Here is a 57671-nt window from a genome sequence, read left to right as displayed (position 1 = left end):
GTCCGGGACCGTCTCGAAGACGGACTCGAGGTCAGCGTCCCACCCGCCGGCGCTAGTTTCGTCGACAGACCCGGCGGTCCCTGTCGTCCCTGACGGGAGAAGTCGGTCGAGAAACGCCGGCGACGTCTCGACCAGCGTTTGTCGCCCGACGGTGACCGTCGCCCCGGCGTCGAGGATTGCCGACGCGTCGTCGTCATCCCCGACGACGGCGACGACCGGACAGCCCCCGGCCCCCGAGCCGAGCGCCTCGACGCTTTCGACGAAGTCGGTCTCGACTGATCGGTCGACGAACGCGAGCTCGTACCCCCTGGAATCGGCCTCACGTGGGTCAGAGATCTCCCTCCACGACACGTCGCCCCCACACGCCTCGCGGTATCTCGAGAGAAGGGTAACCACCCCCGACCCCCCGCCGACGACCAGGACCGCATGGTCGCTTGCTGGCATACAGCCCCATTCAGACCCCAGCTGCAAAAAATGTCACCTGCTACAGACAGTCGATGTCTCACGGACAGAAACTCTGGCTCGCCACTTTTCTCCCGGGGTACCGAACGCTCCAGTCGCGATGGTACGTCGACTGCCTCCACCACTCGCTGGTTCGCCGCCCATCGACCACGACCCCGCTCCTGACGGCCCTCGCGTCCTCGTGGCAGGTGGCACGGTCGCTGCACTCGCCCTGACGACCTGGCTCGGCCGGACCGGACACCGGGTCACGCACGTGAACGCAACCCGTGAGACCGCCACGCCGAACGGCCCGACACTCCTCCCGCGCCAGACAGTCGAGACGCTGGCGGACTGTATCCCCGGCGGGTCGCTGGACGGACTCACTCGGCCCGTGACCGAGCATCGCATCGACGGCCCCCAGTGCAGCCTGACGCTCGCGTCTGATGCGGACCCCACGCTGTGGCTCGATGTCCCTGACCTCTACCGGCGACTCGACCGGCGTCAGGACGGCGCTACGAGACGAGACGACGCCGTCGACCACCTGCGCGATGTCCCGGACGGCATCGAGGTGACGTTCGCCGACGGCTCCCGGGCGACGTACGATGTCGTCGTCGCGGCAGACGGACAGAACTCCTTCGTCGGCAGCCTCACGGGCGCAGTGCACGAGTTCCAGCGCGGACTCCACGAGTGGTCCACGAGCCTCCCCCGCTCGAGTGCGCTTGTGTCTTCTCCGTGCGAACACTGGGACACGGCAGTCTGCGTGACAGTGGTCCCCTTCGACGACGAACTCGCCATCCAGGTGCGCATGCCACGACGTTCGACGGCCGACCACTCGCCGCGAACCCGTGCAGGTGCAGCCCTCGAACGCCTCGATGTCGGCCTTCCGGAACCCCTCCAGAGCGGCATCCCTCCCGGAAGCAGCTACCGACTGCTGCCCGATCCGACCGCTTGCGGAACGTGGCGGGCAGGGCGGGTCGTTCTCTGTGGCACTGCGGCCAGCCCGCTCTCGGGCTTCCGGGGTCTCCACCCCACACTCCCGGTCGAGGACAGCATCGTCCTCGTCGACTCGCTCGTCGCCGCCGACTCCGTCGACGCCGCGCTCTCCCGGTACGCCGTCGATCGTCGTGCCCGTCAGCACAGCGTATGGAACGCGCTCACCGACTGTCGTCCCGACTGGACCTCGGCGCTTCCTTTCGCCGGTGATGGCCCGCTCTCGCTGGAGATGCGACTCCAGAGTCTCCGGTTCGACGACGAGTTCGAACTGGTCACCAACTGAGTGTCTCGGTCCAGTCGCCACTCGTCCCCGAGTGCCGCGTAACGATTCGGCGAAAGATAGAAGTCATTATCACGGTAATCATTATGTAGATAATGACCTTCGTCGACCGGGCCGATGAGCTCGCTGCGCTCGAGCGGAGCTTCGAGTCACCGGGCCACGGATTCGCCGTCGTCTACGGTCGACGGCGCGTCGGGAAGACGGCGCTGCTCAAGGAGTTCTGTACGGACCACCCACACATCTACTTCCTCGCGGCACAGGAGGCAGAACAGCGCCAGCGCGAGAAGTTCGTCGAACAGGTCGCCAATCACTTCGACGACCGTGTCCCACGCATCGACGGGTGGGACGAGGCGTTCGAGTATCTCGGGGAGCGGCTCGCGACCGAACCAACGGTCGTCGTCATCGACGAGTTCCCGTACCTCGTCGAGGAGAACGACTCGCTTCCCTCGTACGTACAGGCGTTCGTGGACGAACAGATACAGGGGACAGAGTCGATGCTCGTCCTCTGTGGGTCGAGCATCAGCACCATGGAGTCCGAGGTTCTCGGCCACGAGAGCCCGTTGTACGGCCGTCGAACGGGACAGATCGACCTCCAGCCGTTCTCGTTCCAGCAGGCACGGGAGATAATAGGGTACGATATCGCGGACGCGATTCGGTCGTACGCGATCACCGGGGGGACCCCGATGTATCTCACGCTGTTCGACTACGGGCAGCCACTCGGTGAGAACGTCCGAACACAGGTCCTCTCGCCGATGGCCGTCCTGTACAACGAGCCGGAGTTCCTGCTCCGGACCGAGCTGCGATCCCCCGCCCGGTATCTGAGTATCCTCGAGGCGATCGCCACCGGTCGGACGACCCCGAACGAGATCTCGGGTGCGACCGGCATCGACCCTGGGCCGCTCTCGAAGTACCTGCAGACGCTTCGCCGACTCCGGTTCATCGAGCGCGAGGTGCCAGTCACGGCGACCGGGAAGACGTCGAAACGCTCCCGGTATCACGTCGCGGACGAGTTCCTCCGGTTCTGGTTCCGGTTCGTCGAACCGAACCGCTCCAGCATCGAAGAGGCACCCGAGCTGGTGTTCGAGGGGACCATCGAACCGAACCTGCCCGACCACGTCGCGACGACGTTCGAATCCGTCTGTCACGAGGCAGTCTGGGAGGCGATCCGACGTGGGAGACTCGACTCCTACGCCAGCGTCGGCCGATGGTGGTACGGCGAGGACGAGATCGATATCGTCGGCCTCGCCCCCGACGCAGACCGGGTGCTCCTCGCGGAATGCAAGTGGACCACAGAGCCAGTCGGCCACGGGCTCGTCGAGTCGCTCTCGGACAAGGCAGCACGCGTCCGATGGGGGCCAGACGACCGCGACGAACAGTTCGCACTCTTCTCGAAGAGCGGCTTCGTCGACGGCCTCGAGGAGGAACTGGGTGACGACTGGTCGCTGTTCGATCTCGCAGCTATCGACGACCTGCTCTCGGGACCGTCATAGGCTCACCGTCACGGCACGTTCATCGACGCACGACCCGGACTCTCTCTTGTCGGTGGATTCAGGCATTCGAACGTGCCGGGAGGAGTTCCGCCGCATCCGCTGGGAAGAGCGTGCGAATCGGGACGAGGGTTCCGTCTTCGAGTACCAGTTAGCAGAGCGGGACGAGCAGCGTCGCTGACCCGGTGTCTTCGGACGATCGATTCGGGCAGAAGGATCATACGACATCCGCGTGACCACACCGTATGCAGGACACGCGCGTCCGCAGCATCGTCCCCATGTTCGGGGGGGCGACCCGGTACGTCGAGACGCTCGATTCCATCTTGGAATTCGTCGACGCCCATAACCCGTCGACCGACGAACTCGTCGGCTGGCACCGCGGCCAGTTCGACAGCGTGTCGAGCGAAGGCCCCATCATGCGCCGTGTGCGGTACCTCCGGAAGGTCGGCTTCCTCGCGGAGACCGCCGACGGCTGGACGCTCGGGCCGAACGGCGAGGAGTACACCGCAGAGCACGACACGGCGACGCTGCTGCGCATCATGTGCGGCCGCAACGTCGGCCTCCGCAGCCTGCTCTACGCGCTTGCCGTCGCACCGATGACCATCGAGGAGATCGGCGCACAGCAGCTCGACACCCACCCCGAACTCGGCTGGGACCCCGCGGAGACCGATATGCCGAAACAGCGCGCGAACTGGCTCCGCAGCATGGGTTTGGTGGTCATGCACGGCGACGAGTACGCCCTGACCGACGAGGGACGGGAGTTCGTCGAGGGTGCCGTCGAGGACTAGGCCGAGAGCGACTGGACTGTCGAGGGTGAGAGCGATGCGATGACCGCTGGAACGTACGAGACCACCGTCCAGGCCCGGTCGGTCGACCCCGAGTTCCGCGCGACGGCGCTCTCGCGGTACGAGCGGACCTGCCCCGTCTCTGGTGTGGACCACGCCCAACTGCTCGACGTTGCGCACGTACTCCCCTGTAGCGACTACCCCGAGTACCGTGCCGATCTGTCTAACGTCCTCGTGCTCGACAAGACCCACCACGCCGCCTTCGACCGGAACCTGTTCACGCTCGACGAGGAGTACCGGCTCGTCGTCCAGCCCGGCTTCGAGACCGAGAGTGAACTGCTTGAGCGGACGGTCTTGAACCGAGACGGAGAGCGCGTCGGGATGCCCGACGGCTCTCTGGATGCAGAGTATCTACGGCAGCACAACAAGAGGCTGGCGTGGGTGTGAACGGGGTGAACCAGCCTTTTTGATTTAGGGCGTCGTATCTCTCAGCCTCTAGTATCCAATGACCGAGCCCGCTACCTGTCCCGCCGACGGCTGTTCCTACCGCGGTCACGTCGACGCTGTCGTGGATCACGTCGAGACGAGCGAGGACGAAGTCCACGACTGGGAGCTACTGGCGTACGATGATGCGGAAGAGTTCCGTGTCGCACATCACCTCGAACGGGGCGAGCGGCTGGAATCTGACGGGATCGGACGGGCTGACAGCGGGCAGTACGAAGATGCGATCGACCAGCTGGAAGCCGCACTGGAACAGTTCCAGCAGGCGAGAGCGATTCCGCAATCCGACTCGCAACCACTACAGGAACGTTGCCGTAGCGTGCTCGAGACGATTGAACGGGTAGAGGACGAGTGGGAGTCGCAAGAATTCGACGATCGCTTGAACACCGTCGAACGCCATCTCGATGCGGGTGACGACGCCAGACTGAGCGGCGCCTTCGACTCGGCTGCGGAGGAGTACGAGCGGGCACTTGCGATGCTGGAGCAGGCAGAACAGCGTGCACCTGCCGGGCCAGCGGAGAGCAACCGTCGCGTAGTCCAGCTCCGTAATCAGGTCGACGGTCGCCTGGCGAGTCTCGACCCATCGAGTGATCACCGTGAGGTAGTGGCGACGTACGACGACGCGCTACAGCATCGGGAAGCTGGTGACAAGGCGTTCAGGAATTCCGACATCGAGAGGGCCCTTGAGGAGTACCGTGCGGCACGTACGTGTCTGGATCGCGTCATGGAGAAGCTCGACGAGTTCACGTTCGACGTCGCGTCACAGCGATCGTCCGCCTGTGATATCTGCCGCCAAGAATTCGACACCGGTCTGGAAGCTGTCGTACTCGACGATGGAACTGAACGGACCGTGTGTCCTGCCTGTACCATGTTCGCTAAAGGCGACCTCCTCCGGCCTCCCGCGACGGTCGAGACCGAAGAGGGGTACCTCACGGAGAACATCGAGAGTCTTGAGACCGGTGACTACGGGCTCACGTGGTCGTCGAAACCCGACTCTAAGACGGGAGCCGATGCAGAGTCTGGGGCAACCCGCGTCGACGAACAGCAGATGCTTATTCAGTTGATCGGCGTTTACCAGCAAGCCGACGGGCTCCCCTCCCCGGCTGAGCTCGACGAGAAGACCGACTTCGGCTTTCTTGCCTACAGCGAGCAGTTCGGTGACATCGAAGATGCACTTCGCGAAGCCGGGTTCGACGTCTGAGTCCCGTCGTCTGAAAGTGACTGCCCTGAGCCCCTTACTACGAACCGCCTCGCTCAGCGACCGAGAGGTAGAGTGCGTAGTTCTCGGTTTCCTCCCCTGTCTCCTTGTCCTCGGTCTGTTTCAGATTGATTTCGACGCGCCGACTATAGTCTTCCATCTCGACAATCCAGCTGAACAGCCCAGCGACGGTCTCAATGAACGAGGGGTCGCCGGTGACTCGGATCGTCGAGATGTCCGTGGGAAACGTGCTCCCCGAGAAGTCACTCGGCTTCTCGATCGTCGATCGCTTGAGTTCGGCTGACGTTGGCCGGTCGAGCTCCTCCAGCCACTCCATCGCGTCCGCCTTCTTCACGCTCCCCGAGGATGTCGTGGGGAGTGTCTCCAACTTCGTGTGTGTCCTGGCAGTGGTGTTGGTCCCACCATCGGTCACTCCGGACTGGTCAACTGGGGAACCGCACTCTGCACACTTGTCCGAGTCGCGGTCCGGATTGAGCATCGATCCACACTCGCTACAGAACGTCATTTCCAGTAGTCGAAGGTGTCGATTGACAAATAGCTAATTGCTGTAATCATCGTGGAATAGATTGAGTTGTGTTCCCCAAGGCACGTCGTTGTTTTCGGGCCTCCACTGAAGGGGATTCACGAATCCCAGTTGATACCCTACAACAACAGAATAGTTGGAAGATGCAGGTGAACGGACCCTCCACGTCGGCCGAGATTGTCCGATTCGCATCAGTACGGGGCATCTCTGTATTCCTCCGGGAGCGTCGCCGACTCGACGACACACCTCATCCGCCACGGGGGACACAAATCCGGTCCGTTGTCGAGGCCAGCGAGCCAGCCACGATGGAAGTGCACGAGACAGAGCGTCGAGCGGAGGGTTCGCCCAGTCGGGGGTGGAAGACCCGCTCCGTTCCGGGTGTGCTCCCTGACTGTCTGGACCCAGGTTCTTCTGCAGAAAAACGGGTGAGAACCGTTGTATCACGCGTTCAAACAGAGGATAAGACGAGCTGAACCGCTTTCGGTAATAGTATCCCGATTGATATCTGCACCCACATCGTGAATGTCGTCGGGTACTCCTGTGTGTTGTTGATATACTCCATCCGTTGTCTGAGTTCGTCATATTCGGTTTTGTTTCGAATTTCGAAGCGTTCCATGTCGAATGGGTCTTCGACCAGTTCACGAGCTTCCCTGTCGAGACGGGTCAATTCTCTTCGCTTTGCCCTCTTCATGAACCAGTGGATCTGGGAAAGCCCGTAAACCATCGTCCCAATTGCAAGTATCCAGACCAGCGTAAACAGCACATCCTGGATAAGACCGGGAGCCTCGTACGGTGAACTGGTCAGGTTGTTGATTATCGACGGGCCATACAGCATGCTCGCAAATCCGATCAGACCGAAGACCACGAAATAGTACGCCGATTTCATCAGTTCGCCTGCTGGCCGGAGGCCACCGAGTCCTTCGGGATCGAGAAAGTTGATCTTGAAGTCCGTTCGCCTGATCCTTCTCGGAAAGAACACCAGGATTCCGATATACGTGGCGAGGAACTCAGCGAATAGGATGCCATATCCAAGTGGCAACACGACCGTCACACCGATGAGTTCACTGAGTCCCCCTACCTGCGTTACCGTGCCAACTCCGATATTGTAGATGAACTGGTAGAGAGCGTACGACGCGAGGACGGCATACAATCCGAGTCGAATCTTTCTGGGGCATAGACGCTCGAAGAGCTCCGGATCGGAGGTTCGCGACGCCACATCGATATTTTGTAACACTTCATCATAGCGAGTATGGAGGTAAACCACGACGAATGGCGCGAGAAGCCCAAGAACAGGTTGGATGAGCCACGTTGGGTTAACGAAAAACGTCGCCTGATACCCCTCAAATTCCTTGAGTACCTGAAGGACTACTACATCCACGAAAAACACGACTATCCCCCAGGAGATGAGCGGGTGAGGGAGAATCGAGATCTCGTCCTCCAGTTTTCCGTACCCAAGTCGATACGCGATCTCCTCAAAGAGTGTGAAAGTCGAACTCGTTGACGCCACCATCACTCAGGCAATTTGACATCTATAACTTAAATTTTTTCAGTGGACCAATACTGCTCGATCTCGGTCTGGCAGGTATTCTGCGACCTGGAAGGCTCCGAGAGGCAGTTCGAGACGCCCCTCTGCCGGCACGGGGTGGACACACTTGTTCAGCCGTCACGGTCGGTGAGCCAGCCACGATGGGAGTGCACGGGACAGATCGTCGACCGGGAGGTCCGGTCAGTCGATCGGTGGACGACCCGTTTCGATTCCGGAAGCGGTTCGACGATGCCGGCGTCGATGAGCGACGATAACCTATTATGAGTGGATGACAAATGTTAGCACGTCACGTCGTTAGGCGTGACGATTGATATCATGAACGGAATACAGGACGGAGTCGCGGTCGTCACTGGTGGCGGGTCGGGAATCGGTCGACAGTCGTCACTTCGGTTCGCCGAGGCCGGGGCGAAAGTCGTCGTCGCCGATGTCGACGAGGACGGCGGCCACGAGACGATCGAGATGATCGAGAGTAACGGCGGCGAAGCGACGTTCGTCAGGACAGATGTCACCGACTCCGACGATGTAGACGCGATGGTACAGACGGCGCTCGACGAGTACGGTGGACTGGATTTCGCACACAACAACGCTGGTATCGCGGATGAGGGGACCCGTCTCGCCGAGTATGACGAAGCCGAGTGGGACCGGATGATCGACGTGAACCTGAAGGGGGTCTGGCGGTGTCTGAAAGCAGAGATACCGGAGATGATCGAGCGCGGTGGTGGAGCCGTCGTCAACACCTCGTCGGTCGCTGGCGTGAGCGCGAACGGGAGTGCACACTACGCCGCCAGCAAACACGGTGTTATCGGACTGACTCGACGGGCGACGGTTGACTACGCCGAAGACGGAATCCGCTTCAACGCCGTCTGCCCGGGCGTCATCGACACGCCGATGGTCCAACAGGCGGGTGAGGACAACACCGAGGAGATGGACCGCATCACTGCGGCCATCCCAGCAGGACGCCTCGGTGACCCCGAAGAGATAGCCGACGCCGTCGTCTGGCTCTGTTCCGAGGAGGCGTCGTACGTGATGGGACAACCGATAATCATCGACGGCGGATTGCTGGTGCAGTAGCAGCGACCACCAGCACGATTTTCGGTCGGTGCTCCCTTCCCGTTACGGACTCGTACGGAGTGTGCCCATCAGCTGAAAGCGGTTACGCGACCACCAGTTCAATATCGACACACCCTTTGAATACGCGAACTGACTGGTATTTCGGTGCCGCGGACTGTTGTTGAAGTTCAAGAGTAGACCGTATAAGGGACCCGGAGATTCAAGTACCGGTGAATGGGGTGTTTCGACAGATCAGAGTCCTGTTGAGACATCAAGCTCGTACTCTGCGATACGGTCAGAGTCACTATCAAGGTACATGCAGTCGAATTCCCACTCACGCCCAGCCGCGAGATCGGTCACGTTATCGAGTCCTTCACCGATCTGTGTTCCATCACCGTCTAGAAAGATTGCCTCGGCTTGAACGTAGGTGAGTTCGCTGTCGGTGTTGTTCCGAGCGACTCCCCGAACGCCTGCCCCCACCTCTTCCTCGTAGAACTCGTGTTCAAGGATTTCGACATCGGGCCTGTCGTTGTTACCATCACCACCATTGTCGCCGGTTTCGCCACCGTCACTGTCCCCACTGTCGCCTCCGTTGCCACCTCCATCTCCGCCGGCGGTGTCCTGAGGCTCTTCTTCGGTACATCCGGCAAGTGCAAGGACGCTTGCAGTGGTTCCGACGGCTGTCAAATATGTACGTCGGTACATTTCATTCTGATACTAGGATCGCCTTGAGTTTAGATTTTATTACCAACTTATCCAGATAATATGTGGGCATATTAAAGCGGTTAAAGACTGCAGTAAGTCTGTTACCGGAAAACAGAAAATGGTCGGAAGGAGTTTAATACTATACAATTCGAAATTCCGATATGCCATACTGCACGAGCTGCGGTGCTGAAATTAGCCGAGGCGATGCATTTTGTAGTGAGTGTGGTACCGAAATCGGAGATGAGCATGGCGCCGGCCAAGCGCCAGACCAGACTGACGATGAGTCAGCTGTTGACCTCAGAAGCGAGGAACAACTCCATGAGCCACCCGTGTTCGGAACAAATGATGAAGAATCGACAGGGGTGACAAACTGGAACTTCAATGAGAATTCCAACGAAGTACAACGGGAGACAGGGACGGATGGAATCGACTTTGTGCATCTGTTCGTCGCTGCGCTGGCCGCCATGGTTCCTGCCTTCGTCGGGTACGCGATGGCGACAATCGCTACTAACACCCAACTCGTCTGGGTTTTCTTCCTCGCTATACCGGTCTTCACGTATCTACTCTCTCAGCGGCCGACAACGAAGGCAATCGTCGGTGGTGCAGCGTTCTGGCTCGCCATCGAAGCCTTCCTGTCACCGCTCGTGTTTGGAATATACACTGTTGTGTTCGCGAGCACCGAGACGACGACCGGAGCCGAGCAGGCTGGGGCTGCTATCGGGGGCGTGTTCCTCATCGGTCTCGCGTTCGTCATCGGTCTTCCGCTCGGTATCGTTCTATATCTCCTGTCGAGACGCCTCGATCCTGGCGATTCCGAGCGTTGATCTATCGCGGGAATCCAGAACCCGACACCGTCGCGTACGCGAGCTCTACAAGGCGGTCGTCGAGCGACCCCGCGTCGCGAAGGCCCGAGACGTACTCCATGCGAGCCGCGAGCACGTCGGGGTTGTTCGCGACCGCCTACCCTAACAGCGACGGCTCGACGTACGCCCCCACATCGACTGCGAGTAGCTCGCCTGCCCGTTCGTCGTCCGTCGACACGTAGTCCGGGAGCATGCTCCTTTGCCCCCGGCCAGCGTGATAACGATTCCCTGGCCGGGCAGAATGCTCATACGACACCCGCGTGACCACCCCGTATGCAGGGAGCACGCCTCCGCAGCATCGTCCCCATGTTCGGCGGGGCGACCCGGTACGTCGAGACGCTCGACGCCATCCTGGCGTTCGTCGACGCCCATAATCCATCGACGGACGAACTCGTCGGCTGGCACCGCGGCCAGTTCGCGAACGTGTCGAGCGCCGACTCCATCATGCGCCGTGTCCGCTACCTCCGGAAGGTCGGCTTCCTCGCCGAGACGGACGACGGCTGGACCCTCGGGCCGAACGGTGAGCAGTACACCGACGGCCACGACACGGCGACGCTGCTTCGCATCATGTGCGACCGCAACGTCGGCCTCCGCAGCCTGCTCTACGCCCTCGCCGTCGGCCCAATGACCGTCGAAGAAATCGGTAGCCAGCAGCTCGACACCCACCCCGAACTCGGCTGGGACCCCGAGGAGACGGACATGCCGAAACAGCGCGCGAACTGGCTCCGCAGCATGGGTTTGGTGGAGAAACGTAGCGACGAGTACGCCCTGACAGACGAGGGACGCGCGTTCGTCGAGGGTGCCGTCGAGAACTGGGCAGGCAGCGACTGGGCGGTCGAGGGTAGTGAACGGGAGGAGATGACCGCTGGCACGTACGAAACCGTCGTCCAGACCCGCGCGGTCGACCCCGAGTTCCGCGCGACCGCGCTGTCGCGGTACGAACGGACGTGTCCCGTCTCCGGTGTGGACCACGCCGGCCTGCTCGACGTGGCGCACGTGCTCCCGTGGAGTGACTACCCCGAGTATCGGGCGGACCTCTCGAACGTGCTCGTTCTGGACAGGACCCACCACGCCGCCTTCGACCGGAACCTGTTCACGCTGGACGAGGAGTACCGACTCGTCGTGCAGCCCGGCTTCGAGACCGACAGTGAGGTGCTGGAGCGCACGATTCTGAATCGCGACGGCGAGCGTGTTGGGGTGCCCGACGGAGCTGTGGATTCGAAGTATCTCCGGCAGCACAACGAGGGGCTGGCGTGGGTGTGAACGGGGTAAAGCAGCCTTTTTGATTTAGGGGGTTGTATCTGTCACCCTCTGGTGTCCAATGACCGAGCCCGCTACCTGTCCTGTCGACGGCTGTTCCTACCGTGGTCCCGTCGACGCCATCGTGGACCACGTCGAGACGAACGAGGACGAAGTCCACGACTGGGAAGTACTGGCGTACGATGACGCGGACGAGTTCAGAGTCGCGCATCACGTCGACCAGGGAGAGCGGCTGGAATCAGATGGGGTTGAACGGGCTGACAGCGGCCAGTACGAACGTGCGATCGACCAGCTGGAAGCCGCACTGGAACAGTTCCAGAAGGCGAGAGCGATTCCGCAATCGGACTCTCAATCACTGCAGGAGCGTTGCCGTAGCGTGCTCGAGACGATCGAACGGGTAGAGGACGAGTGGGGGTCGCAAGAACTCGATGACCTGCTGAACAGCGTCGAACGCCATCTCGATGCTGGCGACGATGCCAGACTGACCGGCGCGTTCGACTCGGCTGCAGAGGAGTACGAGCAGGCACTTGCGGTGGTGGATCAGGTCGAACAGCGAGCATCCGACGAGCGAGAGGAGGTCCACCGTCGCGTCGTCAAGCTCCGTGACCGGGTCGATGGTCGACTCACGAGCCTCGACCCATCGAGTGACCACCGTGAGGTAGTGGAGACGTACAACGACGCGCTGGAGCATCGGGAAGCCGGTGACGAGGCGTTCAGGAGCTCGGACATCGGGAGGGCCCTTGAGGAGTACCGTGCGGCACGTACGGGTCTGGACCGCGTCATGGAGAAGCTCGACGAGTTCACCTTCGACGCTGTCTCGCCGAACCCATCCGTCTGTGATATCTGCCGCGAAGAGTCCCGCTCGTCACTGGAGACTGTCGTACTCGACCATGGAACTGAACGGACTGTCTGCCCTGCCTGTACCATGTTCGCCAAAGACGATCTCCTCCCAACTCCTGAGACGGTCGAGACCGAACGTGGGTACCTCACGGAGAACACCGAAAGTCTCGAATCCGGTGACTACGGGCTCACGTGGTCGTCGAACCCGGACACCGATACCGTAGACGATGCGGAGTCGGACGCTTCCCGAGTCGACGAACCGCAGATGCTTATCCAGTTGGTGGGCGTCTACCAGCAGGCCGACGGGCTCCCCTCTCCCGCCGATCTCGACGAGAAGACCGACTTCGGCTATCTCGCCTACAGCGAGCAGTTCGGTGGCATCGAAGATGCACTTCGCGAAGCCGGGTTCGACGTTTGAGTCCCGTTGTCTGTAAGTGACTGCCCTGAGTCTCTTACTACGAACCGCCTCGCTCAGCAACTGAAAGGTAGAGCGCGTAGTTCTCTGTTTGGTCTCCGGTCTCCCGGTCCTCGGTTCGTTGCAGATTGATTTCGACGCGTCGGCTGTAGTCCTCCATCTCGACGATCCAGATGAACAGTCCAGCGACGGATTCGATGAACGAGGGGTCTCCCGTGATTCTGATTGTCGAGATATCAGTGGGGTATGTGCTACCCGAGAAGTCACTCGGCTTCTCGATCATCGATTGCTTGAGTTCGGCGGACGTTGGCCGGTTGAGCTCCTCCAGCCACTCCATCGCATTGGCCTTCTTCACGCTCCCCGAAGATGTCGTAGGGAGCGTCTCTAACTCCGTGTGCGTCGTGGCACTCTCGTTGGGCGCACCATCGGTCACTCCCGACTGGTCAGCGGGGGAACCGCATTCCGTACACTTGTCCGAGTCGCGATCAGGGTTGAGCATCGACCCACATTCACTACAGAACGTCATTTCCAGTTGCCGAAGGTATCGATGGACAAATATCTAATTGCTGTAACCATCGTGGAATAGATTGGGCTGTGTTCTCCAAGGTACATCGTTGTTTTCGGGACTCCCCTGAGAGGGTTCGATTCACTGATTCCAGTTGATACCCTACAACAACAGAATATACAGATACTCAGGCCAACCCGAGATCCCCTTCGGGAATCCTCTGAATCCCGGTCAACCTTCCGGGGATTCCGGACGGAACCTACCGTCGGTAGCCTAGTGATGGTTATCAGTATTTGGATAGTAATTGTCTCACCCGTCGCCCAATATAAGGAGCCTCATAGAGTAGGATCATCGGCTGCTCGATGACAGCCTCTGAGGGCATATGTTTTGACACCGGGCCTATCTGAATGCTACCCTGGCACTCTCCCGGTAATACTATATGCATACCTGAAGAACATGCTGTTCATGTCGGTAGAACAGCGCGCCCCCTCGCTGCTGGAAGACGCAGGAGAGCGCACCCTCCACGTCGGGCGGGACCGCCCCATTCGCATCAGTACAGGGCATCGAATCCTCCACCACGACGGGAAGTGCAGTCGCCCTCACGGCCACAACTACGAGATCTCGGTCACGATTACGGGTGAACTGACCAAGGAAGGGTGGGTCGTCGACAAGGGTGATATTACCTCGATAATCGACGAGTGGGATCACCGGTTCCTCCTCGAATCGGGGGACCCGCTCGTGGAGGCGTTCGAAGCGAGCGGCGACAGCGACGGTGTCGTCGTACTCGAGCACCCCCCGACGGCGGAGGTCATGAGTGTCCTGCTGGAGCAGAAGCTCATGGAGCGCTTCGGTGAGACCGTCTCTGATGTCTCCGCTGAGGTGCGCGAAACCGGAGAACTCTGTGCTGGAGCGACCCACTGATGCCCGTCAACTCGACCGTCCAATCGGAAACTGACCGGTCAATCGACGGCGAGGGCCTTCCAATCAACGAGTTATTCTACTCGCTTCAGGGCGAGGGGGAACTCGCAGGCGTGCCGTCGGTCTTCGTCCGGACGAGCGGCTGTAACCTCCGCTGCTGGTTCTGTGACTCGTACCACACGTCGTGGGAGCCCTCGCACACGCAGATGCGCCTCGACGAGATCGTCGACGAGGTCGAGTCGTACGAGCAGGCAAACCACGTCGTCCTCACGGGTGGTGAGCCCCTCATTCACGAGGATGCGGTAACCTTACTGGAGCGACTCGACGAACGGGGCTACCATACGACCGTCGAGACGAACGGAACAATCTACAGAGACGCACCAATCGACCTCGCGAGTATCAGTCCGAAACTCGCCTCGAGCACTCCGACCGCCGAAAAGGACCCCAAAGGCGACGGCGAGTGGGCTGACCGACACGAATCGAGACGGCTCGACATCGAAGCACTCGCGGAACTGGTCGACACGTACGAGAGCCAGCTCAAGTTCGTCGTGACCGACGAGGAGGACATCCCCGAAATCGAATCCATCGTCGAAAAAGTCCGTGATGCAGCGTGGACGACCGTGCGCGATTCGGACGTGTTGCTCATGCCGGAAGGGATGACGCGCGACGATCTCGACGAACGACGGAACGAGGTTGCCGAACTGGCAATCGAACACGGCTATCGGTACACGCCGCGCCTCCACGTCGATCTCTGGAACGACGCACCTGGAACGTAACATGACTCGGAACCACTCTCAGTTTGGGACGACGACGGACGAGACGGACGGAATCGATCACGAGAAGGCACAACGTGGTGTCAGACTGTTGCTCGAAGCTGTTGGTGAGGACCCGGATCGAGCTGGCCTCACCGACACGTGGCAGCGCCGCGTTCCGGAGACCTTCGCGACGTTGACCGACGGCAACAGGGACGTTGCGAAACCGACGATGCGGACCTTCGAGGCGGAGACCGACGACCTGGTCGTGAAGACCGGGATTCCCGTCTACTCGCTCTGTGAGCACCACCTGCTCCCGTTCTTCGGCACCGTACACCTCGCCTACCGACCGGATGGGTCGGTCGTCGGACTGTCGAAGCTCACACGCTACGTCCGCTGGTGCTCGCGCCAGTTGACGATGCAGGAACGGCTTACAAATGACATCGCGTCGGGACTCGCGGACGAACTCGATGCGGAGACGGTACTCATAGAGATGAACGCTACGCACCTCTGTGAAGTGATGCGAGGTATCGAGACAGAAAGCACGACCACGACCAGAGCGACCATCGGATCGCCGACCGACACGGAACTCGAGCGGTTTCGCTCCGGCATCGAACAGACGGAGGCGGGACGATGAGCGAGCAGCGCGCTGTCATTCTGGCCTCCGGTGGCATGGATAGCGCGACGGCTGCCGCGGTCGCACAGAATCGCGGCTACGAACTCTACATGCTCCATACCTCGTACGGACAACGCACGGAGTCCAAGGAGTACGAGTCGGCGAAGGCCCAAGCAGAACGATTCGATGCAGCCGACTTCCTCCACCTCACGACGGACCACCTCTCGAAGATCGGTGACTCGAGTCTCACTGATGACGAGATGGAGGTCGAAGACGCCGACCTCGACAGCGACGAAATCCCCGGTTCGTACGTTCCGTTCCGGAACGCGAACCTCCTCTCGATGGCAACCTCGTACGCCGAGGCGAACGACTGCGATGCCGTCTTCATCGGTGCGCATTCGGAGGACTTCTCCGGGTATCCCGACTGCCGACCGGCGTTCTTCGACGCCTTCCAGACCATCGTCGACGTTGGGACGAAACCGGAAACCGAGATTGATATCGAAGCGCCGTTCGTCGAGTGGTCGAAGACCGACATCGCAGAGCGTGGGATCGAACTCGAAGTGCCGTACAACGTGACCTGGAGCTGCTATCGCGACGAAGCACCTGCCTGTGGGACCTGCGACGCCTGTGCGTTCAGACTCCAGGCGTTCCAGAATCTGGATGAGCGTGATCCGATCCAATATACCGAGCGCCCAGAATACACCAACTAATACCGAGTTCTCCTCACTGACCAGAGGATTCAAAGTACGTCTTAACGCGTTGCCACTGACGCGATAGTGTAACAACGCTCACAAATGCGACGTCAGCCAGGTCCTCCTGGGTCACGGCCTCGCCACAGCTCCGGGCTGCTCCGTATATCACTGCAGCCGCCACGCCAGTCGGACTCTGTCCGACGTGGACACCGTCCCCAACGATGGTTGAGGCGATGTCCGTCGCCAGTCGGCAGACGGACTGTGAGACGCCCACGGCCGAGGCGAATCGGTGAATGAATGCAGTCGGTAACGGTGGTGCCACCGCGGCGTCGAACTCCCGGACGAGCTTACTGTACGCGGACTTGACGGCCTGTCTGTCGACCGGTGACACTGAGACGACGTGTGCTAGCGGGAACGGTTGGCCGTGTTCCCGCGCCACGAGGTATATGGAAGCCGCTGCGACAGACTCCAGCGACTGTCCGACCAAGAGCCCAACGTCCGCCGACCGTCGGAACGCCACACCCGCTGCCTCAGTCATGGACTCCGTGGCTTCCAGTGCCGCAGCCAACGCTCGAACTTCCTTCAGTCCGTGCCGTAGTGTCGACTCGTTGTGAGACAGTCGTCGATTGTACTGCGCCCAGCGGGGTCTCGAACTACCTCCGGCTTCTCCAACCACCGTCCCGATAGCGAGGCGGGACGCACTCCCGATTGGACCTCCTCGTCGGTCCGTCCACGCGGTCCACCCCGGTTCGCTGAACTTCAGCTCCACGCCCGAATGCACCACACCACAGTCGCGACAGTACCATTCTCCGCTATTCCCCCTCGCGAACTTGCTCTCCCCGCACTCGTCACAGTTCGTCTCCGTATCGAATGCAGTCGCGGTCGTCTCACTCTCGTCTTCGCCTGTATCGCTCGTTTTGCTAGCCGCCCTTGGCCGGGCTGGGTTTCCAAGAGCGACCTGGTGGGGTTGCCGCTCGTCAGGAACGTTGGCTGACTCAATCCGTTGTCGCGTGACTGACTGTGTCGATAGTGACGGCTCTGTGCTCCCATCGCGAACAAACTGCTGCTGATTTGACGATGCCAACGAGCCTTGCCGGCGTCAGCCGGTACGAGAGTTATCTTAGAGTTGCTGTTCAAATGCTTTGTACGTTTGGGTGAAACCTCGGAGGGGGTCCCCCTGCCCCCACTCCAAGAGCCAACCCGCCCTATTTAAATCGTTAAATCGCACGCGTATCTGCTGTACAGAGCAAATACGATCTTCCCCTGATACCCAATCCGTTACAAATCTAATTGGTCAACCCTTATTTAGTTCACTGGATGAAATTTATCCCTCCGAACACTCTAACTTTTAAGCGTCGCCAGGTCCCACTTCTAGTGAAGCACCCATACTTCGATCGATGGTCCAGCTCTCAAACGCCGAACGGGCAGTAATCGACGACCTCTTAGCCTGTCTTGCGGAAGCTGTCAACGACGTCGAGAGCGTCGACCCGCAGTACGCAAATAAGACGAAACTTCAGAAACTTCTCTATCTGGCCATACTGGAGTTCGATCTCCCAGTTACGTACAGCTGGTACCTTGCTGGCGCAGTGCTCCCGAACGACCCAGCGACACCCGATCGCCTCGCGAGCGCGCTCGATGAGTTGCCAAGACCGGACGAGCCGAGTATACACGAAAGCGACGCTGACGAACCGATTACGGAAGACTGGGACGCCTCAACCATGGAGCCGGTAGACGATATCATTGAACGCGAGCTCGACGTGTCCACGTCCGAGGACGCTGTGACGTCGGACTCGCCTGAGGTTTCCGGTGACGACGAAGCAGGTGAGGATTCCGAACAAGACCCTCTCGACCCCGTACTCTTCACTGACTCGGCTACCATGGCGCCGTCGGCGACCGACAGAGCTGAGGCGAACATTAGCATAGATGGGGTCAATCGCCGGGAGCTGATCGACTTTTATCGCCGGACACTCCCAGACGTGTGGCACCAGAATACGATGCGATTCCTTCAAAACTTCTACCTCGAACACGCGCCTGAGGCCTACCGCGAGCTCTACGTCCAGAGTACGCACCTGCGGATCAGGCTGCTCGACATTCAGGAAGCAATCGTTGCCCACCTCGACGGCGAAACCCCGCCCACGCCGATTGACGACCTCGTGCACGCAGCGGAACTCGACGTGTCTGATCTGCACCAGTCAATTCGGAAGTCCGAGACACTTCAGGAGACGTTCGGCGGTTTCGTCGATGGAACGGATCTGATCGAAGACGCACTCGTGATGCTCACTCAGCTGTCTCCTGATGAGTACACTGAATCCCACCGTGACGCGATGGGGACACTTCTGGACTACTACTATTATTGCGTTTGGCGCTATCCCTGTCTCTTGATTTCGATCGAGACGGCAACCGGGCAGTCGGCAGCGGAACTGCAGTCGGAACGCCAAACAAGATTCACCGACTTTGAGACGACGCTCCAGGCGCGAGGTCGCGATCTCGAGGTTACTCTCGATGACGCCGGCCTCCTCCCGGGCTACGCGGACTACCCCGTTCCCGACGGTGACGACGTGACCGACAAAATCAGTGACCTCTCTAACGCATATTTTGATTCCTCTTCATGACGCGGGACCGCTCACTCGAGGAGGTGTTCGTGGATACGTGCGTCCTCCTCAACTTCGTACAGCAGGAGTGGGAACGTCCGCACTCGAAAGCACTCGTCGAATCCAATAAAATCGAACTCGTCGTGAGCGACGCGGTCATGGGGGAACTGACAAACGTTTCCGAACGCCGAGCTGATATCTACGAGGACCTTATAGATTTTCTTCTAACTACCGAGGACGCAGCCATCCAAGAGTACGACCCCGAAGACCGACATATATACGTTGGCGGGAACGACGCCGGCCACATTCGAGACATCCAGATGGAATTAGCGTCGCTCGACGACACTGCAGAGGTCCTCCGCCGATTACGACGCTATCTTCGTGCAGTGGACCGACGCTTCGAGTTCCTCGAGTCGAAGTTGAACGGACACGTCGTCGTTCCGAGTGGCTCGCTCACCTTGGAGTTCGCGGTGCAACGGGTAGTCCCCAATCAGGACGATGCTCGAATTGTTACTGACGCAGCCGGCTGGACGGCCGACGGTGGCTCTGGGTATCTGGTCACGCTCGATTCCGAGCATCTCCTTGGTCTTAACGCCGAAGTCGCTGCCGTTCTTCGCGAAAAGGCGGGCGATGACTGGGTTATCACCATTTGCTCACCCGAGACGATCCTTGAGAGAACGCCCTCTGAAGCGAACTAATCTTTCGGTTCGACTAAGCCGTCAATCTAGAGGTCGCTGACCTGAACTGCGAGGCCCATCAACTCAAAGACGGATACGAACGGTTATGCCGACGACGCCATCAGCTGAATCAGGCGGCATCGTGGCTCAGAAGCTTTTGGTATAGAATGATGTCATTGGACGTCGGCGTTATCGACTCACTCAATTCGCTCGCACCGTCACGCAGATGGGGCGATAACAGACGCCCCTGAAGAACATCGACGATGAAGCTGACGCCAATGATCCTTGAACGGAAAAGCTCGAAGAGAAAGTCGCAAAGCAATCAGGTGAATAAGCTTCCGGGTGGCGTCGTTAGCTGTCGTCGGCGTCATCTTGCCGACGTCTATCTGAATCGTGGTAGCCGCTAGTTGTGCCTTCGGAGCGGGCTTCGCTGATCTGGTTCGAGGTTGATTCGTAGGCTGCACGAGCGCCGTCTCCGCTGTGAGACATATTCAACGACCGGTCTTTATCCATCCCCATGCTGCTGGCGGTGAGTGCTGCGTCTTGATTGGCTCCGACGAACAGGAACTCCCAGTCATCCTTCTGCTTGCGTTCGACGACTTCGCGAACCCGCTGTTGGGGTGTCTCGGATGCATTCTCTTTGCCATCCGTGAGCACGACGACGACAACGGCGTCAGGTATTGATGTCGGCGACATCGACCCGATGACGTCCTCGGTACCAGTAATGGCGGTAACGATGGCGTCGTGGAGTGCTGTCTGCCCACCCGGAGAGTAGTTCTCACTTGAGAGTTCGGGTGCAGCGGAAACCGGTCGACCCTCGTAGACGAGTTCGACAGCAGAGTCAAACTCGTAGAGCGAGACCGTTGCTGTTCCAACGCCATCGCGTTGATCTGTGAGGAACGAATTGAATCCACCCGTCGTATCGTCCTCGATCTTGGACATCGACCCCGACGAATCGAGAACAAAGGTCACGTGAGTCTTCATGCGTCACACCTCCAGCCACTTCGAGATACATAAACCTGAAACCGGGCGCATTACCAGCCCCTTCGCTCCTCTATAGTCGGATGTCGAGCTCTTCGTTCAGGTACGTGTCGGTATCACCGTATTCGTTCTCGATGACTTCGCAGATTTCGCGGTTGAGCGTGAGGCCGCCGTGCGTGATATTCGCGGAGCCAAGGTACGCGTACTCGTCGCAGACGACCACCTTGGCGTGCAAGTCGTCGACGGTCAACATCGAAACGTCTTCCGGGAGCCGGTTTTGAACGAAGTCGTTGTGGGACTCGCCCGTGCGAACAATGAACGTCACGTCAGTGTCGGGGAGCGTTTCGATTGCCTCCAGTAGGTTCGTTTGGCGGCTGTCAAGGTGTTCATTCACTGGGAACCGTAGTTCAACGTCGCTCAACCAGGGAGAGACAATGACTGCACGATCTGCGTGGACAAGCGTCCAGCCGATGAAGTAGCTCAGGCTGTCAGAAGTCAAGGAAAACGCTCGTACCATCTAACTCACCTCCTGGGGGTAGTTCTCGGTCGAACATCTCTGTCGCCGCGGTGTTCGCCGGAACCGTCTCGGTCAGGTGTTCTCGAAGCGCCTCGAGCACCACGTAACTCAGGGTATCGCTCTGCTCGCCTGCTGCGATACACTCCATAACTTGGAGGTTCTCGACGCAGCCGTCAATGTCCGGCGAATAAAACGCTGTCTTTACCCGATCGATTCCTGAGACATCGATATCAGCATCTCCAACTGTTGACCGTGGGAACCCATCGCCTTTCACTTGGGACTCGGCGACGACGTGCTTCAATGTGTAGCTCTCGTCCGTCTCGATGCTTTCGTCGGCCGCGAACTGTTGCGCACGATCAATGGTTGAAACGACTTCAGCGGTTATTCGATCTAGAACCTCCTCGAACCGGACCCCGGTGTACTCGCGAACTAGCGGGCGGACCGCCGCTTCGTCGAGGACATCATCGGGGACCTTGTCGACGAACTCTCGATTCGCCCAAAGTCGCTCGTTGATAACCTGTTCGTTATACAACAGCCGATTCATCGAGTCTAATACGCTCCCTGGGTCCTTTTCGATTTCGTCGTATACCAGGTCGATGATACCTTGGCCGCCTTCGGTTCGTTCGAACACGTACACTTCGCCGACATCCTCATCGAAGCCGTAGAACACTCGTTGGTTACTGACGCTGCTCACGTCAGTGACGAGTTGCATGAAGAAGTGCGCGGCAGTATGGTACGTGACGAACTCTAAACTGTGGTCGTCGAAGTCCTTGTATCGGGATGCGTACTCCTCGACAGCGTCATCGAGGTCGTTCATGAATGGGGTGAGGTCGTAGACGAGCCCGCGCGTCCTCGTCGTAAACCCAAGGGGTGGGTCGGGAGATTCTAGCTCCTGAGTGAACCGGTCGGCGTTCGAATCGAACGAGACGCCAATGTTCTCGCCGTAGTACTTCCCTGGCGTTATCTCGAGCGTCACACTCTCCAGAGAGACTTGCGCCTGAAGATCACCGAGCATCAGATCGCCAGTCGATTCGACGGGTGTGCGCTCTGTCACTGTCGTATCGACATGCGGCTGGGAGTGTATCTTTCCATACGCCCGGTGGCCGTGACGCAGACAAGCGTCAATGTCACCTTGAAGGATCTGGAAGCATTCCGGGCAGTACTGGACGATTTCTTGTGCTTTCTCGCCGGAGAGGTCCCGCATTTCAGATAGCTGGAGCGTGTCCGGGACGAGGACGCCGTCCTGTTCCTCGCCGACAACGTCACCAGTATAGTCCATCACAACACCGTCTTCGGTGACTTCTGTCTTCGGTAGGAACGCCTGCATCATATGCGGCTCTGACTGGTACTCTGACCGATACGGTGCGTACGTGCTTACGACCTGATCGATGGACTCCTCGGGACGATCACGGATCGCGTTCTCGTGGTACACCTCAACGAACTGACCGGCACCCCCGTAATAGTCCGGCGGGACGAACCATACCTCCTCGTCGAGCTGTTTACCCTCAGACTGTAGGAACAAGTCAAAATAGTAGGCCCCACGGAGCAGGTCCTTGATCCTATAAAGCGAATTGAATGGCGTACCGCCTTTCAGGTACGACCCGACATTCGATAGGGCGGTCTCGAGGTAGTGGAACTGCTGTTCCTCACGATAATGTTCCTCAAGACGATCGTCTTCGCAGAGCGTCTCGAGCTGATCGACGGTCCGCTTCAGTGAGGATAACCGGTCCTGATTGACCTGTGGGACTGGTTCTTCTGATACTCTATTGACGTGATTCCGGAGCTGCATGAGTGTCCCTGTTAGGCCGAACAGTTCCGCGAGCAGTCCCGAAAAGTGCCTGACTGCATCTGTTGGATTGTCAGGAACCGTCTGTGCCCGGGATTTCGCGTCCGTTAACGCCGTCTCTAGTTCTCTGATGAGGGTGTTGTGTTCGGTAACGTCGTGCCTTTGAAGCTTCTTTTCGAAACCTGAGACTTGTCCTGAGAACGTATTGATAACGCGGAACGTTTGCGACTGTACTTCGAGGACGAAGGTTTCGATCGCGTCCGGCCCCCGAACGACGTCCCCGTTCTCCATGTCAAAGTATGCCTCGATGTCACCGACGTCTTCGTTTGCGTCTGTCTTGTACGCCTCTAAACTTGTTTGGAGGTCCTCGAGCACCTGCGTTGAGAGGACGCGGTCAGCGGTCACTTCGATGCCAAACCAGTCCTCGAAGAATTCCTGGGGTTTGATCAACAGTCGGTAATACTCGTTGTATCCCAGTTCGTCGACAAGGTACTCCTCGAGGAATGTCGCGTGCTTCTCGAGTTCTGAACGGAACTTGCGATCGTTGATGTCCGAAACCCGCTTGTAGTACCTGTGGAACCGCGAGTGCATCCATTCAACGACGCGATTGTTCGGATTCAGCGGCGTCCGAATATCCGACCCGAGGAAGCGGTCCGCTCGATAGAACATATTCGCGTCGCCCGTGAGGCTCGACAGGTAGACCGCAATATGGGAGTCCATCCCCGGTTTCCGGGCAGCACGGCCAGCACGCTGGAGGAACGAGGAGAGGTCCCATGGCGTGCGATGCTGGGTGACAATTTTGATTTCGCCAACGTCGATCCCGACCTCGAGGAAGTTCGTCGAGAGGAGGATGTCGCTCCTCGACGCAGTTTCCTTGTCGAATCCCATCTCCGAGTAGACGGGTGTGAAATCCAGTGGCTCGTCGATGAACCGCTGCCCCATCGCGTTCGCAACGCCGTCCCAGTCCTCGTCAAACTCGTCGTTCCGGTGGTACTCCCAGAGTCGATTGGCACCGTCCGCGTCCTGGAGCTGGACGTGCTGCTGGTTGATTTGGGAGATGCTGTCGATGAATGAGAGTTGTTTGCTCCTCGTGCCGTCCTCGTCTTGGAGCATCGTGTGGCCGAGCAGCATCGACTGCTGGATTGACATTGACGTGACGCCAGGCCCGTCTTCCGGAGCGAGCATGAAGTAGTAGTGCTCGTGGTCGTTGTGGCTCTCGTCAAAATCTGATGTTGGCGGTTCTGTGGTCGAAATGTTCTGGGATGAAAGACCAAAGATTTGCCGTCCGAACCGTGCTGGGTCGTCGATCGTCGCACTTGACCCCAGCCAGAGCAACGGGTCCTCAGAGATCGAGTTGACGTTCTCGATGATCTTCGCCGCGTGCGCACCACGCAGACCTGTGTAGAGGTGGACTTCGTCGAGGACGATTGTGCCGAACTGATCGATGAGGGGATAGTGGGGTTTGTGCGCGAAGTTCTCGAGCGATTCGAGCGTGGTCAGCACGATGTCGGGCTGGGATTCGAACACCAGGTCCGAGCGAGCGAGGATGACCTCCTGATCGGTGAATCGGTGCGACTCGTCGTGCTCGCACTGGAGGACGTACGACTTACTCGTCCCGTGTAGTTCGAATGCGTGCGAGTCCTCGCCCTCGCTACACCAGCAGTTCGAGAGGTTGAACCGCGGGCGACCGTCGGTCTGCTCGAAGAACCCCTTCTGGCCCACGTCCGAGCGCTTCCACGGCATCCCGCCGACGTAACAGCCGACGGAGAGCTGGTCGTCGTGTTCGGTCTTCAGTCCGTGGAGGTGTTCGAGGATGCGCCCGAGCTGGTCCTGGAGGAGTGCACGACTCGGATAGACGATTGCGATGGCGTCCTGGCGGTCCTCGCGGATGAGTTGATATAGCGGTCCGAGGAACGCCTCTGTCTTTCCGAACCCGGTCGGCGCGGAGAAGATACCGGCCTTTGTCTGGTTCTCCGTCCGACACTCGCGAGCGAGCTTGTCGACGGTCTGCCAGCTGTCGACCTGGAAGTCTAGCGGGTCGAACCCGAAGATGTCAATGATGGACTCGACGAACTCGTCGTCGCCCGTGTATGGACTCGTCAGGCGTCGAGCCTGACGCTCCCGCTCGTATTTGACGGCTTCCGTGACGTGCTCGGCGTCGTCGTGGCTCGCGTTCCGTATCTGCTTGTTCGCGAGCATCGCCTGCAGGAGTGGGCCGACGTCGTCCGGGATTCGACCCAGGTTCGTATTCGAGTCTATGTATTGCATTCTGGGATGTGGATACTTCCCCGTTCGACGGAAGCACCTTAACTCATTTCCATGCGTGCACTCGAGTCGGCGCTACGATAGCCGCAACTCCACGTAGTCGGCGAGGTCGGACTCCGCCAACTGCTGACGCTCGGTCGGCGTCAACTGAGCGAGCTCGAATCGCTCGTCGTCGAGTAACCGATCGACGATCGGGCGGAGTTCAGTGCCGTCGTACACGCCGAACAGGTCGTCCTTCAGCATCTCGAACACCATCGACATGTCGCTCCCGTACTGTTCGGCTTCCTTGCGGCGTGACTCGAATGTGTTGTGTTCGTCCAGGTACACCTGTGGTTTCCAGTCCCACTGTTCGAGCAACGACTCCAGAGCCGCTACCTGCGAGCTGTCAACCCGGTCGACGCGCTCGTTCAGCCGCCGCATCGCACGAACGGTGTCCTCGCGAGCGATCCGGAGTTCCTGAATCCGATTCGATACACGCGTCTCGACACCCTGAATGTCTGCCTCCAGCGCGTCGAGTTTCTCATCTACCGCGTCGTACTCTCCGGCTTCCAGTTCGGCGACGGTGGCCTCGACGTCGGATTTCACGTCGTCGTCGATTCGCACTGTCTCGTCGAAGAACGCACTGGCAACCGTCTGCTGGAGGAGCGTCTCCTCCATCGTCTGCGCGAGGACATCGAGTCGCTCGCGGAGGTGCTCGCGACGGTAGCGGTCGTACATCTGGTGCAACTGGGCTTCGAAGGAATCCTTATTCGACATAGTACTCTGCCACCTCCTGGAACTGCTTGCCGAGACCATCGACGTTCCCACCGGACTTCAACGGTACCGCCTGATACCGCTCGTAAACGGTTGCCCGTTCGAGTTTTACGCTCGCGAGCGTCGCCTGAACCGATGCAAACTTCGATCCCGTCCGGAGCGAGTCCGCGAGCTCGGCGGCCGATGTCGCTTCGTCGACCGTCGACTGCGAAACCTCAGAGAATTGCGTGAGCGGTTCCATCACGTCCGGGTCGACGTTGTACGTCTGCAGGTTGGAGACCATCGACTGCAGGTTCGGCATCGAGATTCCTCGCAGGTCAGAGAGCACGTTCTCGACCGTATCGTCGCGATACCGCGGTCGGACTTCGTCGAGCGCACCTCGTACGTCGTATGCCGTGTCCGCGAGGTCACGGAGCTTGGGTCCGCCGTCGAAGCGCACTCGGCTCTCAATATTCTGGATGTACCCACGGCCGAGTTGGTTGAGCACATCGCGCGGCGATTGCTTACGGAACCAGCGTTCGACTCGGAGCTTGTCGAGGTCGGACCCACCGAGACCGAACAGTTCGCCAGCCATCGCCTCGAGGTGTGAGCCAGCGGCGAGGAACGACTCGATGGCGTCGACGGCTTCGCGTTCCAACTCGTCCTCGAGGAACGAACGAACTGACTTATCGAGTTCGTACTCCCCTTCGTCAAAGCGATTACAGACGCGTTCCGCGGTCAGTTCTTCCCATGGGTCGTCCAGCATCACGACGTACGCGTACGCTGCGAGCACGAAGTCGTCAAAGTCGTAGTTCTGGTAGCCCTTGTAGAGGACTTCGTCCCGTTCTAGATTGTGGAACCGTACCTGTTCTCGCCAACTCCGCGCGTACTCCGTGAGTTGCGTGCCGAGTGCTTCGAGAGCGACGTCGTACTTTGCGCTACGGGGCTGCATCTCCCGTTCGATCCCGAAGCGGAGGAGCGTCCGGAGGTTCGAGAGCCGGAACTCTTCTGGGTCGATCAGTATCTGGTCTTCATCCCGCTGGGTCTCCATGATGGAGAACACGAACGGGCGTTTTTGGCTACTCAGCCGGTACTCGAGGTCCGTCCCCTCGTAGAGTGCGTAGTCGTCCGTGAGACGCTTCAACGCGTCTTCGAGTCCGCGCTCGAGGTACTTCGTGGTCTCCCGTGACTTCTCCGGCGCGTTCCGCCACGTGTCGAGCAACGGTGCCAGCTCCTGGAACTCTTGCTCGACAGGGCCGACGTCGCCTCCGGTATCGTTGCCACCACCGTCGTTACCACCATCGCCCCCGTCGTCCTTCCCTGTCCTTGAACCACCGCCCCCGCCGTCGTCTCCTCCGACGGCCGGAACGTAGATGGACGCTTCCGTGACCGTGACCGCGTCCGGGACGTCTTCGACCGGTTCGAGGAGCCCGAACACCTCCCCCAGCCGTTTGTCGATCTCGACGCGGTTCTCGTCGTCGTTCACGACGCCGTACCAGCGAGCGAGGTGCGCGAACGACTCCGCCTGCTCGTACACGGCGTCGGCGACTGACACGCGGTTGACGAGCGATCGGAGTTCCTTCGCGTCCGAGGGTACCGCTACCTTCCCCTCGTAGTACCGACTCAGGACGTCGAACACGGTCATGATGAACTCGCGGGGGGACTGCTTGTCTTCCTCCGCCATCCCCGCGTAGATGCGCTTCAGGAACGGCTTGTTGAACGGGAACAGGTCCCGGAACGATTCGTCGCAGAGTCCACAATCGGCACACCTCGACCCACTCTTTGCGGGCAGCAGTTCGAACGTCCCAGTCTCCGGGTCTCGGTCGTACCGGACGCTCCCGTCGAACGACTTGAAGTAGCCGAGGTAGGGTCGCACGAAATCCACCGCGCTGTCCGTGTCAAGGAACAGCACTTCTTGCGAGTTCCGTTCGTTCGTCTGATAGTACTCGTAGCGGGATTCGGCGGTTCGCGTCCCCAGCGGGGCCGTCGAATCCCGAGTCCCGGCGATGATGAAGTCCCACGGACTCTCGGTCTGATCGCTCTCGATGAACTTCGCGAGCTGCCCGGCTTCCATCGCGGTTATCGAGAAGTCCTCGAACACGATCACTGGCCGCCTGTCAGTGAACTCGGCACCGACCTGTTTCAGGACCTCCGACAGCGACGCCGTCTCGTATCGACCGCGCACGACGCGCCACAGCTCCTCGTTGTACAAATCGACCGCTTCGCTCGCGGGCGTATGGTCGAAAATCTGGAGGAACTCGTTTTGCTTGTACTCCTGATCCGTGATGAACTGAATCTGCTGTGCGTACTCGCCCTTCTCGACGAGTAGCTTCAGCTTTCCTTGAACGAACTCTCGAATCTCGTCTTCCTGACCCGATTCGACGGAGACGCTACCACCGCGCTGTCGCAAGTTCAGAATCGCATTCGACACCGCGCTGTTCGCGACCACCTGCGGCATCGACTCGATGTCGTCGCGTAGCTGCTGGAAGTCGGCCGCGCCCTCCATTTCCTCACCGAATTGCTCCTCGTAGAAGTCCGGGAGCCGATCGCTCAACAGCGTCATCAGGTCGTCTTCCTTGTCGACGTGTAGCAGCGGACGTCCGGCGTCCTTCAGTCGATGCGCGAGATACGCGCACAGCTCCGACTTCCCCGTCCCGACCTCACCTTCGATGACCGTCGCGAAGTTCTCCTTACGTCCCTCTTTGAACTTCTCGAACACCTCGTCCTCGCTGACGACGTCGCTCCCATCTCCGCCTTTCGAGTAGACGTCAATCCTACGATGCGTGAAGTCGAACAGCTCGCGGTTCTGCGATCGAACCGCGGCGACCTTGCTGAACAGCTCCTGGAGTGTGCCATCGTCGACGTCCTGAAGATGTGGACAGTAGAGCGTCTCTGCGGACTCGGAACGACTCATTCCGAAACCACCTCAATCGCGTTCGCGTCCGCGCTGATCCCGGGTCGCCCGGGGGTCCCGGCGAGCGACACGGCGCCGGCGTCGCCGTACTCGACGAGTTCGATCCGTTCGTCTCGAACCAGATTGTAGAGGACCCTTGAGAACGCCGGTGGAATACTCCCGTCGCTACGCAGCGACACCGGAAGCAGTTCCTCGCTGAGCCAGTCGACGTACTGTTTGATCTCGATCCGACCATCCGATCCGCTGTCCTCGATGGCGAGCCGAATCGACGTTTCTACTATCTCAGGGTCTGGGTAGACGGTGTGTTCTCTTCCCCTCGCCTTGTGTGCGAGACCAAGATAGGTGACGATCCGACTCCAGTTCACGAACTTGTTCTTGTTCAAATCGATCTCCCCCTGCTTGGACATCGGCACGTAGTCCTTCTCGGAGCGATGCCAGTCGTTGATCTCCCCGTAGATGACCTGGTCGTCGTTCTGGAAGTACTGGACGTCCTTCTCCAGGAGGTACTGGTAATTTAGTAACACCACCGCTTGCTTCCCCCAGTCGCTGGGATCGCACTCGGCGGCGAGGTTGTGGAGAATTGCCATCCGGAAGGAGAGCTCCTCGTCGCCGGTTTTCCAGGGAAGCGAGCCAGTGTAGTACTCGCCGTCTTCCTTCCCGAGCAAGCGAACGTACCGGAGACCGTCCGTCGCCTGCTTGACGGCGTCCTCGTGCAATCCAGTAGTCGATCGAATCTCGTCTCGAGTCGCGCTGCCTTCCTGAACCGCTTCGTAGACGGGACGGAGGAACCCGGGACTCTGTACTGCGTTCAAGATGTATCCTTCGCTCATAGTTTGTATCGTCGAAGCCACGTCACGTAGCGCTGTTCGATTGGCGATGCGTCAACGTCTAACTCGTCGGCTCGTGCCCGCGCCGTCTTCACGACGGGTGCACGTCGGGCGGCGGCGTGGTCGAACGTCCGTCCGCTGTCGACTACTCGCTCGTTCAGTTCCCCCGCAACCGTTCGAGCCGTCTCGCGGTCCCACTCGATGCGTCGTCGCAGCCAACGCACCAGCTGCGGGAGCCCGGACTCGCCGTCCAGGGGTACGGTCCCCGGCTTGTTCTTCCGGCTGAAGATTGCCGAGATGGCGTCGAACAGCGGGAGGTACGGTTCGTTGGGGAGCTTCTCGAAGAGGTCGACGGTACTGGAGATGTCGTCGCCGGTAACGAACTCGTAGAGGAGTGCGTTGTCCTGCACGAAGAGGTTCTTCGTGTCGGACAGCGGGAGTTCCCAGCCGGCGTCCGCGTACGCCGCCTCGAACACCTCGTACACGTCGCTGTACGATCCGACGACGTCAACGAATGGCTCCTGGTAGAGCGGTCGTTTCGCGCCCTGCGGTTCGAATTCGCGATTGTCGGTCACCACCCACAGCACCGCGTCCGCTGCTGTGTACCGCTTGATCAGGTACCTGATCGTGTACTGAGTCTCCTGTTCGTAGTGCGTGTTCGTGACGACGCCAAACTCCGGATTCGAGTCCGGGATGTCGAGTGCGTTGCTGACGACGTGGTAGTCGTAGTCGAACTCGAGGACACGGGTCCCACGGTCGAACTGACACCACGACGTCGGATACGTGAAGTCCTGTGCCCCCAGGTAACTGATCGCTGGGAGCCCGCGGAGCATCCCCCACCGCGAGTTCTCCCGTTGATCGTATATGTACCCGATGTCCGCGTCTTGGACGCGACTCAACAGTTCGTTCCTGATCATTCGGGGTCACCGAGCACTGTCGCGAGCGTTCGTCGGTCGAGGAGATCGTTCTCAAGGTAGTGCGCTGGCGTCCGCGACAACAGCAGACACTCGTCGCAGTAGTCGCGACAGCGGTCGCAGTCCACGACGTCGTACACGTTCTCCTCGACGACGCCTAGCCGGTCCAGTACCTGCCACGTGATACCGTTCCCGCCCTGTCGCGAGTCCACGACGTACACGCGGAACTCGTCGCCCGTACTCGTCGCTTTCACGCGGAAGTCGCTCCGGTCACACTCCGCGACAATCGAGATTGCCTTCTCGAGGGATTGCTCCAGGCTCACCATCGCTTGCGGCCAGGACGCAGTTTCGTGGGAGACGGTCTCGAATCGCTCGCGGAGGACTGCCTCGTCGAACCGCATGACGAGTCCCTGTGTGAAGTACTGCTGGCCGACTGGCCGATAGATTTCTTCCTGAACGTCGTCCATGCGTTCCCGCCAGGAGCCGCCCGCATTCGCGCTCGCTTCGTCCCGCTCGATGACGGCTTCCGACCGGAGGACGTCCTTACTGTTACCGCGGGAATGCCAGCGTTCGAACGCATAGACGAAGTCGGTGACCTCCAGCTGGCCATAGGTAACGTCGCAGTCGACACCGAACACAGTCTCGGTCGTCGTCCGCTTTATTTCGGCTTCATCGGTCGGTTCCTGGATGAACGTCGACTGGAGGCCTCTCGTCGTGTAGCCCTTCTGGCCGCCTTTCGCTGCCGTGCACTCGACGGAGCTCACCCCGTGGACGTTCGTCTCGATGAGCTCTTCATCGCAGTGTGGACAGTTTTCGAGTTCGGGGTCATAGCTCTGGAACGCACGACCGCAGTCCTCGTTGTCGCATATAGTGACGCCCGTGAGTGCTGTGGCCGTCCCGTGGACTTCGTCGACGATGTAGTCCGTACCGTGCAGTGTCATGACGGCGCCGAGATCATTCTCCTCCCCGGGGAACATGTCGTAGAGACGACCGCTGCTCTCGAACTCGATGCCGTCGTTCGCTCCAGTGAAGCTCACGGGGAACTGCTGGCCGAACGACCGATAGTTCGCCAGGTAGCCGAGTCGCTGCAGCCACTGGTCCAGTCGGTTGTTTTTGTCGGTGAACGCCTTGTTGCGCTCGCCGTCGGCGGCCACACCGGTCAGTTTCGAGAACGTCTTTTCCATCCGGTTGTCGAGCGATATCGGTCCCGTCCCTTCGAGTACCTGTTCGAGCATTTCGACGCCGCGGTCGCCGAAGATGTCGTGGACGTGGTCCGTGACGGCCTCGCGGCGCTCCTGGAGCGTGAACTCGCGGAGGATATCCAGTGACTCCGTGACGGTGTTCACGAAGTTCGTGAGGTTCTCTTTGCGTTCGTCGACGGTGTACATTTTCTCGAAGACGTTCGACTCGTGGGGGTTGCGGGCGAGATACGCGAACACCTCCGTGACGACGTGCCCTGCGAGCAGTTCGTCGAAATCGTATGGGTTAGGAACCCGAACCGGCTCGAACTCGCCGAGGAACGAGTCGAGATCGCTGTAGTAGTGCGTGTCCACGGGGTGATTTCCGCGGATAGCCGTCAGTACGAGCGAAGAACTCCCTCGGGTCCGGCCCGTGCGGCCGCTCCGCTGAACGTAGTTCGTCAGCGTCGGCGGGATACCGACCTGCGCAACGGTGTCGAGGGTCCCGATATCCACGCCGAGTTCCATCGTCGGCGTCGCACTGACGATGTTCACGTCTGGGTCGTCCTTCCGGAACCCCTCCTCGATTGCACCGCGGAGCGTGTGTGGGATGTTCCCCTTATGGATACCGACTGAGATGTACTCCGGGACTGCGCCATCTCGGAGCGGCGTCGTGATGTCGTGCGCCCAGTGGTCGAGCGCGTAATCCCAGTCACCGACGGCTGTCGCGTACCCCGGCGTTGCCATCAGCGAGCTGTCTCGCTCCTCGAAGCGCGTGTAGATGTCGACGCTCGTGCCACAGCTTGGACAGTCGGAGACCGACCGACCGTCTGCGAGAACAGGGTGCGAACTGTAGCACTCGTCGCAGAACGCTACTTCCGGGATCAACACGATTTCGCTGTCGTCGCGCTTGGGTGTTCGGTAGAACACGCCGCTCTCCCCGTCGTCGGTCAGGCCGTGCTCGGTGGCCTCTTCGAGCGCCGCTTCGACGAAGTCGAATACCTCGTTCTTCACGGCTTCGCCTTGCGTGGACGATTGAATCGTGTCCCGGACTTCCTCCCACGGCACTTCGCTGATGACGCCGACGTCGAGTAGCTCTCGGAGCGCGTCGTCGACGTGTTCCTCGATAACCGCTCGAGGCACGCCGACGCGGGACTCCAACCGATCGACGACCTTCCCACGAGTCAGGCCGTTGAATTTTAGGCGCTGCTTCGTGAACGACGCGCTTGAGGAGCCGACGAAGAGCTTATATAGACCGTGGCCGACGAGGAGTTCGTCGACGCTGTCCGCGTCGTACACAGGTGCCGCCGTCATCATCGCGCTATCGAGGAGACGGTCACAGTTCGAGAGCATCGCGTGCCCCTCGATGTCCTCCAGGAGCGTCCGGAGGAAATTGTACGCCGTGCCGTCCTCGTTCATGTCGTTCTGGATTAACGGGTCCCAGTACTCTTCACGGAGCCGGTCAGAGACGGCGCGGAACAGCTCGTAGTTGTCCGCACGGCCGTTGTTCCGCATGAGCTCATCGACGTACAGTGTCTGTGCCATTAGCCCGTACTCGGTTCCGATGATGCGGTCACCGACTGATTCCGCAGTGCTGCGGGAGTCAGAGAACACGAGCGTCTTCTTTGAAGGCGAGACGTGACAGAGCTCTGTCAGCATGTATGATAGCAGTGACGACGTAGGCACCCCTATGTCGTGGAGTTGTGGAGTCCCGCCACAGCCTGGGCAATCACCGCCGGCTACAACATCGCCTGATACGTGCGCGCCAACCGCGAGGTAGGCGTCGTCCTCGCCGTCGCTGGGAGTCTCGACGTGTGGCTGGTGGCAGCGGCGACAGAACTGCATCTCTGGGAGGTCAGCACCACAGGTCCGGCAGCGGCTGTCACGACGGAGCGCTTGGCAGTCCCGACACCAGTACACCTTGTGCGGGGGCTTCAGGAAGGTGTGATGCTTTTCGGTGACGACGCCTGCGAGGCGACCGAACGCCATCGTTGTCTGCAGCGTCCCCTCGGGGTCGTCCACTCCAGTCTCCGCCACCCGCTCGACGAGATCATCGTAGTGTTTGAACTCGACAACGCCTGTCGTTTCCTCACTGAACCACTCCGCCAGTTCGGCGACTTCCGGCACGTCACGGATGACGTAGTCGAACCACGCCGAGTGCGTGCCGCCTTTCTCTAGGATTCGTTCCACGAGCCGTACTCGTCCGCGGTCCGTCTCGACGACGGATCGCTCGGGCGGGAAGGTGTCGGTATCATCGTCGTTCGCATCGAGTGAGGATTCCACCTCAGCGAGGGCATCCCCGATAGCTTCCGAGAGCCATGGTTCGTCCGACGAGATCTCCAGCGGCTCGTCTGTGGTGATGAGCCCGACTGACTGCAGTGTCTCGAGCGCGTTCGTCAGGTCGTGGGTGGAAGCGTCGTTCTTCTGCTCAAAAATGCCGTCGTGGATGAATCCGAGCGTGGTAAGGATATCCTCGAGGTCGGCGGGCTCGAAGCGATCGAATGCCGGAGTCGACGTGACGGGAAACGAGCGCGGTGTGAACTCGATGGAGTTGATGTCCGATTCTGGCGACCCGGTGAGATCCGACGCGAGCTCTGTCGGGTTGTCTACAGTCGCGGACACCATCGTGATCTGTGGATCGTGCTCGTCGAAGTGGTTCTTGAGACGTTCGGAAAGCAACGATATCGCAGCGCCCTGGATGCCACTCCACACGTGGGCTTCGTCGAAGACGATGTGTTCACACGGCGCTTCGCCGGGTTGCTCGCCGAGAATGGAGCGCGTTTCCTCTTTATCACTGACAAACATATAGTCGAGGGCTTCCGGCCCGGTCAACAGGATGTCTACGCCGCGCCGGATGCTCTCACGAGTGACACGCAGCCACGGATACTGGTGGTCATCCGTGCCGACACTCACGTCGCCGAGGATTTTGAGCTTCTCGTCCGTGCTCCGCGGACACTCCAGCCCGCGAACGTAGGAGCCAACCTCGATCTCGTGGTCCCGGGTTCCGACACGTGATGGCGTGTCCGAGTCCCAGATACCGATGGTGATACGTTCCTCGCGGTCGCGACGTCGATTGATCTGATCTAGATAGGAGATGAATCGGTTGAGTTGGTCAACCCCCAGCGTCTTCATTGGGTAGAGTACCAGGGATTTCAGCCCGGGTTCGTCGGTGGAGAGACAGTGATTGAGAATTGGCAGGAAGAACGCTTCTGTCTTGCCCGCCGCTGTTGGGACGGCTAGGATGTTATCGTCAGTGTTCCCCTCGATCGACTTAATCGTCTCCGCCTGGTGCTTGTAGAGCGAGCCTGCCGCGTTGCCGCCGAACAGTTCGGCGGTCATCGCCTGAACGATGTCGTCGCTGTAGTTGAGGTTCCCGAGGAATTCGGCAGCCGTTGCCTCGTGGAACTCCGGTGCGTCGACGAACTCCACGTACGGGCCCTTGCGTTCAATGATGTCGTTTGAGACAAACGACTGCGGATCGGTTACCCCGTCCACCTCGGTGAGTTTGGTCATCTGGCGATTCCACCAGGTCACCTCAGCAGCTCGGTCCACTGCGGCGTCGAGACGTTCGGTTGGTGTGTCCATTTTATGTCGGATTCAAAACTAATTTTGGCAGGCTCGCGGCGTCGAGCCTCTTGTAGCTGGCATCGTCAACGTAGCACCGGGCTTCGGTAGCCTCTGTCCGTATCGCATTTCTCCATTTCCACCATGTATCGTCTCTTTCGACCAACTCGGGGAACGCTCTTGTACGTGGCGGGTGTTTGCTAGCCATGGAGTCGTCTCTCTTTCTCGTTATTCCGATCCTATCTTGGCAATTCATGGGCATCGGACTCAATACTCGTTATCGCATCCCGTTACCCTCGGATGCTCGCCGCAACTTAAATCTACAACTCACACTCAGTTAGCGTAGTGACAATTAGCTCGAATACGATTCGATATCCAACTGGTGCTGGTTCGACGCGAACGGGTAGACACACAACATATATATCACAGTGATCGTTATGACAAGGCATGCCTTCACTGCTGGTGCAGAGTTGTTCTAAATCAAAACAGCAACCGGGTGAGAGCGTGCCCGCGTTGGAATTGTACTCTGGATTCTTCTTCAAAATCATCAAGAAAGCGAAACGAGAGGGTGCGTTTAACGATGGTATCGACTTGTGTATCCTCTCAGCCGAACACGGGCTTATCGACTCGGACGCTGATATCGACTGGTACGACAGACGGATGGACGCCGACCGAGCCAGGTACCTCGCACCGTCCGTGAAATCAGACCTTCGAGAACGCGCCGCCAACGGTTACGACGATGTCATCGTCAACGCCGGGAAGGACTATCATCAAACCATTGATGACATTAGCCCGGATTTCCCGACCACGGTTTACACGATCGACGGTACTGGCATCGGAGACAAGGGCAACACGCTTAAGCGACTCGTCCGTGGTCAGACAACGCCTGCAGCCTGCGACGACATTATTCAAATTCTCCCGTGACTATGACGGAAAACGTCGTCAGGAACCGATTCGATTTCGACGTCACCGCTCGGAACGGGGACGCTAGAACTGGGTCACTCGTTATCAACGGAACCGAACTCGAAACCCCGAATCTGTTCCCGGTTATCAACTTCTACGCTGGTGGCACCGACAATAGCGTCTATGGGGGTGGCATCCATCGGACGCTCAAAGAGTTCATGATCGGCGCGGAACGCGTCGGCGTTGAGCCGATGACCGAGTACTTCGATGCCTCTATGACGTCCGTCGCGTCCCTCACTGACTACAATCTCAACCGGAATCGATACGAATCATACCTCGATACCCCTATCAAACAGCGACCGCTTTTCGAGAACTACAACGGACTCATTTTCGCCGACTCGGGTGGGTTCAAATTCCTTGGGGGGACTGACATCGATGGCAGCGACTTTGAGGTGGAAATGAACCAGGATGCCGTATACGATATCCAAGAAGCCTTCGGGAGCGACATTATCGTCAACCTTGACCACCCGATCGCACCTGATGACTCTCATGCGACGCGCGTCGAGAAAGCTGAGATGACCGCGGAGAACATCCACACGTTCCTCTCGATCTCCCGTGGCTTCGACGGCGCAAAATATCTCACACTCCACGGGTACAACTACTCGATGATGTCCGAATTCCTCGAGGTCATCACCGATAGCGTTCCCGAGGGCGTCCTCAAAGAAGGGTTCGACGGCATCGCGCTCGGCAGCCTGGTCCCAAAGAAAGATGATCGTGACGCTCTCATCCGAGCCGTTACAGATTGCCGAGAAGTCATGAATGAGTGGGGAATCGGTCATTGGCCATTACACGTCCTGGGCATCTCGAGCCGAGCGGTCCCGATTCTCGCCGCGCTTGGGGCTGATTCATTCGACTCTAGCACACACATTCATAACGCTATCAATGGCAAATACAACGAGTCCCTCATGAAACGGGTCGATCTTGATGATGCAGATTTCTCTAATTGCGACTGTCCAGTCTGTAGCTCAGACCTACTCGTCAACCGCATGCGAGGGAACGCAGAATACCAGAAAGACGTCCTCGGCCCGGTCGCGATGCACAACCTCGTCGTCGTCAAAGACGAACTGGCGGAAATAAGACGTCGCATTCAAACCGAAGACGAAGATGCTCTCATCGCGTATTTCGAAGAGACGTTCAGTCACGACAAGACGATGCGCCAGTACGCACACAAAGTCGTCAATCAAACCCTCGGAGGGTACTTCTAATGAAAAAAGCACCCAAAGTCAACGAAGTTAACGAATTTCTAGAAATCGCAAGCGACTTCGAGGACCCGCTCGAAGTTATCCGGGAATCACTCTCCAACGCCTACGACGCCGGCGCGACAACTGTCGAAATCACCATCCTGAATCGCGCTGGTGGCTCGGACATTATCATCGAAGATGATGGCCACGGGATGAACGAACGAGATCTCGAATCGTTTTTCGACCTCGGGAACTCCCGGAAGACTGACTCAATTGGGTATAAAGGCCACGGCACGAAGATTTTCTATAAGAGTGACCGAATCGAGGTCACCACCGTTCACGACGGCACCTCGTATCGAGCCGAAATGGACGAGCCGTGGGAGAAACTCAACAACGAGGTTCTCCCGGAGTACGAACTGACGAAGACTGACGTTCGGAGCGGAAACCCCGGTACGAAAATCAAAATCACCAACTTCCGTTCCGGCCATGGATTCGACGCAGAATCACTCACGTACAACAAGATCAATCATTACCTCAAGTGGAAAACCATCGCTGGCTCGACCGCCCACTACTTCGACGACGATCAGCGCGAGATGGAAATCTCGGTCGTACTCGATGACGAGATCGACGATACACAAGACGGGCTTGTCACCGATAACCGACTCACCTTCCCTGACGAGCAACTCGACCCCGATGACAGCATGTATCCCGCTGAACGGATGTGCAAGCACTATCCCGCTAATGAGATCGCAGTAGAATACGACGGCGGTAAAACCACACTACAAATCGTCGGTATGGTCGGCGGGAAAGCAGCTCGGAACGAGCTCCCGACGTACGGACGGCACTCCGCACAGTTCGGAATCTGGTTCGCAAAAGACCATATCAAGGTAGAACGCCTGAACGAGGCGATCTCACACGACAACGAGTTCATTCACTTCCTTTTCGTTGCGAACTGCCAAGATATCGAACTCTCGGCGAACCGGGAGAGTATCCGGAATAAGGCCAGTTCTGTCTACAAGGCCATCGAAGAGGAGGTCGAGTATTATCTCTCGAAAGTCACGCAGGACCCTTGGTTTAAGTCCTACCTCGAAACACGGAAAGAAGCGGAGTACAACCGGCGCACTGCGAAACAGCAGACATCGCTGAAAGAACGCCGCGAAACAATCGAATCGGATGGCTTCATCCCAAAGAACAAGGCCGAAGTTCTCATCGCATTGGAACGCGCGAGCAGCACCTCTCGGGGCCTGTCCCACACTGTAGAAGATTACGACCCAACCGCGGATATTCACGCCATTCTCCGCCAAAATGGCCGTCTCCGGAACGCGGCTGTCTTTCCCACACTCACTGGACTCTTCGAGAATGACGTTCCGCTCAAAAACACCGATGTCGCGGTCTGTTGGACGCAGGGCGACCCGGCGATCCTCAGCGAATACGAACGGAACGGCTACTATGGCGGTGACCTCAAATTCGATGTCGACGACGGCGGCTTCGAGTATGAGAACGACGGTCGACAGTTCGTCGAAGTTATCGAAGTCAGCGAACTCCTCCAAGGAGCTGCTGTGCCAGCAGCCGACGATTAATCCCGTTCAACCACCATACAACGGTGGTTTCGTGTGTTACTGTTCTGCATGGTGAGTATTGAGGTACGTGATTAGTTCATCTATGTTCGTATTCCGGAAGAATTCGGTGAGTTGGAGTGCTTGTGGGTCACGAGGGAAGACTTCACCGCGGCCGTAGTCCGAAAATGCTTTTTCGATGACCTGCCGATACGTTTTGCTTGTCACGTACCCGATAATCTCGTCGAACTGGGCACCGTGTGTCGCCAGGTAATCGCGGACCCGGTCCGTGACGAGGTCAATCTGGTCAGTATCTTCTTTCGCGAGGACGTAATCGTACTCCAGAATCGGTTGCAGGCGCTCACAATCTTCCGGGACTGGACCGTACATCCCAGAGACTGTGACTTTGTAGATGTTTTCGGTAATTTGCCCTAGTTTGTCGTACAGGATCGAATGCGTTCTGGATTCTGAGTACGGCTTCTTCTGACTGCACGGGATGAAAAGTAAAATCGACTTGCCACTGGGTGGTTCGTGGTCACGCATCCGCACGTCGAAGTCGTTAGGAGTGTGCTTAAGTGAGATGCGTTGGTTGGTGGCTGATTCGTCGACACCGGCACCCCAGTCAGAGAGCTTTGCCTGGTCGCTTTTCAGCGTTGACCCAGGTAGCAAGTCATACGCCCCACGGGCTTCGATCTCGGCGCGGAGCTCTTTATCCCGAATCTGCGCTTCCTTCAGGCCTTTTTTGATGTCATCGTGTTCCCGCGCGAATCCGATGACGTATTCCAGAAGGTTGCCATCCCGAATGGCGTCCCGTACCCGCTGCATCTCCTCGTTATACACCTCGAAGTTGTGACGGGCAAGCAGCGCGTAGTAGTCGCTCTTGATTGGTTCGTCGTTTGCTTTCCGTTCCTGGACTTCCGCGTAATCATAGTCCCGGTTCAACAGTTCGAGGAGCGTCTCGTAATCCAAGTCGCTCTCGTCGTTACAGAGCAAACAATTCGGAAGATTGCAGGGGAAACTCCCATCGGCTTCAAGGAACTCGTCTAGCTCCTCGAGCTTGTGATGTGTCCACGTTGTTGGGTGCAGGTATTTTTTATATCGCGCCGTCTGCATGTGCGTCGAGCAGTCGAATGTATCCACGCCTAAAAGCGAGAGCAACCCGACTTGCTTACCGCCAACCCCGAACACGTGCAGTCCCACTTCGTCCGCTCGTTGCTCGGGAATAGCGTCTTTTGCGCCCTGAACGATATCAACGAGCACGTCGATGCTGTCTCGGAGTGGAACGAGAGATCCGACGGCGAAGCCTTCGAACGAACTCTCGACGTCGAGCTCGCGGACCCGATCGATGAAAGTACCGACATACCAGTTCACTGTCTCGTAGTCGTGGCCGTGCAGTGCGATATAGACGCTTGGCTCCTCACCGTTGGCTTTCTGCTCTCGCAGCCGAGATGCTGCACGCGTGTTGATGTCGAAGTTCTCGTCGAGCAGATCAGGATTATCGATAATCTGGAGACATTCGACGGCACTTTCGATACTCCGGTTCATCCGCTCCATCTTCTCTTCGTCTTTCAGGTTGGGCGGAATCGGATAGTCGAGGGTTGCGACAATGTCTGCGCCAAAGTCGAGTTGGAGGCCGAGGATACTTTTCGGGTCCGTGTAGAGCCCCCATTCGTTCGGCAGGCCACCTTCTTCGGGGGCTTCACCGAACGTATTAGAGTTCATGAGTTTGAAACCGCCGGAGTCAATGAAGACGGGCGCATCGAGTTCGCTGAATCGCTCGTGGAACGTTTGCTGGCGCCAGAACTCGTTCAAATTATCCGGTGAGACACCGTAGTCCGTGAAACTCATCGCCTGAAACATGATCCCTTGCAGGTGATCTTTGTCGATGAGTTTCTCTCGCATCCGTCGCCAGACACCACCGGATTTCTCGGTTGTGCCACCGATCATATTGACGACGGGGAAGAGTGCTGGCGTTTCAACGGGGCCATGAGGGACCTCGAGTTCACCTAGCCGTCCGTAGCCGTCGTCACCGACCGTTTTTACCCGAAACGACGCCATCTAAGTACTGCTGCATACTCGATCGCGATAAATAGGCGCTTCGCTCTCCCGAATGTCTCCCTCTGATCGAATTCCCGCTCCTCCGAGACTGAAAAGACTATTACGGAGTTAGCAGCGTTTCACGGTTCATTGACGGTGTATCGACGGTCAAGGACCACACGAAATTTGTGTGGATCGAGGTTTGACCTCCCAGCGTACTGTTCTTGTAGCAGTCGGATACACACCATAAAAAGGACATCCCGAGGTGGGAACTCATTGAGTGATTTGACACCGATTGCAGCCGCGTGCTGTTCGAGGCTGTCGATTGAACGGCCATATACTGCCACGAGGTTCGTGAGTAGAGTATCGGTGTCGCGACTCACAGAGGTCCCAACGGAGAGCCCTGTCAGTGCTGCAGTCCAGTCACGGACCATCTTTTCTCCCGGAACTGGAGCCAAGATCTCCTCTGGGTTTTCGTACTCTGGATGGGAGTTGATATCGCCGACTGCAGCTTAGATCCCATCATATGCCCCGGGCTGTGCCATGTGCGTAGTGATTCAGCTCATCGGCATAAATGCTGGCGATTGCCCTCACGGTACTTCTTGAATTGACCGGTGGGCTTCGGTAGCAGGCGGCGATAGCAGGGCTACAGCTGCCGGAACACATATTCTGTTCGATGGAGTACAGATACGTAACCTCCACTTCATCAATGTCTACATTCGAGTCTCCTGACTGGATCGAACCACGTGAATATCAACAGCAAGCAATCCAGAGCTGGCTGGATGCGGATGGGCAAGGTATTCTCCACATGGCCACTGGGACAGGCAAGACTGTTACTGCACTTCAAGCGGCGTCCAAGGTTGCTGACTTCGTTGAACAACGATTTCTCCTCGTCATCGCGGTCCCTTACCAGCATCTCGTCGATCAATGGGCAGCTGACCTCAAGGACTTTGGTGTCCAGCCCGTACTCGCATATCAATCCCGCCGGAACTGGCAACCACGACTGGAGCGAGAGTTACTTGAGCTCAACAACGCGGTCCGCGATATTGCCGTCGTTGTGACCACCCATCGAACACTCTCGGGAGCGGCGACGCAGCAAACATTGAAGCGAAGCGTGGGGCAGTCGATGTTAATCGCTGACGAAGTCCATCATATGGGGGCAACAGACGCGCAAAAGGGATTACTGGACGAGTTTCGGTTCCGACTTGGGCTGTCCGCAACGCCGGAGCGATGGTACGACGAAGACGGCACGAGAGTCCTGAATTCGTATTTCGGTGGGACCGTCTTCGACTACGGACTCAAAAATGCAATCGACGGTGGGGCACTCTACGAGTACTACTACATCCCGCATATCGTGGAACTGGAGGCCGATGAGATGGAAGAGTATATGCGGCTCACGCGGAAGATTGGCCGGCTCATGGGGAAGGCCGGTGGGGCAGATGCAGTACTCGAGGACAACCCAGCGTTACAAACGGCATTATTCAAACGTGCTCGTCTCATCGGTACTGCCCGACAAAAGCTGGACCTCCTTGTCGATCTCTTCGCCAAGGTTGATAATCCAGAGCATACGCTGGTGTACTGTAGTGATGGCTCTCTCGGTGTTGATGAAGACGGTGAACGTCATGTCGACGAGACGACGAAGATGCTTCGCGACGTATGTGATCTAACCGTTGATCGGTTCACCGCCCGTGAGAACCAAGCCAAACGCGAAGCGTTGCTCACGGATTTTGAACGGGGAGAAATCGACGTGCTCACCTCTATTCGGTGTCTCGATGAAGGGGTCGATATCCCAGCGACACGGACGGCGTATATTTTGGCGAGTACGTCGAATCCGAGGCAGTATGTACAGCGCCGTGGGAGGATTCTGCGCCAAGACGAAGGGAAACAGTTTGCAGTAATCCACGACTTCATCACGATTCCAGATACGGGTCAGCACCCGGAGATGCTAACCGACGAAGAGTACGCTGCTGAGCGGAAATTAATTGAGAACGAGCTAGATCGCGTGTCGATGTTCGCTGAGTGTGCACGAAATCATCCAGACGCTGACGTTCGAGGGATTCCGACCTCGAATCGCACTCTCCAGTCGGTAAAGCGTCGGTACGAACTCCTCACCTCGTGAAATCACAGCCCTTACTGGGGCCGGAAGATTGAGGTGTTATTGTGATTTATAAATCCCCAACGGACTGATTTAATCGATGGCAGAGTCACTTGCGGAAACAGATGTTACAGTCACCACAGAGAAAATTCGGACAATCCGCGAACGCGTGCTGCAGGCTGAGAAAGACAAACTTCACCTTGACCTCGCGAGAGGTATCAACGACGAGATCGAGGAGATTATTCGCGAAGAGATTAACTAATGGAGTTAATTGAAATCAAGTTAGAGAACTTTCGACAGTTCCGAGACGAGAGTATCACCTTCGCTCGAGGAAACGAGAGCAATATTACGGTCGTGCATGGCTCGAACGGTTCTGGAAAGACCACGTTGTTGAACGCCTTTACCTGGTTGTTCTATGACAAGGTTGATTTCGACACTCGACCAGAACGGTTGGCGAGCGAGGGCGCAATGGCAGACGCAGAAGTGGGTGAGAGCGTTACGGTATCGGTGCGTCTACGGTTTGAACATGAAGGCACCGAGTATGACGCATGCCGAACCGCGGTCTACAAGAAACAGTCAAGTGGCGACTTCGATGGTGAAGTCGACGATATGGATCTTGATGTGAAACTGAAGCGAGGAGACCAATGGCAACCGCGTGGAAATCCAGAAAATACGCTTGATCAGGTTATTCCCGAGCGACTCAGCGGCTTGTTCTTCTTTGATGGCGAGGATATTGACGAGCTCGCAGGCATAGACAATCAGGACCGCATCCAAGAGGCAATCGAGAATATTATGGGGCTCACCATCCTCGAACGTGCGACTCGTCATCTCGATACGGTTGCTGGACGTTTTGAGTCGGAAGTAAGCGAGAACGCGAGTGAGGAACTCTCTGCGTTAATCGAGGAGAAGCAGACGGTCGAAGAGGAGGTGGAGGAACTGAAACGGTCACGAGAGGATACCCAGCGCGCAAAATCTCGAGTGGAGCAAGAGATTCAAGATCTCGAACAGCGTCTAGAGGCATTCGACGACAGTGCTCGATTACAACAACAGCGGAAACAGTACCAAGAGACGATCGATGATCTTGAGGAAGATGTCGAACAGCTGAACGCCGAGATACGTGAGGAGATAAGCAATCATGGCTTCGTGCCGCTTGCGATGCCGTTGATCCGGGATACGGCTGAAGAACTGGATGCAATGCGGGAGGAGGGCGTGATTCCATCCGAACTCAGTAATTCATTCATTGACTCACTTCTCGAAGCGGAGCAATGCATTTGCGGGCGGGCGCTTGAGAGGGGAACTGAGCACTACAAGCAAGTGCAGGCAATGCAAGGCGATACGGTTGCTGACGGTGTCGAGCAGAGTGCCCTTCGAACGATTGGTAACTTGAATCACGTATCCGAGATCGAGAACTCGTTTTTCGATAAAATCGATGAGCGAATCGAGGAACGAAAGGAGTTACACGACGATATCGATGGGTGGGTCGAGAAGGTTGACGATATCAGCTCGGAATTGCAAGACTCTGAAGTCACGACGGAATCTGGACTTTCAATTGGTGACCTAGAGGTGGAACTCCAAGCGAAGAAGGACGAGCGGGACGAACTTATTTCTGAGATTGGTCGAATCGACGAAAAAACCGAACAGCGTAATGAGCGCGTCAACTCGCTTGAAAGAGAAATCGACGAACAGGAAGATGAGCGAGCGGAGGCACGAGTTGCGAAGCAGCGCCAGAAAGCAGCTGAAGAGGTTCGTGATCAGCTCGATGGTTCGTTCACCGACCTCAAGGACAAGGTCCGTAAATGGGCAAACCAGAATATCCAAGAGACGTTCAGTGAGATTGCGAGCAAGGACCTCATCGCCGAAGTGACGGAAGAATTTGAGCTCAAAATTTCACAGGAAGTTGGTGAGGAGCGAGTAGAAGTTGATAAATCTACAGGAGAACGGCAGATTGCGAGTTTAGCATTCATCGGTAGTCTCGTCGATATCGCCCGGAATCGGTATGAATCTGAATCTGAATCTGAGTACTTCCAAGGTGGAATCTATCCAATCGTAATGGACTCACCGTTCGGCGCCCTCGACAAGGACCATCGTCGAGAGGTTAGTCGGGTGATTCCAACACTCGCGAATCAGGTTATCGTCTTTGCCACTGACTCGCAGTGGGAAGGTCCAGTTCAAGAAGAGATGGAACCGATCATCGGTCAGCAGTACTGGCTCGATTTCGACCCGGGTAAACAAGACGGCAAATATCCACAGACAAAAATTCAAACCGATGCGCCCGTTCTCAGGGGTGACTGATCATGGGGAAGCCAATTATCCGTTACCGGAAATCGGACCTCTACACGCAGGTCGTCGACGAGTATGGCGTGTTCAACAGTTCGTATGACTTCTTGATCTTTCTCGCTGTCGTTGGCTACCGCGAAGACCGAATCAACCGAAATAACTACCGTGGCGATCGTGATGCCGGGACTGTGGGAGAGATTGGTCTCCAGAACGTGTTCTCGAATGATCTGTATCGCGTGATTATGAGTTCGCTCGCGTTCCAAGAGGAGAACGATCCCGCTGCACTCGTGGAGACGTCGACACAAATGAAGGTACTCGCGCAGTATGCTGCTGGCGGCTTGGACTTTGCCGAGGAGGAGTTCGGTGATATTGCCGGTGATCCGACGGATGCGATTCTGAATTATATTCGAACGAAACAGCAGGAGGATGATGAGGTCGGTGGTGAGCTTGGTGAGATCGTGGATGCCTTCGACGATGAGATGATGGAGACTGATTCAGATGTATAGTCAACAAAGAGGGTGTCCAGTACATGTGCGTTGTGACCAGCGACGTGTTGATCCCACCGTGATTGTGTGGAGAGCATTCGCCTTGACAGTCACCCAGGTCAGTCAGATACGATGACAGTGTCTCTGGAGCTTAACCAACCGATTAATCTGCAGACAGTGGAGGACAATGAGTTCCTATTCTATCTTGCAGGGCGAGTGCCGGTTTCGCCAGCGAATATTGCAGTTACAGCCGTTCCAAGTGAGGTGTCGCTCGTAGATGTGCTACGGAGTCAGTATCCCGGGATGATTGAAACTGATCCGTCTGGGTATATCCGGTTGACTGCGAAGGCACGGCCTGGTGTTGTTAAGGCTGGTATCAACGTAGTTCGAGATGCGAACGAGGATGTGGCAGCTGGAAAGTCGAATGCGGAGGCCGGGGACTACGAGAGCGCTGTTGATGCGTTTCAATCGGCTGAGGCGAAGGTCGAGGCAGTTGTTGAACGTTTCAACGTGGTGGATTACGAATCGGAGAAGATTCTTGACCTGCTAGAGTATATAAACCGTCGTCAACACGACGCTGGTAAACAGGTCGCCCGAGAGCCAATAGAGGCAACGTTAGAGGAAGCTGAACAGCTGGAGACAACGGGCGAAAAACAATGTGGCGGTAATAGCGCAAACCCGCCTGAGAAGCCGTATCTGTCTAGCAAGTCCGGTGCTGACTCACCGGAACGGACAAAGAGTCCGGGAGCCACCAGTTCAATCGCTACTGCGGAAGCAACTGAAGACGGAGAATCAGATTCGAAAGAGACTGACCGCTCGTCCACGACGTTAGAATCACCGTCCTTAGTATCGTCCACGGATACAGAGGGCTCCGGGTCGACAGAAGCTGAATCTCTCATTACTCAGTCACATACGTTCCGCTCGAACGCGGGAGAGCTGGATGCGGTCAGTGATTCGACAGCAAAGAATTTAGAACGAGCTGGGTTCGAGACTGTTGGAGAGCTGACCGGAGTGTCGAAATCAGTGTTGACCGACGTTGACGGCGTTGGTCCGATGCTCGCGGGTCTTCTTCTGGACATCGTCCGAGAAGCCACTTCTGGAGGGACGACGCCTGCTGCGGGGACTCAGGCCAACGACGATAATGCGTCCAGGCAGGGCGACCGCAGTTCGACAGCGGGTACCGTCCCTACTGTTGAGAGTGATGACACAACCGGTGAGGATGGTGGAATTATGGACGATATCGCGGCAGAGTTCGACGACCTGTGAATACTAACGACCAAAGGAAATTCCAGATATATGACTGCTAATGACTCACGTCCGCCGGTACACGAATCGTTGAGCGTCGTTGAACACGAAACAATATACCAAAACGACGAATGGTGGAAGGCCGTCGTCCAGTATCGCTACGAGGACGCCGCCGATAGCGAAGTCGCGATCTATCTCTGGCATCACGATGATGAGGAGTGGAATCGCAAAAACAAGTACGTCGTTAAAACGCCAGAGGCGTGGCATTCGGACAGCAAGACGGTTGATGCGCTCATAATGGACTCGCCCCCGAGTTCAGATGCGGACCCGGATCTGGAAACGAGAGACTCCGAGTTCCCTGTGAGTGAGTATTATACGGTTGCGGCGGGGAAGACGGTGTTCAAGACTGAGGAGTGGTGGAAAGCCATCGTGAACATCAGTGAGAAAGGGGATTGGGAGACGAACGAGGTAATGATCTACGTTTGGCAACAACGCGACGGTGATTGGCGACGACAGCAAAAGTATACTATTAAAAGCCAGTCAAAGTGGGAGGAAGAGGAAGTGGTGGTCGATTCGATTCTGGAGGGGGAGCCAAAGCGACAGAATTCGACTGTTGGAGACTCAGAGGAACCGGAAGACACTGAGACCGAGGCGTTAGAAACTCTCAGTGACGAGATCGACAAACACCTCAGTGCAGATTTGGAGGGTAGCTGACCGCAAGCTTCAGCTTTTCGTCGTCTGATATCGATTGGACGTGAGAGAATATTCTGGGCTTTAGAGCCTACATTTCGATTTATATGTCTTGAACCATCTTCCAAAGTGTGATGGAGGCGCTTAGAACCCGCCCGAGAAAGCTGGCATGGCGAATAGGATTATGCGTCTGTAGCTCTCACTAGTTTTATACTAACGTTGTCAGTTCCATAGCAATGACGAATATCAACGACATTGCGGACGATCGGGCGTACAACAGGGACAGCCCAGAGGAAGCCCTTCGCAACAAGTTCCTGGAATCCCGTCCAGTGTCCGCGTGGCCATCGTACCTCGACGAAACTGCAATTGACATACAGTCCAACATCGGAATCGGGGACACTGAACTCGATCGGTATAATTTCCCGGAGGAAGTTGGCCCTCTTTATGAGGAGGGAATGCTCGCGACAGTCGGCGATCATTCTGACCTCCCTGCGACATTAAAAAGCGGGATTAGCTCGCGCGAACTGGGTCAGTTGGTCTTTCTTTTGAACCAATTGAACTACAAGATTGAACACGACGAAACCGGTTTAGAAGACGTTCAGCGTGCAATCACCGCCGTGTTGGAAAAACAGCTGACAAGCGCTCACAGTCAAATCAACCCCCACCTTGGAGGCGAGTTGACGTCCACAGCTGATATCTTAGTCCAACTGTTCTCGGACCCCACCATCGCAGAACAGGCAGCGGAAATCGTCGAGGAGTTCGAGAACGCGTACAATACGGGGTTGCTCGCGAAACTGGACGAACCCCAGATGATGACGCCTCTCTGGGAACATCAACGAGATGCCCTTGAGAACTGGGTTGATTCAGGGGGCCGTGGCTATGCAAACATGGCCACTGCCACCGGGAAGACGGTGCTTGGACTTGCAGCAATTGCAACTCGATATGGGTCACTCCATCCGCTTGATGATGACCTCGACACGGCTAGTGTCCAACACGGTGGGCCGCGTGCTAAAGTCTTAGTCGTCGCACATAACGACCTGATTCTTGAGCAGTGGCGTCGCGAGTTCGACCGTCACCTCAACATCCCCCGGGACCGGACACAGGGAAGCGATGATATCACACTTGAGTGGGGAATCGTGCATTTTCGGACGGCACAGGCATTGATCAATCGAGAGCATATCGCGTACGATCTCGTGATTCTCGACGAGGCGCATCACTATGCGAACGGCTCTGGTTGGGGGCAGTTGTTGGACTCATTCGAGAGCGAAGTGCTCGCACTTTCAGGATCTGTCGACGAGGGTGAGGCTGTGGATTCGAAGCTCCGAGAGCGACTTGAAGACACGATTGGCCCGGAAATCAAGCGGTTCACCGTGCGGGATGCACAGGCCAACGGTGTCATCCCAATGTTCGACTGGGAAGTTCAGTACGTCCCAGCTGGGAACGACTCGGATGACTTTGTCGAAGTCACCCAGCAAGCAAATGAGCGATTCCGTGCGTTTCGAGAGCGCCTCACCTCCGGCACGCTTGTAACAACATCGGATCAGCGGCTTCGAACGCACAACGACATCTGCCGGTTCTCTCACACCACAGAGGGAAAAGAGCTGAAGCAGACTGATGACGAGTTCAAAGATTTAGTTACAACGTTGTTCTCGCGCCGAACGCAACGCTGGAACCAATTCCCACGCCTCGGCACCGTGTGTGACACTGTGGCGAGGTACGCTGGCCACCAGGTCGTCGTCCTTACAAACAACAATGCGCAAATCGAGGAGCTCGCACGATTACTCAAGGTGCGGGAGGATGTCACGATACCAGTGTACACAATCTTCGGATCAGACAGTAGTACGGTCCAGCGCGATACTGTCGATGAGTTTGACGACCCTGAGACACCAGGCGTTCTCATTGGCACGGGAGATCTCATTGGTGAAGGTGTGGACATGCAACACGCCGACGTCGGCATCAATATGTCCACAGGGAACGTCAACAAGCAATTGATTCAGCGGATCGGTCGCATACTCCGGAATCCAGACGGCGAGAAAGATGCTACGTTCGTGAATCTGGTCGCAGTGCCAACAGCGTCGGAGGCGCAGGCACCAGCAGATGACGGGCAAGCGCTCTTGGAAGCCGCCCAAGAATTCCTTTCGCTGGGTGCGAAGTTCGATAATCATCCCAGATTCACAGCGTCGGCAGATGAGGTTTGGACAGCGCTGAGTCGGTTACTGACTGCGGGCGCAGACCGGATCAAAACGCTCGCTGATGATGGAGTCTACGATTGGCCTGATCAAGACATCCAGCGGGAGCAGTTAGACACGCTCCTGACGTCTGTAGACCCAAATAACTCGTCCGAGGAAATCCTCCAAGCTTGGTCCGTCACGCAATCCGCTCCTGGTAAACCCGCCGAGCCCGACGACCCAGCTTCCACCAATACTGAGTCACCGGGTGCCGACCAGGAGAATGAGACTGAGGCAAATGATGGTCCGGAAGCTCCACAGCAACTGTCACTTACGCTGGAATCGCAAGAAGACGGTGAGTTCAAAATCGGTGTGACTAATCAGGACGGTGATGCGGTCTCAGATGCCTTCGTCTCTGCGGTAGGCGACGATGTGATCTACCGCCGCACCAGTACAGCTGGGAAGTTCTGGATCCCCACAACAGTCATGCCATGTACCGTTGCTGTCAGACACCCAACTGAGGGTGTGCGAGTCCTCAAACTCTCGAGTTCATAAATGAAAACTAGTACGCAGCCTCCAATCCCGAGGGAGAGGTCCATGATCGATAGCCCCACAATCACGCACCGATGACAGACAATTCACGTACGAGCGGACCGCGAACAGACCACGATGCAGGTATCGGAACAGCCTCAACTGGATCCTTTCCGGACAGTCTGGGGCCAGCGTATATTGACGTTCAGCAAGCCACTGACCGCTCTCTGAAGGTCGTCAAAGAGGCCGAGTCACTGATGACGGATGTTGGTGACACGGTCACGGAGCCAGACGCTGCGCGTGATAATCTGATTCGAGCCCAGCACAAACTCTGCTGGGCCTTAGACTCGGAGACCGCTGGCATCGACGTGACAGCACTCGAAGCACGGCTCTCAGATATTGAAACCCGAATCGAAGCCCTCGACAGTATTAACGACATACTCACCGAAGCAGAAGATCTCGATGCGTCGATGGGCACTACTGAGAAAATCAGTCGCTATCAGGAAGCCATCCAGCAGGCTTCCGAGCATGGGATTGCTCTCCCTGAGGTTGCGGCCACACTTGACGAGTTGCCTACTACCTCCCCTCCTGACGATGACGAAGACACAGAGCTGGAATCGAACTCCACGACCGCAGAAGACGAGGATGGGAGTGATAAGCCCGCGACATCGACAGAGACGATTGGTCGGAAGAAACAGATGGTTGATGATATTGAAGCGGTTGCAAGTAGACTGGAACGTATTCCGAAATATGATGATATGCACGAACTCGGGAGCTTCCAAGCTCAGGCGTACTCCCAGGAGTTTGGGGACTGGGGTGCTGCACTTGCAGCGACCAGCCTTCCAGTGGAAGAGTGGCTCGTAGACAACCTTCAGGAGATCGAGAAGCAACTTGGGAGAGCGCCCACTCACGGTGACCTTGACGAGCACAGCCAGTCCGACGAGAATCTCTACACTCTCTATTTCGATGATCATGATAGAGCACTTGCTGCCGCTGGAATCGATAGCCCGGACAGACAGGCGCTACTCGATGAACTCACGCGGCTTGAAGCAGAATTCGGGTTCCCACCGACGAGCAGTCACGTCAGCGAGCACGGGCGCTACCCTGTTGGCCAGTATCGCACTGAATTCGAGTCTGTTCGCGATGCGGCCACGACTGCCGGATTAGATTACGAATCGGCTGTCCTCGACGCGATTCGTGCTGTCGCCATCTCTGTCGGTCGTCCACCGAAAATCGAGGAATTCAACGAGTATTCGCGGTACAGTTCGTCGTTCGTCTACAACTTCTTTGATAGCTGGAACGACGCCCTGGTCGCAGCTGGCGTCGGCACCGAGCCAGATGTCACGGCCCTCATCCACGATCTCCCCAAAACGAATACTACCGAGTTGATTACCCGCACTGCTACAGTCGATAACCTTCCCATTCCCGACGTCCTGACAGAGACGGCCGAAGATGGTGGCGACGGTGGCGTTGAAGGTGGCGAAGAAGGAACGGGACCCGTTTCGGAGGAGGACACACTCCTGCGGGATATCGAGGCTGTTGTTGAGTCTCTCGGCCGCGTGCCGACGTATCAAGAGGCACGCCAGCACGAGGGTTTTGACCCCCAAGGAGCCACAGAGGTCTTCGGGAATTGGGAGGCAGCGCTCCGAGCGTCGACAGTTAATATCGAATCACGACTGCTCGACGCGCTTCTGGACGTTGCTGATGAGCTTGGTCGAGCACCGACGAAAGCCGAAGTTGATGAATACGGGACGTATGATGCTCATCGGTACGAGACATATTTTGATTCGTGGGCTGCAGCCCGGGACGCTGCCGGTGTGGCACTCCCAGACGACGACACCTTGCTCAGTGGGCTTGAACGGCTCCGGAACGAGCTTGGGTTTGTTCCAGCGAATCACCACGTTGACGAGCACGGACAGTTCCCGTCTCAGTTCTATCGCCGTCGCTTTGGTTCGGTGAAACAGGCGACGAAGGCTGCTGATATGGATTATCGAGAAGATGTAATCGCGGAGATTCAAGCCGTCGCTAAGTCAGTTGGACGACGCCCGAAAGTCAGTGATTTTGAAACGCACGCGGTCTACAGTAATAGCTACATCTACGATGTCTTCGACAGCTGGGAAGACGCTTGTGAAGCCGCAGACGTCGCCACAGATGGGGCCGTCCAAGCACTAACCGAAGGGACGGGCTCCACATCGGATGCTGAGGTTGCGCCAAGCCAACTCGCGGAGTATTACGAACTGTTCGGGACTCTCTACGAGATCCACACTCAACTCCTTGGCGACAATATCGCCGCCACGCTCGGTGAGGACGAACCGATGGTACGCTGGCACGAGCAAATCCTTGATCAGTGGGGCGGCAAGCTCAATGATTCACCAGAAACTGGATACGGAGCCCACCTTTTTGCTCAGGACGATATCGACATGACGGCGTATCGAACAGCCTACGGGAACGGGGATACAGTAACAGAGTTCGAAGCAGTCGAGACTGAGCCGCTTCCGTCGTCGGTTGCTGAGTTACTGGCGTTGCTCTCGGACATGAACAGAGACGAGGCACGTGAACTACGGGTTCCAAAAACTCCCCGTTCTGAAAAGCCAGTACCGATACTTGTAGAGTCCATAGACGAATACGAGCGAGCGGTGGCGCTGTTGCGAAAGTTCCCTGACGCACCGTCTCTGATTGAATCGACCACGAACGACCCAGAAGATGGCGATCCCGACCAGGAGGCATCCGATCAGGACGGCACGGGATCTTTGACTGAAATTAACGGAGTGACAGAATCAGTTGCCGCAGCGTTGCAAGCGGCGGGCTATGAGAGCAAAGCTGATCTGAAAGCCGCAGACGCTGCTGACCTCGCGTCTGTTGACGGAGTTGGCTCGCAGCGTGCCAATCGGATTAAGCTAATCGTCGGCGGATGAACACTCAAAATTAAATATCTGGCTCTGTAGTTTCGGTATACGGCGCTGGATTTCACGGGTATCGGTCGCTCCGGCGGAGGTTGTAGACGGTGGCTTTGAGCAGCATTTCACGGAACTCCAGCCACCAGCTTCGCGCACGCACGGCTGCGCCGAGCGTGCGCTTGATCGGCGAGAAGACGGTTTCTGACATCGAACGCTGGTAGTACCGATCACCGTCCATGCGGGCGTTATGAGCGTGATCGAGTGGATTCATGATTCGGTGTTTGATTAGCGGTCTGATGCCGTGTTCGCGGAGTTCGTCGCGGAAGGCTTTCGCGTCGTAGCCGCTGTCGGCGGCGAGGCTCCGCAGGTCGCCCGCGTTTCGGCGGGCGACCTGCGGGCCGATCTTCGCGTCGTGTTTCTTGCTCGTTGTGGAGTGGATGTCGGTGATGTACAGCGTTTCGACGTCCACGAGGGCGGTGACTTTCAGCGCTCGGACGCGGTAATTCGTTCGATTGGCGTAGTGGCGGCTGGGCTGGTCGCGGTCGAAGCCGGTTGAATCGATGTCGGCGTGGCTGCAGTTGGTCACGAGCACGCCGTCGGGGACGAGTGTGAACTCGAAGGCTTCGTACTCGGCGCGTCGACGGACGCGTTTGGTGAACTCGAGTCTCCGCAGTGGATGTGTTTCGTTGGTAGGAATCTGTTCTCACCTCACCCCTCAGGTGAGCATAAACGAGGGTCGGCAGTCATCGTGAGTGAAGTAACCGGACCCCCTATGACTGGCTGATGAGTCATCACAACCGATCCGTCTGGCGTGAGTGTCCCGACTGTGGGGAGAAGCAGAAAGTTTCGCAGGGTGGCTGGGCAACCTGTCGTGACTGCGGCACGAGCTTCCACGTATAGCCATCGTCGTCGTTGCTGAGTGCTTGGGCGATTAGCGAACGAACTCATCTAGGGTGTCACGATGGTTCCGCACTGTCGCGGTCGACGTCCCTGCAGCCTCGGCGACCTCGCGCTGCGTCAGCCACTTCGACCGCAGCCCGGCTCTGTACAGACAGGCCGCAGCGAACCCGGAGGGCTGGACGCCGTTGGTCACACCCGCACGCTCGGCTTCGCGAGCGAGTTCGAGCGCACGCTGTTGGAGCCTGTCGGGAACGTCCAGGTCCGAAGCGAGTCGGGGAACGAACTCGCTGGGCGTCATCGGCTGCGCTGGGAGTCCGAGCTCAACGTTGAGGGATTTGTACGAATTCTGTACTCGCTCTTGTTCGACACGAGCGACGCTGGCGATCTCGTCGAGCGTCCGGGGCAGGCCGTTACACCGCGCCGCGGCGTAGACACACGCGGCAGCCACACCTTCGATTGACCGCCCACGCAGTAGCCGCTCCGATTGTGCGGTTCGGAACAGCGAGCACGCCTGGTCACGGATTGAATCACCGAGCCCGAGAGCGCCAGTGATGCGTCGAATCTCGGTGAAGCCGTACATAAGATTCCGGTCGGCTTTGCTCTCGTACCGCCCTCGGGAGTGCTCGCGACGGAGGCGGTGGAGCTGTCGTCGCTTTCGGTTGGAGAGTCCATTCCCATTACCGTCGCTCCCGTAGCCGCTCGTCGTCGAAAGCCCACGGTCGTGTCGTGCTGCGGTCAGTGGCGCTCCTGCCCGTCTGCGCGTGTCGTCGTCGAACGAACTCCAGTCCGGTCCGCGGTCGAGTCGTTGTCCGGTAACGACGAGCCCGCAGTCCTCGCAGGCGCGTTCGGTCGCGTTGATCGTGAGCCGGCCATCGCATTCCGGACACCGGTTGGTGTGCTGGTCGAGCGGGACGTCTTCGTCGAACGATCGCGGATAGCTGTCGCTAACTGGCATCTGTTGTAATCCTCTGAAGGACATCGCCGCCTCGACGACACCCCTCACCCGTCGGGGGTCGATAAACTGGCAGGCTGTCCGCACTCAGTCTCGCTCGACTGCGTCGATTATCTCCCGAGCCGTCGCCACGATTCGCTCCAACCGTTCTTGGATAGCCTCGGCAGGCTCACCGTCCCACGCGGCGACGTACAGCGCGCTCCGGGAGGCGTCGAGTCCGAAGTACTGCGAAACCACGTACGCCGTGCTTTCAGCTTCTACCTCGCGCTTCTCGCGTTCATCCTCGTCGACATCGAAGTGGAGCAGGGCGTGTGCGTACTCGTGCGCGAGGACACTCGCCACCTGGGCCGCGTTGTCGTCTTCACGCACCTCGATGAGCAGTGAACAGTCGTACGTGCTCCGCTCGGTGCAGACACCCGCTGCGGCTCCATGGACCCAGTCCCCGGGAGACACGAGGTTCACGCGAACGCCGAGTTCGGGAGCAGCACTGAGGAGGGCGTCCAGGAGTTCGTCTCCGTCCCCACGCGCTGCCGTATCGAGTTCGGGGAGTGGCTCGCCCTCGGTCTGGGAGACGTCGAACACGGGGACAGGCTTGAATCCGACCAGTCCTTTGTCCCACTCCTCGGGTGGCGTCTCGTCGTATTCACAGTCGCTACTGGAGTGGTAGGACTGCGAGTTCCCGCAGTCCGGGCACCGTTTCGCGATGATGGGTGCCCAGATCCAGATCGCAGACTCGCCCTCCGTGACGTGTCTGTCGAACTCGTTCTGCCAGGTGTTGTAGCCTGCGACCTTCGTCGCCTCGGGGTACTGGTGCTTGATGAGGAGCGTATTTCGGTACGAGTAGTCGTGGAACCGCGACTGGACGTCCAGCCACTTTTGGAGTTCTGTACTTGCTCTCGCTTCGTTCGAGAGTTCGGCGAACTGCTCGACCCACGCTTCGAGCGAATCGTGCATCTCGTCGCGACGAGTGTCGGAGTCGTCGAACTGGACCCTCGTCCCGGATCGGTCAGTGTCTGTGCTATCGGTCTGCGTTCTCTGGAACGACATCGAAGTTCTCCGAGGGAATTTTCGAATCTCCCTCACCCGACAGGGGAGTGATAAATCAGCTTTCTCAGGGATGCCAGAATATCAGCCCACTACCTTGGTCGTGTGCTGCCGCTGTGCGTCGCTGACGCCTCCAGTATATAACCTACACGCAGGGTTTGTGGGTTAACGTGGGCTCAACCTACCCAACACGCGATGATTCGTTCGCTGAAAGGTCCAACGAGCATCAGAACAAATTAGGTCGGAAGCTGCCACGGACGTTCGAGGTCGACGGAATCGGTGCCAGCTGGAAGCTCTGAAGCTGGTCGTTCCAGGCGACCCATGATTCCGTCGGCTCAGAAGATTCGAATCTGTTCGTTGCCCGTTGATTGCTGCGCTAATCTCGGTTCGCTTGGTGTGATTAGTTGCGTCCAGATCGGCCGGTATTGGATTTGCTTACCCAGCGAGATACCCAGGAGTATCAAAAGAACGCAAAGAGAGAACTATAATAGCAATTCTAGCATTGTTGCTTGAGAAATATTTGTTTTCGTTAGGGGCGTACATTAATACACATTTACTGTTTATGTGTTGCCTCTCCAATGCTCTCGTATAATTATTACACTCTATAAAATTGTTGATTTCTAGAATAAAAGTATAAATTATATACTACGACAAATTTCTGAGTGTACTCAAATTATGACAGAGTACAAGCCAGAAGATGGCGAAGCACAGACCGAAGGAGCAGGTATCGAAACCAATCGACGTGACATTCTGAAAGCCACCAGTGGGACGGTCACTGGAATAGGACTCGTCGCAGGGTCCGGCACTGCTGTCGGCTCGATTCGAGATTCACGGAAGACTGAAATCGTGACTATTCGACAGCGGGACCGGGCAATCGAGACGAAGCGAGTGAGCGAAGACTGGTATCACCAGCTCCAGACCGCCCGTCGTGAGAAGCAACGGATGAGTGAGCTCCTCAAAGACACCAAGGGAAGTTCGATCACGGCGATCGTGCCTGACGGCGATGAGGTCGATGGTCGCTGGAAACCTGTCGTAATGGGGATCGCAGAGGGTCCCAGAGACGATGCCCAGATTGCTGCTGAACGCCACGGTGTCGGTGTTCAGGCTGTCGATCAGATTCCGATCGAGTTCAAAGACTGCTGGCAGCAGGAGTACCAAACGGTACCCGGTGGGGTTGCGCTGAACAGACAGGATATGGTACCGGCAGATTCCTATTACACCGCCACTTGCCGGGTCTATAACAACAGCGACGAGCCCCGGATGTTGACCTGTCGCCATGGCGTTGCACTACCTTGCGACGAGTCGGATCAGGA

44 protein-coding genes and 1 pseudogene (2 of these 45 running past the window's edge) are annotated in these 57671 nt (G+C 57.7%); 27 read left to right on the top strand and 18 right to left on the bottom strand.

From position 1 onward, the window contains the following. On the bottom strand, window positions 1–444 hold the 5' end (the start) of the coding sequence (locus tag NOW55_RS15770) for a PAS domain S-box protein (RefSeq protein WP_256401068.1). The gene continues 4614 nt to the left of window position 1, outside the view; the window shows 444 of its 5058 coding nt (coding positions 1–444); it begins with the start codon at window positions 442–444; its stop codon lies beyond the left edge, outside the window. A gap of 118 nt (window positions 445–562) precedes the next feature. Between NOW55_RS15770 and NOW55_RS15765 the strand changes: the two genes are divergently transcribed. The 5 genes from NOW55_RS15765 (at window position 563) to NOW55_RS15745 (ending at window position 5688) form a co-directional block, all read left to right on the top strand. Continuing rightward, entirely contained in the window at window positions 563–1717 is a 1155-nt protein-coding gene (locus tag NOW55_RS15765; protein WP_256401067.1) for a Rossmann-fold NAD(P)-binding domain-containing protein, read from the top strand. A 92-nt stretch (window positions 1718–1809) separates the two neighbouring features. Beyond that, window positions 1810–3204 carry an ATP-binding protein gene (locus NOW55_RS15760; protein ID WP_256401066.1) on the top strand — a complete coding sequence of 465 codons (1395 nt, stop codon included), beginning with the start codon at window positions 1810–1812 and terminating at the stop codon, window positions 3202–3204. A gap of 242 nt (window positions 3205–3446) precedes the next feature. Further along, window positions 3447–3989, top strand: a complete 543-nt coding sequence (locus NOW55_RS15755) for a hypothetical protein (RefSeq protein ID WP_256401065.1) — start codon at window positions 3447–3449, stop codon at window positions 3987–3989. Between the two features lie 39 nt (window positions 3990–4028). Beyond that, a complete protein-coding gene (locus NOW55_RS15750; RefSeq protein ID WP_256401064.1) occupies window positions 4029–4433 on the top strand; it encodes an HNH endonuclease in 405 nt (134 codons plus the stop codon). A gap of 58 nt (window positions 4434–4491) precedes the next feature. Beyond that, window positions 4492–5688, top strand: coding sequence for a hypothetical protein (locus tag NOW55_RS15745; protein ID WP_256401063.1), 1197 nt, complete (start codon window positions 4492–4494; stop codon window positions 5686–5688). A gap of 37 nt (window positions 5689–5725) precedes the next feature. Here the strand turns inward: NOW55_RS15745 and NOW55_RS15740 are convergent, their stop codons facing one another. Continuing rightward, window positions 5726–6211, bottom strand: coding sequence for a zinc ribbon domain-containing protein (locus tag NOW55_RS15740; protein ID WP_256401062.1), 486 nt, complete (start codon window positions 6209–6211; stop codon window positions 5726–5728). Between the two features lie 466 nt (window positions 6212–6677). Next, on the bottom strand, window positions 6678–7739 hold the full coding sequence (locus tag NOW55_RS15735) for a hypothetical protein (protein WP_256401061.1): 1062 nt from the start codon (window positions 7737–7739) through the stop codon (window positions 6678–6680). 351 nt (window positions 7740–8090) lie between these two features. Between NOW55_RS15735 and NOW55_RS15730 the strand changes: the two genes are divergently transcribed. Then, a complete protein-coding gene (locus tag NOW55_RS15730; protein WP_256401060.1) occupies window positions 8091–8846 on the top strand; it encodes a glucose 1-dehydrogenase in 756 nt (251 codons plus the stop codon). A gap of 231 nt (window positions 8847–9077) precedes the next feature. On the opposite strand, the gene NOW55_RS15725 is transcribed toward NOW55_RS15730, so the two are convergent. Next, on the bottom strand, window positions 9078–9530 hold the full coding sequence (locus tag NOW55_RS15725; RefSeq protein ID WP_256401059.1) for an FxLYD domain-containing protein: 453 nt from the start codon (window positions 9528–9530) through the stop codon (window positions 9078–9080). 161 nt (window positions 9531–9691) lie between these two features. Between NOW55_RS15725 and NOW55_RS15720 the strand changes: the two genes are divergently transcribed. The 3 genes from NOW55_RS15720 (at window position 9692) to NOW55_RS15710 (ending at window position 12911) form a co-directional block, all read left to right on the top strand. Continuing rightward, window positions 9692–10354 carry a zinc ribbon domain-containing protein gene (locus NOW55_RS15720; protein WP_256401058.1) on the top strand — a complete coding sequence of 221 codons (663 nt, stop codon included), beginning with the start codon at window positions 9692–9694 and terminating at the stop codon, window positions 10352–10354. 312 nt (window positions 10355–10666) lie between these two features. After that, window positions 10667–11656: an HNH endonuclease gene (locus tag NOW55_RS15715; protein ID WP_256401057.1), complete on the top strand. Its 990-nt coding sequence runs from the start codon at window positions 10667–10669 to the stop codon at window positions 11654–11656. A 121-nt stretch (window positions 11657–11777) separates the two neighbouring features. After that, the gene (locus tag NOW55_RS15710) at window positions 11778–12911 is read left to right on the top strand and encodes a hypothetical protein (RefSeq protein ID WP_256401056.1); all 1134 of its coding nucleotides are present in this window, start codon (window positions 11778–11780) and stop codon (window positions 12909–12911) included. A gap of 37 nt (window positions 12912–12948) precedes the next feature. Here NOW55_RS15710 and NOW55_RS15705 read toward each other — a convergent pair whose 3' ends face one another. Then, window positions 12949–13245 carry a hypothetical protein gene (locus NOW55_RS15705; protein ID WP_256401055.1) on the bottom strand — a complete coding sequence of 99 codons (297 nt, stop codon included), beginning with the start codon at window positions 13243–13245 and terminating at the stop codon, window positions 12949–12951. 633 nt (window positions 13246–13878) lie between these two features. Here NOW55_RS15705 and NOW55_RS15700 point away from each other — a divergent pair. From NOW55_RS15700 to queC, 4 genes are read left to right on the top strand one after another with little or no spacing between them, the layout of a single operon-like run. Next, window positions 13879–14334 carry a 6-pyruvoyl trahydropterin synthase family protein gene (locus tag NOW55_RS15700; protein WP_256401435.1) on the top strand — a complete coding sequence of 152 codons (456 nt, stop codon included), beginning with the start codon at window positions 13879–13881 and terminating at the stop codon, window positions 14332–14334. Beyond that, entirely contained in the window at window positions 14334–15107 is a 774-nt protein-coding gene (locus NOW55_RS15695; protein ID WP_256401054.1) for a 7-carboxy-7-deazaguanine synthase QueE, read from the top strand. Before NOW55_RS15700 ends, NOW55_RS15695 begins: the two co-directional genes overlap by 1 nt. 1 nt (window position 15108) lies before the next feature. Next, window positions 15109–15720 carry a GTP cyclohydrolase I gene (folE, locus tag NOW55_RS15690; protein ID WP_256401053.1) on the top strand — a complete coding sequence of 204 codons (612 nt, stop codon included), beginning with the start codon at window positions 15109–15111 and terminating at the stop codon, window positions 15718–15720. Beyond that, on the top strand, window positions 15717–16409 hold the full coding sequence (queC, locus tag NOW55_RS15685) for a 7-cyano-7-deazaguanine synthase QueC (protein WP_256401052.1): 693 nt from the start codon (window positions 15717–15719) through the stop codon (window positions 16407–16409). Before folE ends, queC begins: the two co-directional genes overlap by 4 nt. Window positions 16410–16422: 13 nt before the next feature. Here queC and NOW55_RS20830 read toward each other — a convergent pair whose 3' ends face one another. Continuing rightward, the gene (locus NOW55_RS20830) at window positions 16423–17067 is read right to left on the bottom strand and encodes a transcription initiation factor IIB family protein (RefSeq protein ID WP_256401434.1); all 645 of its coding nucleotides are present in this window, start codon (window positions 17065–17067) and stop codon (window positions 16423–16425) included. Window positions 17068–17788: 721 nt separating this feature from the next. On the opposite strand from NOW55_RS20830, the gene NOW55_RS15675 reads away from it, so the two are divergent. Both NOW55_RS15675 and NOW55_RS15670 read left to right on the top strand, forming a co-directional pair. Further along, window positions 17789–19003 (top strand): DUF8098 family protein, encoded by a 1215-nt coding sequence (locus tag NOW55_RS15675; protein WP_256401051.1) that lies wholly within the window; start codon window positions 17789–17791, stop codon window positions 19001–19003. Next, on the top strand, window positions 19000–19680 hold the full coding sequence (locus NOW55_RS15670; protein WP_256401050.1) for a type II toxin-antitoxin system VapC family toxin: 681 nt from the start codon (window positions 19000–19002) through the stop codon (window positions 19678–19680). Before NOW55_RS15675 ends, NOW55_RS15670 begins: the two co-directional genes overlap by 4 nt. A 330-nt stretch (window positions 19681–20010) precedes the next feature. Here the strand turns inward: NOW55_RS15670 and NOW55_RS15665 are convergent, their stop codons facing one another. The 8 genes from NOW55_RS15665 to NOW55_RS15630 all read right to left on the bottom strand — a co-directional run bounded on the left by NOW55_RS15665 (window position 20011) and on the right by NOW55_RS15630 (window position 35286). Then, window positions 20011–20643: a vWA domain-containing protein gene (locus tag NOW55_RS15665; protein ID WP_256401049.1), complete on the bottom strand. Its 633-nt coding sequence runs from the start codon at window positions 20641–20643 to the stop codon at window positions 20011–20013. Window positions 20644–20713: 70 nt separating this feature from the next. Next, a complete protein-coding gene (locus tag NOW55_RS15660) occupies window positions 20714–21157 on the bottom strand; it encodes a phospholipase D-like domain-containing protein (RefSeq protein ID WP_256401048.1) in 444 nt (147 codons plus the stop codon). Continuing rightward, a complete protein-coding gene (locus NOW55_RS15655; RefSeq protein ID WP_256401047.1) occupies window positions 21129–25211 on the bottom strand; it encodes a DEAD/DEAH box helicase in 4083 nt (1360 codons plus the stop codon). Before NOW55_RS15655 ends, NOW55_RS15660 begins: the two co-directional genes overlap by 29 nt. Before the next feature lie 72 nt (window positions 25212–25283). Further along, on the bottom strand, window positions 25284–25964 hold the full coding sequence (locus NOW55_RS15650) for a hypothetical protein (RefSeq protein WP_256401046.1): 681 nt from the start codon (window positions 25962–25964) through the stop codon (window positions 25284–25286). After that, on the bottom strand, window positions 25954–28854 hold the full coding sequence (locus NOW55_RS15645; RefSeq protein ID WP_256401045.1) for a P-loop NTPase family protein: 2901 nt from the start codon (window positions 28852–28854) through the stop codon (window positions 25954–25956). Before NOW55_RS15645 ends, NOW55_RS15650 begins: the two co-directional genes overlap by 11 nt. Next, window positions 28851–29684, bottom strand: a complete 834-nt coding sequence (locus tag NOW55_RS15640) for a hypothetical protein (protein WP_256401044.1) — start codon at window positions 29682–29684, stop codon at window positions 28851–28853. Before NOW55_RS15640 ends, NOW55_RS15645 begins: the two co-directional genes overlap by 4 nt. Continuing rightward, entirely contained in the window at window positions 29681–30598 is a 918-nt protein-coding gene (locus NOW55_RS15635; protein WP_256401043.1) for a hypothetical protein, read from the bottom strand. Before NOW55_RS15635 ends, NOW55_RS15640 begins: the two co-directional genes overlap by 4 nt. Then, a complete protein-coding gene (locus tag NOW55_RS15630) occupies window positions 30595–35286 on the bottom strand; it encodes a DEAD/DEAH box helicase (RefSeq protein ID WP_256401042.1) in 4692 nt (1563 codons plus the stop codon). The genes NOW55_RS15635 and NOW55_RS15630 overlap by 4 nt, the downstream gene beginning before the upstream one ends. A gap of 498 nt (window positions 35287–35784) precedes the next feature. Here NOW55_RS15630 and NOW55_RS15625 point away from each other — a divergent pair, with 498 nt between their 5' ends. From NOW55_RS15625 to NOW55_RS15615, 3 genes are read left to right on the top strand one after another with little or no spacing between them, the layout of a single operon-like run. After that, the gene (locus NOW55_RS15625) at window positions 35785–36261 is read left to right on the top strand and encodes a DUF6884 domain-containing protein (RefSeq protein WP_256401041.1); all 477 of its coding nucleotides are present in this window, start codon (window positions 35785–35787) and stop codon (window positions 36259–36261) included. A 2-nt stretch (window positions 36262–36263) separates the two neighbouring features. Next, window positions 36264–37505 carry a tRNA-guanine transglycosylase gene (locus NOW55_RS15620; RefSeq protein WP_256401040.1) on the top strand — a complete coding sequence of 414 codons (1242 nt, stop codon included), beginning with the start codon at window positions 36264–36266 and terminating at the stop codon, window positions 37503–37505. Further along, window positions 37505–39061, top strand: a complete 1557-nt coding sequence (locus NOW55_RS15615; RefSeq protein WP_256401039.1) for an ATP-binding protein — start codon at window positions 37505–37507, stop codon at window positions 39059–39061. The genes NOW55_RS15620 and NOW55_RS15615 overlap by 1 nt, the downstream gene beginning before the upstream one ends. 36 nt (window positions 39062–39097) lie before the next feature. Here the strand turns inward: NOW55_RS15615 and NOW55_RS15610 are convergent, their stop codons facing one another. Further along, window positions 39098–41095, bottom strand: a complete 1998-nt coding sequence (locus tag NOW55_RS15610) for a tRNA-guanine transglycosylase (protein ID WP_256401038.1) — start codon at window positions 41093–41095, stop codon at window positions 39098–39100. Window positions 41096–41750: 655 nt separating this feature from the next. Between NOW55_RS15610 and NOW55_RS15605 the strand changes: the two genes are divergently transcribed. The 8 genes from NOW55_RS15605 to NOW55_RS15570 all read left to right on the top strand — a co-directional run bounded on the left by NOW55_RS15605 (window position 41751) and on the right by NOW55_RS15570 (window position 53480). Further along, window positions 41751–43193 carry a DEAD/DEAH box helicase family protein gene (locus NOW55_RS15605; protein ID WP_256401037.1) on the top strand — a complete coding sequence of 481 codons (1443 nt, stop codon included), beginning with the start codon at window positions 41751–41753 and terminating at the stop codon, window positions 43191–43193. 76 nt (window positions 43194–43269) lie between these two features. Further along, window positions 43270–43431 carry a hypothetical protein gene (locus NOW55_RS15600; RefSeq protein WP_256401036.1) on the top strand — a complete coding sequence of 54 codons (162 nt, stop codon included), beginning with the start codon at window positions 43270–43272 and terminating at the stop codon, window positions 43429–43431. Continuing rightward, the gene (locus NOW55_RS15595) at window positions 43431–45461 is read left to right on the top strand and encodes an AAA family ATPase (protein WP_256401035.1); all 2031 of its coding nucleotides are present in this window, start codon (window positions 43431–43433) and stop codon (window positions 45459–45461) included. The genes NOW55_RS15600 and NOW55_RS15595 overlap by 1 nt, the downstream gene beginning before the upstream one ends. 2 nt (window positions 45462–45463) lie before the next feature. Then, a complete protein-coding gene (locus NOW55_RS15590; RefSeq protein WP_256401034.1) occupies window positions 45464–45952 on the top strand; it encodes a DNA phosphorothioation-associated 4-like protein in 489 nt (162 codons plus the stop codon). A gap of 111 nt (window positions 45953–46063) precedes the next feature. Continuing rightward, window positions 46064–47197 (top strand): DNA topoisomerase 2-like domain-containing protein, encoded by a 1134-nt coding sequence (locus tag NOW55_RS15585; RefSeq protein ID WP_256401033.1) that lies wholly within the window; start codon window positions 46064–46066, stop codon window positions 47195–47197. 30 nt (window positions 47198–47227) lie between these two features. After that, the gene (locus tag NOW55_RS15580; RefSeq protein WP_256401032.1) at window positions 47228–47890 is read left to right on the top strand and encodes a hypothetical protein; all 663 of its coding nucleotides are present in this window, start codon (window positions 47228–47230) and stop codon (window positions 47888–47890) included. Between the two features lie 212 nt (window positions 47891–48102). Beyond that, window positions 48103–50589 (top strand): DEAD/DEAH box helicase, encoded by a 2487-nt coding sequence (locus tag NOW55_RS15575; RefSeq protein ID WP_256401031.1) that lies wholly within the window; start codon window positions 48103–48105, stop codon window positions 50587–50589. A 71-nt stretch (window positions 50590–50660) separates the two neighbouring features. Beyond that, window positions 50661–53480 carry a homing endonuclease associated repeat-containing protein gene (locus NOW55_RS15570; RefSeq protein WP_256401030.1) on the top strand — a complete coding sequence of 940 codons (2820 nt, stop codon included), beginning with the start codon at window positions 50661–50663 and terminating at the stop codon, window positions 53478–53480. A 52-nt stretch (window positions 53481–53532) separates the two neighbouring features. On the opposite strand, the pseudogene NOW55_RS15565 reads toward NOW55_RS15570, so the two are convergent. The 3 genes and pseudogenes from NOW55_RS15565 to NOW55_RS15555 form a co-directional block, all read right to left on the bottom strand. Beyond that, window positions 53533–54033, bottom strand: a pseudogene (locus tag NOW55_RS15565) (IS5 family transposase); the annotation flags it as partial. Window positions 54034–54393: 360 nt separating this feature from the next. Beyond that, a complete protein-coding gene (locus tag NOW55_RS15560; protein WP_256401029.1) occupies window positions 54394–55317 on the bottom strand; it encodes a transcription initiation factor IIB in 924 nt (307 codons plus the stop codon). 84 nt (window positions 55318–55401) lie between these two features. Further along, complete coding sequence (locus NOW55_RS15555) at window positions 55402–56361, bottom strand: ImmA/IrrE family metallo-endopeptidase (RefSeq protein WP_256401028.1); 960 nt, start codon at window positions 56359–56361, stop codon at window positions 55402–55404. 672 nt (window positions 56362–57033) lie between these two features. Between NOW55_RS15555 and NOW55_RS15550 the strand changes: the two genes are divergently transcribed. Beyond that, a protein-coding gene (locus NOW55_RS15550; RefSeq protein ID WP_256401027.1) for a hypothetical protein crosses the window boundary here: on the top strand, window positions 57034–57671 show its 5' portion. It continues 529 nt past the right edge of the window; 638 of the gene's 1167 nt are visible here — the first part of the coding sequence; it begins with the start codon at window positions 57034–57036; its stop codon lies off the right edge, out of view.

The sequence above is a fragment of the Haloarchaeobius litoreus genome, from assembly GCF_024495425.1.
GTDB classification, from domain to species: Archaea; Halobacteriota; Halobacteria; order Halobacteriales; family Natrialbaceae; genus Haloarchaeobius; species Haloarchaeobius litoreus.
This window is presented reverse-complemented; position numbering and strand designations above follow the sequence as displayed.

Coding starts and splice junctions, on each gene's coding strand:
- NOW55_RS15625 (WP_256401041.1), top strand. CDS start 35,785: ATGCCTTCACTGCTGGTGCAGAGTTGTTCTAAATCAAAACAGCAACCG.
- NOW55_RS15570 (WP_256401030.1), top strand. CDS start 50,661: ATGACAGACAATTCACGTACGAGCGGACCGCGAACAGACCACGATGCA.
- NOW55_RS15655 (WP_256401047.1), bottom strand. CDS start 25,211: ATGCAATACATAGACTCGAATACGAACCTGGGTCGAATCCCGGACGAC.
- NOW55_RS15605 (WP_256401037.1), top strand. CDS start 41,751: ATGGAGTACAGATACGTAACCTCCACTTCATCAATGTCTACATTCGAG.
- NOW55_RS15735 (WP_256401061.1), bottom strand. CDS start 7,739: ATGGTGGCGTCAACGAGTTCGACTTTCACACTCTTTGAGGAGATCGCG.
- NOW55_RS15665 (WP_256401049.1), bottom strand. CDS start 20,643: ATGAAGACTCACGTGACCTTTGTTCTCGATTCGTCGGGGTCGATGTCC.
- NOW55_RS15725 (WP_256401059.1), bottom strand. CDS start 9,530: ATGTACCGACGTACATATTTGACAGCCGTCGGAACCACTGCAAGCGTC.
- NOW55_RS15765 (WP_256401067.1), top strand. CDS start 563: ATGGTACGTCGACTGCCTCCACCACTCGCTGGTTCGCCGCCCATCGAC.
- NOW55_RS15705 (WP_256401055.1), bottom strand. CDS start 13,245: ATGGAGTGGCTGGAGGAGCTCAACCGGCCAACGTCCGCCGAACTCAAG.
- NOW55_RS15615 (WP_256401039.1), top strand. CDS start 37,505: ATGAAAAAAGCACCCAAAGTCAACGAAGTTAACGAATTTCTAGAAATC.
- NOW55_RS15640 (WP_256401044.1), bottom strand. CDS start 29,684: ATGAGCGAAGGATACATCTTGAACGCAGTACAGAGTCCCGGGTTCCTC.
- NOW55_RS15675 (WP_256401051.1), top strand. CDS start 17,789: ATGGTCCAGCTCTCAAACGCCGAACGGGCAGTAATCGACGACCTCTTA.
- NOW55_RS15755 (WP_256401065.1), top strand. CDS start 3,447: ATGCAGGACACGCGCGTCCGCAGCATCGTCCCCATGTTCGGGGGGGCG.
- NOW55_RS15580 (WP_256401032.1), top strand. CDS start 47,228: ATGACTGCTAATGACTCACGTCCGCCGGTACACGAATCGTTGAGCGTC.
- NOW55_RS15750 (WP_256401064.1), top strand. CDS start 4,029: ATGACCGCTGGAACGTACGAGACCACCGTCCAGGCCCGGTCGGTCGAC.
- NOW55_RS15695 (WP_256401054.1), top strand. CDS start 14,334: ATGCCCGTCAACTCGACCGTCCAATCGGAAACTGACCGGTCAATCGAC.
- NOW55_RS15630 (WP_256401042.1), bottom strand. CDS start 35,286: ATGACCAAACTCACCGAGGTGGACGGGGTAACCGATCCGCAGTCGTTT.
- NOW55_RS15730 (WP_256401060.1), top strand. CDS start 8,091: ATGAACGGAATACAGGACGGAGTCGCGGTCGTCACTGGTGGCGGGTCG.
- NOW55_RS15590 (WP_256401034.1), top strand. CDS start 45,464: ATGGGGAAGCCAATTATCCGTTACCGGAAATCGGACCTCTACACGCAG.
- NOW55_RS15635 (WP_256401043.1), bottom strand. CDS start 30,598: ATGATCAGGAACGAACTGTTGAGTCGCGTCCAAGACGCGGACATCGGG.
- NOW55_RS15575 (WP_256401031.1), top strand. CDS start 48,103: ATGACGAATATCAACGACATTGCGGACGATCGGGCGTACAACAGGGAC.
- folE (WP_256401053.1), top strand. CDS start 15,109: ATGACTCGGAACCACTCTCAGTTTGGGACGACGACGGACGAGACGGAC.
- NOW55_RS15555 (WP_256401028.1), bottom strand. CDS start 56,361: ATGTCGTTCCAGAGAACGCAGACCGATAGCACAGACACTGACCGATCC.
- NOW55_RS15650 (WP_256401046.1), bottom strand. CDS start 25,964: ATGTCGAATAAGGATTCCTTCGAAGCCCAGTTGCACCAGATGTACGAC.
- NOW55_RS15700 (WP_256401435.1), top strand. CDS start 13,879: ATGTCGGTAGAACAGCGCGCCCCCTCGCTGCTGGAAGACGCAGGAGAG.
- NOW55_RS15585 (WP_256401033.1), top strand. CDS start 46,064: ATGACAGTGTCTCTGGAGCTTAACCAACCGATTAATCTGCAGACAGTG.
- NOW55_RS15595 (WP_256401035.1), top strand. CDS start 43,431: ATGGAGTTAATTGAAATCAAGTTAGAGAACTTTCGACAGTTCCGAGAC.
- NOW55_RS15715 (WP_256401057.1), top strand. CDS start 10,667: ATGCAGGGAGCACGCCTCCGCAGCATCGTCCCCATGTTCGGCGGGGCG.
- NOW55_RS15760 (WP_256401066.1), top strand. CDS start 1,810: ATGACCTTCGTCGACCGGGCCGATGAGCTCGCTGCGCTCGAGCGGAGC.
- NOW55_RS15645 (WP_256401045.1), bottom strand. CDS start 28,854: ATGAGTCGTTCCGAGTCCGCAGAGACGCTCTACTGTCCACATCTTCAG.
- NOW55_RS15660 (WP_256401048.1), bottom strand. CDS start 21,157: ATGGTACGAGCGTTTTCCTTGACTTCTGACAGCCTGAGCTACTTCATC.
- NOW55_RS15720 (WP_256401058.1), top strand. CDS start 9,692: ATGCCATACTGCACGAGCTGCGGTGCTGAAATTAGCCGAGGCGATGCA.
- NOW55_RS15600 (WP_256401036.1), top strand. CDS start 43,270: ATGGCAGAGTCACTTGCGGAAACAGATGTTACAGTCACCACAGAGAAA.
- NOW55_RS15560 (WP_256401029.1), bottom strand. CDS start 55,317: ATGCCAGTTAGCGACAGCTATCCGCGATCGTTCGACGAAGACGTCCCG.
- NOW55_RS15745 (WP_256401063.1), top strand. CDS start 4,492: ATGACCGAGCCCGCTACCTGTCCCGCCGACGGCTGTTCCTACCGCGGT.
- queC (WP_256401052.1), top strand. CDS start 15,717: ATGAGCGAGCAGCGCGCTGTCATTCTGGCCTCCGGTGGCATGGATAGC.
- NOW55_RS15740 (WP_256401062.1), bottom strand. CDS start 6,211: ATGACGTTCTGTAGCGAGTGTGGATCGATGCTCAATCCGGACCGCGAC.
- NOW55_RS15610 (WP_256401038.1), bottom strand. CDS start 41,095: ATGGCGTCGTTTCGGGTAAAAACGGTCGGTGACGACGGCTACGGACGG.
- NOW55_RS15670 (WP_256401050.1), top strand. CDS start 19,000: ATGACGCGGGACCGCTCACTCGAGGAGGTGTTCGTGGATACGTGCGTC.
- NOW55_RS15620 (WP_256401040.1), top strand. CDS start 36,264: ATGACGGAAAACGTCGTCAGGAACCGATTCGATTTCGACGTCACCGCT.